The sequence below is a fragment of the Flavihumibacter fluminis genome (genome assembly GCF_021491375.1).
Lineage (GTDB): Bacteria > Bacteroidota > Bacteroidia > Chitinophagales > Chitinophagaceae > Flavihumibacter > Flavihumibacter fluminis.
Window position 1 is genome coordinate 1 of record NZ_JAKEVY010000003.1, and the last position, 57,671, is coordinate 57,671.

General features: G+C 45.3%; 54 protein-coding genes (1 of these 54 running past the window's edge). 29 read left to right on the forward strand and 25 right to left on the reverse strand.

Going from position 1 to position 57,671, the window contains the following annotated elements:
- Positions 1-158: 158 nt before the first annotated feature.
- Entirely contained in the window at positions 159-2,597 is a 2,439-nt protein-coding gene (locus L0U88_RS11135; protein WP_234866134.1) for a TonB-dependent receptor, read from the reverse strand.
- 148 nt (positions 2,598-2,745) lie between these two features.
- Here L0U88_RS11135 and L0U88_RS11140 point away from each other — a divergent pair, with 148 nt between their 5' ends.
- Positions 2,746-3,684: a hypothetical protein gene (locus L0U88_RS11140; RefSeq protein ID WP_234866135.1), complete on the forward strand. Its 939-nt coding sequence runs from the start codon at positions 2,746-2,748 to the stop codon at positions 3,682-3,684.
- Positions 3,685-3,688: 4 nt separating this feature from the next.
- On the opposite strand, the gene L0U88_RS11145 is transcribed toward L0U88_RS11140, so the two are convergent.
- Complete coding sequence (locus tag L0U88_RS11145; protein ID WP_234866136.1) at positions 3,689-5,626, reverse strand: TonB-dependent receptor plug domain-containing protein; 1,938 nt, start codon at positions 5,624-5,626, stop codon at positions 3,689-3,691.
- Between the two features lie 69 nt (positions 5,627-5,695).
- Between L0U88_RS11145 and L0U88_RS11150 the strand changes: the two genes are divergently transcribed.
- Both L0U88_RS11150 and L0U88_RS11155 read left to right on the forward strand, forming a co-directional pair.
- Positions 5,696-7,198 (forward strand): aminotransferase-like domain-containing protein, encoded by a 1,503-nt coding sequence (locus tag L0U88_RS11150; protein WP_234866137.1) that lies wholly within the window; start codon positions 5,696-5,698, stop codon positions 7,196-7,198.
- A complete protein-coding gene (locus tag L0U88_RS11155) occupies positions 7,191-7,565 on the forward strand; it encodes a hypothetical protein (RefSeq protein WP_234866138.1) in 375 nt (124 codons plus the stop codon). The genes L0U88_RS11150 and L0U88_RS11155 overlap by 8 nt, the downstream gene beginning before the upstream one ends.
- A gap of 215 nt (positions 7,566-7,780) precedes the next feature.
- Here L0U88_RS11155 and L0U88_RS11160 read toward each other — a convergent pair whose 3' ends face one another.
- Positions 7,781-10,639, reverse strand: a complete 2,859-nt coding sequence (locus L0U88_RS11160) for a ligand-binding sensor domain-containing protein (protein ID WP_234866139.1) — start codon at positions 10,637-10,639, stop codon at positions 7,781-7,783.
- 175 nt (positions 10,640-10,814) lie between these two features.
- Between L0U88_RS11160 and L0U88_RS11165 the strand changes: the two genes are divergently transcribed.
- From L0U88_RS11165 to L0U88_RS11195, 7 genes are all read left to right on the forward strand, one after another.
- Positions 10,815-13,910 (forward strand): SusC/RagA family TonB-linked outer membrane protein, encoded by a 3,096-nt coding sequence (locus L0U88_RS11165; protein WP_234866140.1) that lies wholly within the window; start codon positions 10,815-10,817, stop codon positions 13,908-13,910.
- A gap of 16 nt (positions 13,911-13,926) precedes the next feature.
- The gene (locus L0U88_RS11170; protein WP_234866141.1) at positions 13,927-15,423 is read left to right on the forward strand and encodes a RagB/SusD family nutrient uptake outer membrane protein; all 1,497 of its coding nucleotides are present in this window, start codon (positions 13,927-13,929) and stop codon (positions 15,421-15,423) included.
- 23 nt (positions 15,424-15,446) lie between these two features.
- On the forward strand, positions 15,447-17,519 hold the full coding sequence (locus L0U88_RS11175; RefSeq protein WP_234866142.1) for a hypothetical protein: 2,073 nt from the start codon (positions 15,447-15,449) through the stop codon (positions 17,517-17,519).
- A 5-nt stretch (positions 17,520-17,524) separates the two neighbouring features.
- The gene (locus L0U88_RS11180) at positions 17,525-18,433 is read left to right on the forward strand and encodes a PKD domain-containing protein (protein WP_234866143.1); all 909 of its coding nucleotides are present in this window, start codon (positions 17,525-17,527) and stop codon (positions 18,431-18,433) included.
- A 4-nt stretch (positions 18,434-18,437) separates the two neighbouring features.
- On the forward strand, positions 18,438-19,484 hold the full coding sequence (locus tag L0U88_RS11185; protein WP_234866144.1) for a family 16 glycosylhydrolase: 1,047 nt from the start codon (positions 18,438-18,440) through the stop codon (positions 19,482-19,484).
- A gap of 144 nt (positions 19,485-19,628) precedes the next feature.
- Positions 19,629-20,072 (forward strand): Hsp20/alpha crystallin family protein, encoded by a 444-nt coding sequence (locus L0U88_RS11190; RefSeq protein ID WP_234866145.1) that lies wholly within the window; start codon positions 19,629-19,631, stop codon positions 20,070-20,072.
- Positions 20,073-20,163: 91 nt separating this feature from the next.
- Positions 20,164-20,424, forward strand: coding sequence for a hypothetical protein (locus L0U88_RS11195; RefSeq protein ID WP_234866146.1), 261 nt, complete (start codon positions 20,164-20,166; stop codon positions 20,422-20,424).
- A gap of 85 nt (positions 20,425-20,509) precedes the next feature.
- Here L0U88_RS11195 and trxA read toward each other — a convergent pair whose 3' ends face one another.
- Together trxA and L0U88_RS11205 are read right to left on the reverse strand one after the other, a co-directional pair.
- Entirely contained in the window at positions 20,510-20,875 is a 366-nt protein-coding gene (gene trxA, locus L0U88_RS11200; RefSeq protein ID WP_234866147.1) for a thioredoxin, read from the reverse strand.
- Between the two features lie 55 nt (positions 20,876-20,930).
- Entirely contained in the window at positions 20,931-23,843 is a 2,913-nt protein-coding gene (locus L0U88_RS11205; RefSeq protein ID WP_234866148.1) for a DEAD/DEAH box helicase, read from the reverse strand.
- Positions 23,844-23,922: 79 nt separating this feature from the next.
- Between L0U88_RS11205 and L0U88_RS11210 the strand changes: the two genes are divergently transcribed.
- Complete coding sequence (locus tag L0U88_RS11210; protein WP_234866149.1) at positions 23,923-25,170, forward strand: pyridoxal phosphate-dependent aminotransferase; 1,248 nt, start codon at positions 23,923-23,925, stop codon at positions 25,168-25,170.
- 79 nt (positions 25,171-25,249) lie between these two features.
- Here L0U88_RS11210 and L0U88_RS11215 read toward each other — a convergent pair whose 3' ends face one another.
- Positions 25,250-25,495, reverse strand: a complete 246-nt coding sequence (locus tag L0U88_RS11215; RefSeq protein WP_234866150.1) for a hypothetical protein — start codon at positions 25,493-25,495, stop codon at positions 25,250-25,252.
- A 257-nt stretch (positions 25,496-25,752) separates the two neighbouring features.
- On the opposite strand from L0U88_RS11215, the gene L0U88_RS11220 reads away from it, so the two are divergent.
- Complete coding sequence (locus tag L0U88_RS11220) at positions 25,753-26,868, forward strand: glycosyltransferase (protein WP_234866151.1); 1,116 nt, start codon at positions 25,753-25,755, stop codon at positions 26,866-26,868.
- Between the two features lie 21 nt (positions 26,869-26,889).
- On the opposite strand, the gene L0U88_RS11225 is transcribed toward L0U88_RS11220, so the two are convergent.
- Both L0U88_RS11225 and L0U88_RS11230 read right to left on the reverse strand, forming a co-directional pair.
- On the reverse strand, positions 26,890-27,381 hold the full coding sequence (locus tag L0U88_RS11225; protein WP_234866152.1) for a SixA phosphatase family protein: 492 nt from the start codon (positions 27,379-27,381) through the stop codon (positions 26,890-26,892).
- A gap of 174 nt (positions 27,382-27,555) precedes the next feature.
- A complete protein-coding gene (locus L0U88_RS11230; RefSeq protein WP_234866153.1) occupies positions 27,556-29,403 on the reverse strand; it encodes an amidophosphoribosyltransferase in 1,848 nt (615 codons plus the stop codon).
- A 55-nt stretch (positions 29,404-29,458) separates the two neighbouring features.
- Here L0U88_RS11230 and L0U88_RS11235 point away from each other — a divergent pair, with 55 nt between their 5' ends.
- Positions 29,459-29,794 (forward strand): DUF3127 domain-containing protein, encoded by a 336-nt coding sequence (locus tag L0U88_RS11235; protein WP_234866154.1) that lies wholly within the window; start codon positions 29,459-29,461, stop codon positions 29,792-29,794.
- A gap of 23 nt (positions 29,795-29,817) precedes the next feature.
- Here the strand turns inward: L0U88_RS11235 and L0U88_RS11240 are convergent, their stop codons facing one another.
- Positions 29,818-30,150, reverse strand: coding sequence for a hypothetical protein (locus L0U88_RS11240; RefSeq protein ID WP_234866155.1), 333 nt, complete (start codon positions 30,148-30,150; stop codon positions 29,818-29,820).
- A gap of 118 nt (positions 30,151-30,268) precedes the next feature.
- Here L0U88_RS11240 and L0U88_RS11245 point away from each other — a divergent pair, with 118 nt between their 5' ends.
- Positions 30,269-30,478, forward strand: a complete 210-nt coding sequence (locus L0U88_RS11245) for a hypothetical protein (protein ID WP_234866156.1) — start codon at positions 30,269-30,271, stop codon at positions 30,476-30,478.
- Between the two features lie 6 nt (positions 30,479-30,484).
- Positions 30,485-31,192, forward strand: coding sequence for a hypothetical protein (locus tag L0U88_RS11250; protein WP_234866157.1), 708 nt, complete (start codon positions 30,485-30,487; stop codon positions 31,190-31,192).
- On the opposite strand, the gene L0U88_RS11255 is transcribed toward L0U88_RS11250, so the two are convergent.
- Together L0U88_RS11255 and L0U88_RS11260 are read right to left on the reverse strand one after the other, a co-directional pair.
- Positions 31,189-31,755, reverse strand: a complete 567-nt coding sequence (locus tag L0U88_RS11255; protein WP_234866158.1) for a hypothetical protein — start codon at positions 31,753-31,755, stop codon at positions 31,189-31,191. The genes L0U88_RS11250 and L0U88_RS11255 overlap by 4 nt on opposite strands.
- 11 nt (positions 31,756-31,766) lie before the next feature.
- Positions 31,767-32,258, reverse strand: a complete 492-nt coding sequence (locus L0U88_RS11260; protein WP_234866159.1) for a hypothetical protein — start codon at positions 32,256-32,258, stop codon at positions 31,767-31,769.
- Positions 32,259-32,509: 251 nt separating this feature from the next.
- Here L0U88_RS11260 and L0U88_RS11265 point away from each other — a divergent pair, with 251 nt between their 5' ends.
- Positions 32,510-32,851, forward strand: coding sequence for a hypothetical protein (locus tag L0U88_RS11265; RefSeq protein WP_234866160.1), 342 nt, complete (start codon positions 32,510-32,512; stop codon positions 32,849-32,851).
- Positions 32,852-33,103: 252 nt separating this feature from the next.
- On the opposite strand, the gene L0U88_RS11270 is transcribed toward L0U88_RS11265, so the two are convergent.
- The gene (locus L0U88_RS11270) at positions 33,104-33,256 is read right to left on the reverse strand and encodes a lmo0937 family membrane protein (RefSeq protein ID WP_234866161.1); all 153 of its coding nucleotides are present in this window, start codon (positions 33,254-33,256) and stop codon (positions 33,104-33,106) included.
- A 260-nt stretch (positions 33,257-33,516) separates the two neighbouring features.
- On the opposite strand from L0U88_RS11270, the gene L0U88_RS11275 reads away from it, so the two are divergent.
- From L0U88_RS11275 to L0U88_RS11290, 4 genes are read left to right on the forward strand one after another with little or no spacing between them, the layout of a single operon-like run.
- Positions 33,517-34,404: a YihY/virulence factor BrkB family protein gene (locus tag L0U88_RS11275; protein WP_234866162.1), complete on the forward strand. Its 888-nt coding sequence runs from the start codon at positions 33,517-33,519 to the stop codon at positions 34,402-34,404.
- Between the two features lie 6 nt (positions 34,405-34,410).
- Complete coding sequence (locus tag L0U88_RS11280; RefSeq protein WP_234866163.1) at positions 34,411-35,613, forward strand: NAD(P)/FAD-dependent oxidoreductase; 1,203 nt, start codon at positions 34,411-34,413, stop codon at positions 35,611-35,613.
- 10 nt (positions 35,614-35,623) lie between these two features.
- Entirely contained in the window at positions 35,624-37,126 is a 1,503-nt protein-coding gene (amyA, locus tag L0U88_RS11285; RefSeq protein WP_234866164.1) for an alpha-amylase, read from the forward strand.
- 25 nt (positions 37,127-37,151) lie between these two features.
- Complete coding sequence (locus tag L0U88_RS11290; RefSeq protein ID WP_234866165.1) at positions 37,152-37,817, forward strand: porin family protein; 666 nt, start codon at positions 37,152-37,154, stop codon at positions 37,815-37,817.
- Between the two features lie 52 nt (positions 37,818-37,869).
- Here L0U88_RS11290 and L0U88_RS11295 read toward each other — a convergent pair whose 3' ends face one another.
- The 4 genes from L0U88_RS11295 to rpoN are packed head-to-tail and all read right to left on the reverse strand — an operon-like array spanning position 37,870 to position 44,191.
- Positions 37,870-39,315 carry a hybrid sensor histidine kinase/response regulator gene (locus L0U88_RS11295; RefSeq protein ID WP_234866166.1) on the reverse strand — a complete coding sequence of 482 codons (1,446 nt, stop codon included), beginning with the start codon at positions 39,313-39,315 and terminating at the stop codon, positions 37,870-37,872.
- A 6-nt stretch (positions 39,316-39,321) separates the two neighbouring features.
- Positions 39,322-41,292 carry a PAS domain-containing sensor histidine kinase gene (locus tag L0U88_RS11300; protein WP_234866167.1) on the reverse strand — a complete coding sequence of 657 codons (1,971 nt, stop codon included), beginning with the start codon at positions 41,290-41,292 and terminating at the stop codon, positions 39,322-39,324.
- Positions 41,292-42,761 carry a sigma-54-dependent transcriptional regulator gene (locus tag L0U88_RS11305; protein WP_234866168.1) on the reverse strand — a complete coding sequence of 490 codons (1,470 nt, stop codon included), beginning with the start codon at positions 42,759-42,761 and terminating at the stop codon, positions 41,292-41,294. The genes L0U88_RS11300 and L0U88_RS11305 overlap by 1 nt, the downstream gene beginning before the upstream one ends.
- A 20-nt stretch (positions 42,762-42,781) precedes the next feature.
- Positions 42,782-44,191, reverse strand: coding sequence for an RNA polymerase factor sigma-54 (gene rpoN, locus L0U88_RS11310; RefSeq protein ID WP_234866169.1), 1,410 nt, complete (start codon positions 44,189-44,191; stop codon positions 42,782-42,784).
- 196 nt (positions 44,192-44,387) lie between these two features.
- Between rpoN and L0U88_RS11315 the strand changes: the two genes are divergently transcribed.
- From L0U88_RS11315 to L0U88_RS11325, 3 genes are all read left to right on the forward strand, one after another.
- Positions 44,388-45,782, forward strand: coding sequence for a sensor histidine kinase (locus L0U88_RS11315; RefSeq protein WP_234866170.1), 1,395 nt, complete (start codon positions 44,388-44,390; stop codon positions 45,780-45,782).
- Between the two features lie 79 nt (positions 45,783-45,861).
- Positions 45,862-46,026, forward strand: coding sequence for a DUF1328 domain-containing protein (locus L0U88_RS11320; RefSeq protein WP_234866171.1), 165 nt, complete (start codon positions 45,862-45,864; stop codon positions 46,024-46,026).
- A 58-nt stretch (positions 46,027-46,084) separates the two neighbouring features.
- A complete protein-coding gene (locus L0U88_RS11325) occupies positions 46,085-46,516 on the forward strand; it encodes a response regulator (RefSeq protein ID WP_234866172.1) in 432 nt (143 codons plus the stop codon).
- On the opposite strand, the gene L0U88_RS11330 is transcribed toward L0U88_RS11325, so the two are convergent.
- From L0U88_RS11330 to L0U88_RS11340, 3 genes are all read right to left on the reverse strand, one after another.
- Positions 46,513-46,905 (reverse strand): hypothetical protein, encoded by a 393-nt coding sequence (locus L0U88_RS11330; protein WP_234866173.1) that lies wholly within the window; start codon positions 46,903-46,905, stop codon positions 46,513-46,515. The genes L0U88_RS11325 and L0U88_RS11330 overlap by 4 nt on opposite strands.
- Positions 46,877-47,239, reverse strand: a complete 363-nt coding sequence (locus tag L0U88_RS11335; protein ID WP_234866174.1) for a phage holin family protein — start codon at positions 47,237-47,239, stop codon at positions 46,877-46,879. Before L0U88_RS11335 ends, L0U88_RS11330 begins: the two co-directional genes overlap by 29 nt.
- Before the next feature lie 61 nt (positions 47,240-47,300).
- Positions 47,301-47,537: a YtxH domain-containing protein gene (locus L0U88_RS11340; RefSeq protein WP_234866175.1), complete on the reverse strand. Its 237-nt coding sequence runs from the start codon at positions 47,535-47,537 to the stop codon at positions 47,301-47,303.
- Positions 47,538-47,733: 196 nt separating this feature from the next.
- Here L0U88_RS11340 and L0U88_RS11345 point away from each other — a divergent pair, with 196 nt between their 5' ends.
- Positions 47,734-48,081: a response regulator gene (locus L0U88_RS11345; protein WP_234866176.1), complete on the forward strand. Its 348-nt coding sequence runs from the start codon at positions 47,734-47,736 to the stop codon at positions 48,079-48,081.
- An 89-nt stretch (positions 48,082-48,170) separates the two neighbouring features.
- Here L0U88_RS11345 and L0U88_RS11350 read toward each other — a convergent pair whose 3' ends face one another.
- Positions 48,171-51,371 carry a WD40/YVTN/BNR-like repeat-containing protein gene (locus L0U88_RS11350; protein WP_234866177.1) on the reverse strand — a complete coding sequence of 1,067 codons (3,201 nt, stop codon included), beginning with the start codon at positions 51,369-51,371 and terminating at the stop codon, positions 48,171-48,173.
- 103 nt (positions 51,372-51,474) lie between these two features.
- Between L0U88_RS11350 and L0U88_RS11355 the strand changes: the two genes are divergently transcribed.
- Positions 51,475-52,062, forward strand: a complete 588-nt coding sequence (locus L0U88_RS11355; protein ID WP_234866178.1) for a YceI family protein — start codon at positions 51,475-51,477, stop codon at positions 52,060-52,062.
- Between the two features lie 246 nt (positions 52,063-52,308).
- Here the strand turns inward: L0U88_RS11355 and msrB are convergent, their stop codons facing one another.
- Positions 52,309-52,881: a peptide-methionine (R)-S-oxide reductase MsrB gene (gene msrB / locus L0U88_RS11360; protein ID WP_234866179.1), complete on the reverse strand. Its 573-nt coding sequence runs from the start codon at positions 52,879-52,881 to the stop codon at positions 52,309-52,311.
- 148 nt (positions 52,882-53,029) lie between these two features.
- Between msrB and L0U88_RS11365 the strand changes: the two genes are divergently transcribed.
- Both L0U88_RS11365 and L0U88_RS11370 read left to right on the forward strand, forming a co-directional pair.
- On the forward strand, positions 53,030-53,611 hold the full coding sequence (locus L0U88_RS11365) for an adenylate kinase (protein ID WP_234866180.1): 582 nt from the start codon (positions 53,030-53,032) through the stop codon (positions 53,609-53,611).
- Position 53,612: 1 nt separating this feature from the next.
- Positions 53,613-54,068 (forward strand): DinB family protein, encoded by a 456-nt coding sequence (locus L0U88_RS11370; RefSeq protein ID WP_234866181.1) that lies wholly within the window; start codon positions 53,613-53,615, stop codon positions 54,066-54,068.
- A 147-nt stretch (positions 54,069-54,215) separates the two neighbouring features.
- Here the strand turns inward: L0U88_RS11370 and L0U88_RS11375 are convergent, their stop codons facing one another.
- The 3 genes from L0U88_RS11375 to L0U88_RS11385 all read right to left on the reverse strand — a co-directional run bounded on the left by L0U88_RS11375 (position 54,216) and on the right by L0U88_RS11385 (position 56,267).
- Positions 54,216-54,539 carry a LytR/AlgR family response regulator transcription factor gene (locus L0U88_RS11375; RefSeq protein ID WP_234866182.1) on the reverse strand — a complete coding sequence of 108 codons (324 nt, stop codon included), beginning with the start codon at positions 54,537-54,539 and terminating at the stop codon, positions 54,216-54,218.
- A 151-nt stretch (positions 54,540-54,690) separates the two neighbouring features.
- Positions 54,691-55,551, reverse strand: coding sequence for a hypothetical protein (locus L0U88_RS11380; protein WP_234866183.1), 861 nt, complete (start codon positions 55,549-55,551; stop codon positions 54,691-54,693).
- Between the two features lie 44 nt (positions 55,552-55,595).
- The gene (locus L0U88_RS11385; protein ID WP_234866184.1) at positions 55,596-56,267 is read right to left on the reverse strand and encodes a hypothetical protein; all 672 of its coding nucleotides are present in this window, start codon (positions 56,265-56,267) and stop codon (positions 55,596-55,598) included.
- Between the two features lie 128 nt (positions 56,268-56,395).
- Here L0U88_RS11385 and L0U88_RS11390 point away from each other — a divergent pair, with 128 nt between their 5' ends.
- Together L0U88_RS11390 and L0U88_RS11395 are read left to right on the forward strand one after the other, a co-directional pair.
- Positions 56,396-57,331: a ketopantoate reductase family protein gene (locus tag L0U88_RS11390; protein ID WP_234866185.1), complete on the forward strand. Its 936-nt coding sequence runs from the start codon at positions 56,396-56,398 to the stop codon at positions 57,329-57,331.
- Positions 57,315-57,626 carry a cupin domain-containing protein gene (locus L0U88_RS11395; protein ID WP_234866186.1) on the forward strand — a complete coding sequence of 104 codons (312 nt, stop codon included), beginning with the start codon at positions 57,315-57,317 and terminating at the stop codon, positions 57,624-57,626. Before L0U88_RS11390 ends, L0U88_RS11395 begins: the two co-directional genes overlap by 17 nt.
- Here the strand turns inward: L0U88_RS11395 and L0U88_RS11400 are convergent.
- A protein-coding gene (locus L0U88_RS11400; protein WP_234866187.1) for a DinB family protein crosses the window boundary here: on the reverse strand, positions 57,616-57,671 show its final stretch. The gene runs 433 nt beyond the window's last position; the window shows 56 of its 489 coding nt (coding positions 434-489); the start codon falls outside the window, past its right edge; it ends in the stop codon at positions 57,616-57,618. The genes L0U88_RS11395 and L0U88_RS11400 overlap by 11 nt on opposite strands.

A 57,671-nucleotide genomic window follows, 5' to 3' on the forward strand; every position in this document is an offset into this window, starting at 1 on the left:
ACTTTGCCGCCAGCTTCCTTCAGATTCTACCTCGCGATAGACACCCTTGCTCTTGGCTAATGGTTGGCGATTACATACCCCCATAACGGACTTGCACCGTCGAGTCTGACGCCATGCATGGCGCACAAAAAAGAGCCGGCTAAACACCGGCTCTTTTTTTATCCACTTACCCGATCCGCTTCATCCACTTTATTCATGCGGCGGGGTGTTGCTTTAGTTTGCTTGCCGAATCGCCAGGTGAACGCCAGATTAATCACACGTGTATCCCGTTGTAAACGAAAATACTCAGTAGCCTGGTTGAAAATGGTAAACCCTTCCATATCCTGTGTATAGAAAATATCACGCGCCGTTAGTTTCAGACTACCCTTATTCTTTAGTACCTGTTTAGAAAAACCGATCCCTACTTGTCCGGTTGGCTCCACTAATTCCTGAATATCTGCCTGGCTGCGACTGATCCAGAACCCTGAAGCTTCCATTGCCCAGCCCTTGCCGAGTTTAATCAGATTGTTGATTGAAATACTTACTTGTGTGATGCTTGCTTCCAATGGCTTCCAGACAAACCCTTTCAACTTCTTATGCTGAAGATCAACTTGTGAACTGAAATTCCAGAACGGCAACAATTGCTCACTGAAAGAAACCGAGAGACCAAGAATTTTTCTTCTTCCAAGATTGCCTTCGGAATAATAAAACGTGCCAGTACTATCAGATAAAAAGATTTGTGAAAAATAATCACGGGTATCACTATACGAAATACTTGTACTCAACAGGTTTTTATAACGATGCGATAGCTCAACTGTATAGGTGAACTGCGGCTTCATTAACGGGTTTCCTTTCTGATACGTGTATTTGTTAATGATGAATACAAACGGATTGAGTCGCTGATATGGTGGCCGGTCAATCCGTTTATTCATCGTTAAGCTGAGTTCATTAAGGGAATCAAGTTCAACACTTGCCTGCAGACTCGGAAACAAACTTCCATATTGATTGGAAAAAGCAGAATCCTTTATAACGGTATTGCCTAATTGATGCGCATCATAAGAGGTGTGTTCATACCGGAGACCCACCTGGTACCACCAGCGATTGATCTTTCTCTCCAGGCTTGCATAAGCTGCGCGTATCTGTTCATCATAGAGGAATTGGTTGCTTTTGCCAAGATCCTCTTCCCAGCCACCACCTTTATTAATTGTGTAAGCAGCTTTGTTGTTCGTGGAAGTAGCAGCCCATTTTACTCCTGTTTCAAGTTTGTACTGTTTCGGAAGTTGTAACTGGTGATCCGCCTTGAAGGACAAGATCCTGATCTTGCTGGGTAATTCTCCCAGGAAGGATTCTGTATAAGGGTTATTATCACTCCGGATGTTCTGAAAACCCTGGCCGCCTTCGATCTGGTAACCCAGCCAGTCGAGATCTGCAGTAAGTTCCTGTTTGCCAGAAAACTGGTGGCGGAGGTTTACATTGACAGAAGCATTTTTCCAATCCGTACTGTTGGAGTTGCTGGTTCGTATCAGTGAATCTGGCTGGCTGTTGACTGATTTCCAACTCGCTTCACCTCTGCCCGTACCGGTTCGGTCGATTTTTGTTCCGGCCAATGCGATACCAAGCGATGTTTTTTTATTCAGGGTATAATCCAGCCCGGTTCTAAGCGTATGATTTTTTCCAGTCGACTGGATAAAAGTGGGTTGTTCCAGGGTAGATAAAAGGGTTTTATCATCATCCGCATAATAACTGCGGAATGCGTACATATCCAGCAGATTCTGGTTAATGGTCATGCTGTAATTAGCATACAAATTGACTTTTCCGCTGTAGTAATTGAGCGAAAGGGCATTATTCGATTTTGGATAAATCCCCTGGGCACCCGATAAACTCAGGTTGCCGTTGAAACCGCGCTGCCGGTTTTTCTTCAATCGGATATTGATGATTCCACCGTTTCCGGCCGCATCATATCTGGCAGGCGGATTGTCGATAAGTTCAATTGTTTCAATGTCATTACTACTCATTCCCTGGAGCAGAGCGTTCAATTCGGGGCCTGTAAGATAACTTGGTTTGTTATCAATCATCACCAGCACCTGGTCGCGGCCTTTCAAGCTGATATTGCCATCCTTATCGAGTGTAATGCCGGGTGAACGTTCGAGTACTTCCAATGCAGTAGTGCCAGCATTATTGATACTGGCATCCACACGGATTACGGTACGGTCAGAAAGGAACTGAACCGGAGGTTTTTTGGCCGTGACAGTAACAGTGCTTAACTGCCGGGAGGCATGGAGTATAATAGTAAGTATCCGTGGGGCAGTATTTGTGTTGGTGGCAGAAATGATAAGGTCCTGGCAGGCGGGTTCATAGTCAACGCGACTAACACAAAGCAGGTAATCTCCGGGTTTAAGATCCGGAAGGGCGAGATTTCCGGTAGAATCGCTGACCGTGCTGAACACTCTGGTGGAATCAGCCTTTTGCAGAATACGAACACTGACAAAATCGAGCGGTTCTTTCTTTTCATTGAAAACAGTTACCTGGATAGGGGGATGGTCATACACCTTTGTTCCGGCATGCGAAAACAATGAAAACAACAAAAAGAAAATGGTTAGCAATGATCCCGGTTTCATATACTATCAAAATTATTTGCTCCTGTCATTGCCAGCAGGAAAATTGGTTGAGCGGTATTTCAGGAGTCTGGCACCAGCAAGTAGTTCGGTAATACATATACCTGACAACAAAAAATTGCGTTATAAAGGGAACTAATTCCTCCGCACCATGATTAGATTAGCGCTATCCTGCAGCCTGCTCAGCCTGGTTTTCATGGCCTGCAGTTCCCGTAAAACGGTTACCACAACTACTTCAACAGAACCAAAGTATACTGTGCAATCCCTTGAATTACAGGATACTGCATCTTTATCAATGGTGGAGCAACCCCAGACTGAAAATGGCAGTTTTGTTTTAAAACCAGGATTGTATACCGCCGAGTTTAAATCCTATTGTTTGCAGCCCGGTACACCAGATCCAACACCCCGTGATGCCTACTTCCAGGCTCCACTGAATCATCCCCGGAAAGAAATTATCGAGACCATTTTAAAAAATTCACAAACCGCTAACGATCTTGATCAGAGGAATATTCAGCTTTTGTTATGGGGTGTGATGAGCAGAACCGAATTCAGCAAACTACCCTCGCCCGTGCAATACACCGGTCGAAGATTACTCAATTCCAAGCAGATCTTTGAACTGAATGGTGGCGTAATGGGGATTGTAAAAACGGTTGCAGCAGTTATGCCCTCAGGTGGAACACTCGGAGACATTCAGGACATTTTCAATACTGGTGTGAATTCTTATGAGGCTTATGAGCGCATTGCGGTACCCCGCACACTTTCACAGATGCGCAATCCAGAATTCAAGCTGAACCAATGGTATCGTCATACCGAAGGATATTATGTTCGTTATTATCCTGATGGGTATAAAAAAACCACCATACAGGTATATGTTCCTGAAACGACGCAGGATGGAGAAAACCTGATCAATTATATCTTATTTGATCCAACCAGCATTTCCATCGCTCCGGCCAATACCAACGCACAAAGGCTGGGAATTGGTGCTCCGGTGGTGATTGACATTATCCGGACCGTTATCAAAGTTATCGATCTGGATAAGCCAACCCGACCTGCAAAAAAAGAAGCTCCCAAACATCCGAAGGATGCTTAGTGGATCAGAGTCTGAAACTGAGCCCACCCATTACCCAACGACCAGGCATAACCGAACCTAACAAATCCTGGTAAGAAACATCCAGTACATTATCCACCTGGATGAACAACCGAAGTTGCTGTTTCCAAACTGCAGCCTGGAGCTTCGCGTTCAGCAGGAAATAATCCCGGTTTAATACCGATCCGATTGCAGGAGCCTCCTGAGCCAGCCGGTATTTATACAAGGCGCCCAAACTCATTGAAAATCTTCCCACCCGGTACTGCGCATTGAGGTTCATGAGCCAACGCGCATGCGAAGACAAATAAAGTGAAGGGGTGGATTCATTGCTCCGGGATTCAATCCAGGTAAGCCCGGCATTCACCCAGAGCTCCTGGCGTTCACTGATCCGTTGCTGAAATTGTCCATCCAATTCCACCCCTTTGGTATTCACACGGGCAATATTTTTAGCCAAAGCATAGGAACCGGTTGGGGATAGATTTTCCTTGCGCGGCATCTCCGCATAGGGCGTATTTGTCCAGTCAATCAGCTGTTCATGAAACCGCTGAAAATAAGTAGCTGCAAGTTTGAAGCGACTGTTCAGATAATAATCCGCACCGAATTCATAACTCCAGGAGCGTTCCGGATTCAAGTCCGGATTACCAATCCGGCCACCGGTAACAAGGGCCCGGTTGTAATTATTAAAGCGTTCGGTAAAGTCGGCATCACGAATCGTTTTACCCCCGCTGCCGCGTAATTGCCAGTTCCCGCTGTGATAAGATATATTTAATTGCGGAATCAGTTCCGCGTCAGAGCGTTCATTCCATTCCAGTCGCAGTGCCGGACTTACCGTCCATTTTTCCCCTAACTGCTGGTTCAATACAACAAAGGCCCCACTCTGTAATACCGTATGATTACCCCTGTCATTTGAAGCGATTTTTTTACTGATAAATTGCCAGCCAACTGTAAGTTCTGTCTTTTCCGTAAAGCGGATCTCATCCCGCACCTGTGCCTGTACCAGTTCGCTCACACTTCGGTTTGCCATCGAACTTTTATTAAAAGCGAATTGATCCACCAGGTGTTTATAACCGAGGTCGAGCACCAGGCGATCCCGCTTACCCACACGCTGCGCCTGAACCTGTGTCCACCAGCTTTTGATTTTTTCAGTTGCCGTATCCGATGCAAAAGTGGTATAGAAGTTTTGCGCACCAAAATCACGATGATCAAAAGCCGCTCTGGCACTGATTTTCCACTGGTCATTCAACCACTGGCTGGCAGAGATGGAAACAGTATTGTTATGAAAAAAACCTCTTGTTCCCCTTTGCGGTTGTCCATCTGCGTTATTTGATAACAATCCGGCGCTGAAAGCCGTCCGACCCTTTCGTACAAACGCACCCGCCTGCACCGATCCATAACGGTATTCACCAATGGCAGCCTGTGCCTGTACTGCAAGGGTATCTGCTCCGTCAGCCCTGCTTGCATAGGTTTTTGTGATGATATGAATTACCCCACCCACCGCTTCCGCTCCATAAATCGCGGAGCCAGCTCCTTTTAAAATCTCAATACGGTCGATTTCCGCTGGAGCAAGAGGGATATAACCGGAAAAATGCCCGGTATTGGGATCGTTCAACCGAACCCCATCCAGCAATACCAGCACCTGTTGAAAACTCCCGCCTCTCAGAACGATATCACCCTGGCTGCCTGCCGGTCCGCGCATCTGCATTTCCACGCCGGGCAAAAAGCGTAACAATTCATCAACTGATTGAACCGGCAATTCCAGGAAGCGATCGCCTTTTATTACAAATACATTCCTGCCGGTACGGGAAGTCTGAATCGGGTTTACAGAAGCCGTTACCGTTACGGGATCCAGATCCGATCGTTTATTCTGACTATAAGTTTCTGAAAATAAACCCGTTACCAATGAGATTAAACCTGTCGCTTTAATGAATACGTTCCTGGAAACCATAGCTTTATTTCAATTTGCGGCCAAAACTAGTACCTTGCCGGTCTACATACATGTACCAGTTTTAAGATAATGGCTAGTCCGGTTAGTATACCATTTGAATCCATCATTCAGTTGGACCGATCCTCAGGCACTCCGGTTTACCTGCAGATTGCACACCAGGTGATCAATGCCATTCAGCGCCGGTACCTGCCTGCCGGTACCCGTTTACCTGGTACCCGGATCCTCGCAAAAGCTTTACAGGTGCATCGCAATACGATCATTATGGCCTGCCAGGAACTGGATGCCCAGGGTTGGTTGGAAATTCATCCTAACAAAGGCAGTTTTATAATCGGAAAAGCTGACCCCAGGCCGGCAAAGTTCCAGGCCGGGCAAACGGTTCAATTGATTGAATACCCATCGGTTACCGGCTTTCAATTTAAAAAATCCAGCCTGCTGGATAACCCTATTGGATACAGCAAAGCCCGGCTCCACCTAAATGATGGTTTGCCGGATTACCGGCTAACACCGCTGGATCAGTTGAGCAGGTATTACAACACCAGCCTGAAACGCAAAATCAACCGGCGACACCTGGGATACCAGCAAGCCGAAAGCAATCTGTATTTCCGCAGGCAACTAGCGAATTTCCTGAATCTGACACGCGGACTTCATGTTTCACCAGACAATATCCTGCTTACCCGGGGAACGGAAATGAGCCTTTTCATAACAGCAAATTTGCTGCTTCAGCCCGGTGACACCGTAGTAGTTGGGACCCCCAGTTACTTCATCATGAACATGATCTTTCAACAGGCGGGCGCACACATCAAAACTGTACCGGTAGATGGAGAGGGAATTGATGTAGAAGCAGTCAGAAAACTTTGCGAAAAGCAAGCGGTTCGATTACTTTATATTACTCCACATCATCACTATCCAACGACGGTAACCTTAAGTGCTGGCAGGCGATTAGACCTCTTGAAGTTATCTGCCGAGTTTGGATTCATCATCCTGGAAGATGATTTTGATTACGATTTTCATTACGATAAAAGCCCCGTTTTACCCCTTGCAAGTGCTGATACCAGTGGTATGGTAGTCTATTGCGGAAGCTTTGGAAAATCGCTGGCTCCCGGTTTCCGGACAGGCTTTGTGGTTGCTCCGGAAAATCTGATTGTTGAACTGCAAAAGCACCTGCAGGTACTGGATCGCCAGGGTGATCCGCTATTGGAGCAGGTATTGGGGGAACTTATTGAAGAGGGGGAGATGCATCGTTTATTGAAGAAATCGCTTCAGGTATATGGAGCACGGAGAAAGAATATGGTTGAATTGCTGAACGAATACTTTAGCGACCAACTTCAGTTTGAACATCCGAATGGCGGACTCGCATTTTGGCTGGAATGGAAAAAAGAACTGAATCTGGCGAAGTTCAGCAAAGCCTGTGAAGCAAAAGACGTATTCATTCCCCGAACCCTGCTGTATCAGCAAAAAAACCTGACAGCTATGCGGATGGGCTTTGGACATTTGGATGAAAGCGAAATGGAACAGGTTATCAGCATTATGCGGGAGGTTTTGACAAACATCACAATTCAACAAAATGAATGACCCCAAAAAACTGTTTTTGATCGATGGGATGGGCGCAATTGGAACAGCCAGCTTATTATTACTGTTACCTGTATTATTTCCTGGCATATTTGGATTGCCGGATCCTTACACCAAACTGCTTGGAGGGATCGCTATATGCTTTGCCATTTACTCGTTGTACAATTATGTATGGTTCAATCCTGCTAAATGGAAGCCTTTACTTAAGGTCATCTCCATTGCGAATGCTGTATATTGTGTCATCAGTCTGGGAATTCTGCTTTTGCATTACCAACAGATAACAACAATTGGGTGGCTTTATTTTATGGGTGAAATAGCAATCATAATGCTGCTGGTTTCATGGGAGATGAAAGTCAGTTCCCCATCCTGAAATCTGGTTTGCCCTGGTACTGGCAGATAGTCTGATTCTGGTGTTATGGGTACACGACTTAATAAGACTAAAAAAAATCCACCCGGTTTCACTTTATATTGGTTCATTAATCATTCTGGAACAATGCATCGAAGTATGGGCTTTCGACCGGCCGTTATGGAGGAACATTGCAAAGGAAGTTTATAGCTGGATGCTTGCATAGTAAGCATCGCTAACTAGGTCAATTCCGCAAAAAACTCAACAAAGGATTTCTCAGTCGGCAACTGTAATTTTTTACGCAACCGATACCGGGAGATTTCAACACCCCGAAGTGATATATTCATTAACTGTGCGATCTCCTTTGAAGACATATTCAATTGAAGGTAGGCGCAAAGCTTAAGGTCTGTACTTGTCAACTGTGGATAGAGCCCTTTGATTTTTTTCAGAAAATCATTGTTGATCTCATCAAACCGCACCGCAAACCTATCCCAGTTTTCATTGTTTCGCTCAATATCATTCACCAGTTGTAATGCTTTCTTCAAACTTGCATCCTGTTCACTCGATTTATAGAGTTTCTGCAATTCCTCTTTCACCCGGGCCAACGCATCGGTTCGTTCCACCAGGTGCAGGGCTGCATCTGCCAGTTCCTTATTCTTGTACTTTACCTCATTCTCCAGTTTTTCCTTTTGCAACTGGATGATCGCTTTTTCATTTTGCTCAATCTCCAGCTGATGCAGGATTTCCAATTGCCGCTGCTGTTCTTCAAATTTTAACTGCTGTTGCCTTAATTTATTCCGCTGCCAGCGAATCAATGCCAACACCAGCAACACAATTAGTCCCGCATATAACAGGTAAGCATAAATGCTTTTGTACCAGGGCGGCAATACAGTAAACCGATACGCTACCGGCTCCGATTCACGACCCAGGTTGGTTCTTGCCTTTACTTTGAATACATAACTTCCACTCGTCAGATTGGTATAATCTTTCTCCGTTCTTACCGACCATTCGCTCCAGTCTGCATCAAACCCTTCCAGTTTATAACTGTATTCAATGGTATTGGATAAGCCGTAATAAGGCGCGCTGAATTCAAACCGGAATGCGCTGAAATGACTGTTCAGGTTTGGTGCTTCCCAGTTTCCAAATCCGCCATAGAGGATACTATCCCTGTTACCTAATGCACTCACCTGGCCTAATTGTACAGTTAAGGGGACCCGGTTCGCCTGGTACTTTTCCAGATTCAGATGTATTAATCCTTTCTCAGAAGCAATGAATACATTCCGCGGATCATAAGTATATACCTGTTCAAAACCGGATAATATCTGTCCTGTCAGTTCCGGAAAATACACAGGCTCCAAAAACCCTCCTCCATCCTCCTTCAACAATACACCCATTCGTTTCCCGCTAACAAACCAGATATTGCCCTGAATATCATCCTTCAGATACCTAATTTCCATTTCTCCCAAAACATTTCCTAAAAAAGCGGATTTCACGAACCTTCCGCTGGTTGCATCAAATTCATATACCCCTTTCTCGGTTGCAAATACAACCCTGTTCTGAACCCTGAAAACATGATTACCCAAATCTGATGGCAAACCGTCTTTCGCTGTATACAACCTGGCATCATAACGGGTACGGTCACCTGATAATTCGATTTTGTAAATACCCCGGTAGGGATGAGAAGCCCAGATTGTTCCGTCATTATCTATGGTCAGGAAACGAAGTGATTCATATAAACCGGAGAGGTTGCCTTCGTTTTTGAATTGTCCATCTTTATAGGTCAATCGCTTCAAACCGGTATAATTTCCAACCAGGATTTCGCTGGAAGGAAGCACGGGCGACAAGGGTTGAAAAATCCAGGCAGGTTCCGATGCTATCTTTTCTGCCTGCTGTGGTGTTAATCGGTATGTCCCGCTATTATGCGCCATCAGCACCTGCTGATTTACTTCATCCAATCGCCATACCTGCCCCGAACTTCCAGGAATCAACCGAAATTCTCCCCTGGAAAAACTCAGATCCTGCCTGGATGTGTCCAGGTTTACCACGTATGCGCCATCCGAACTACCGAGATACAATCGACTGTCCAGTATTCTCGCCCCGAATCCCGAAAGTTCATTCTCTACATTTGGATGAATGTATTTCACTGCCGCATTGTAAGCAATGAAACTGATTCCGTTGTTCAAACCAGTCCACAGATTGCCATCGCGATCAATCAAAGCACATAATATATTATTATTCTGCAGGCCTTCCTTTCGTCCTAACTGCTGGATGATCCGACCTTTATAATCCAGTACAAAAGCCCCGGATGAATTCGTGCCAACCATAAACTCCTGCTGGTTCAGTGCGGAAACTGCATTTACATCCGATGGAAAGAAGCTTTTGGGAAATGCGGTGGCAGTATGAATCGAATCACGCACCAGCCAATACCCCCCCTCCCGAACAGTCAGCATCAGAATGGAATCTGCTCCAGCCTGGAGCATGCCATTAATAGGCTTTAATTGGACCAATTGATTTCCCTTAACAGGCTGCCATTGATCCTCCCGCCATTCAAACAACCCGTGTACCACATCCTGCGCAAATAAGCGGGTGCCCATTTTTTTCAACCAAACCCATTCCGATTGCGCTTTGAATACCCTGGCTTTACCATTCTGCCATTCGATGATCCGGTCAAGGGCCCGGAAAAATACCGCCGACCCCCAAATTTCGATGTCCCAGATATCTGCAAAAGTTCGCTGATCAGCGGGTAATTCTGCCAGCAAGGAATGGTATGCCAGTTGTCCCCCTTTACCCGGACTAAAATACCCCAACTCTCCCTGACCACCCACATACACCTTGTTTTCATCTAGGGCCAGGGATCGTAATATGGTTTTATTAGGGAGCGCATAATCCTTCCAGAACCTGCCATCAAAAGTTAGCAGACCCTCATTGTTGGCAAAATAGATACGCCCGGCTGAATCCTGCCGGATATCCCAGGTTTGGGCACCTCCACGAAAATCTGTCTTGGTATAATTGATGATCCTGGGCAGGCCGATCGTATTCTGCGACCATGCTTTCGCCGTGAAAAACAATCCCAGTAACCACCAACATTTTTTCATCATATAAACATACAAAATTGAATTGATGTAGTGATGATGTAGTCGATTTACATTGATTATCAATCAACTGATCATGATTGATGTAGTCGTGTTGTAGAGGTTTGCTTGTCTGCGGCGATTTGTCTGTATAGATTTAACCTCCCGCATTTAACGGGCATTAATTAAAATTAGCTTGCATATGAAAAAAGTGCTGCGACGAGTATTGCTACTCTGGGTCGGGCTGCTGCTGGCAGTTATCGGCTTCTCTCAAACCAAACCCGTAACCGGACGGGTAACTGATGACAAAGGAAATCCGGTTCCCAATGCTTCTGTCCTGGTGAAAGGTAGTACCCAGGGAACAAGCACCGATGAAAACGGGAATTTCTCCCTGGAAGTACCTGCTTCCGCATCAGCCCTCACTGTTTCCTCTTTAAACTTTACTGAACAGGAAGTTCGGATTACCGGCTCGATACTTAGCATCACACTGATGCCCCAGTCTGGCCAGATGGACGAGGTAGTAGTGGTGGGTTATGGAACCCAGAAAGTGACCAAGATTTCCGGTGCCATTGCCACTGTAAAAGAAAAGGAAATAGAAAAGCTGCGGCCTGTTCGGGCTGAAGATGCGATTCAGGGTCGGGCATCCGGGGTTACTGTAATCTCTCCGGGTACTCCTGGCGCCAAACCTACAGTGCTGATCCGCGGTATTCCCTCCTATACCGGTACTGATCCGGTGGTAATTGTGGACGGATCCATCCAGACCCTGGACGATCTGAACTCTATTCCACCTGCCGACATTGAATCCATTAACGTACTGAAAGATGCCGCAACCACTTCCATCTATGGTGTGAAGGGTGGTAACGGGGTGATCCTGGTAACCACCAAATCAGGGCGCCAGAACCAGAAAACGGAGTTTGCCTACAATGGAAACTACGGTATCCAGGAGGTATTCAGTAAAATCGGGGTACTCAACGCTACCGAATACGGAGCCATCGTAAATGAAGGTTCAGTAGCCAGTGGCGGTGATCTCATCTTCCCCGACCTGAGTGTACTTGGAAAAGGAACGGACTGGCAGGACCAGATCTTCAAAAGAGCACCTATTCAGTCGCACACGCTGACTGCCCGCGGAGGTTCCGAAAAGCTGACCTATTTTCTCTCCGGTTCTTTCCTGAACCAGGATGGTATCGTAGGTGGCGGCGATAAATCTTTTTTCAGAAGGATCAACGCCACTTCCAATATTACCTACAACCTGAGCTCCAAACTGAAGTTCACAGCTAACACCAGTTTCGTGAACATTCGTGGTTCCGGAGTTCCTGAAAACTCCATTAACGGGGTGATCTCAAACGCGCTGAACTTTGATCCCACTACACCGATCTTCAATACGAATCCGAATGTGTATGGGCGATATGCCACCAGCCCGAATATTCTCTCCGAGATCTTCAACCCTCTGACACAGTTGGCAGACACGTATAATAAGTCCAACACAAACAAACTCTACGGTAAACTGGAATTGACATATTCTCCGATTAAAAACCTGAACCTGACTTCCCGTTACGGTTATACCTATACCAATGTGGTGGGTAAGAACTTCTTCCCGCTTGCATTTTATGGAGCAGGTCATATCAATTCTACGCTCAATGCGGATGGCACACCCAGACCCGGAGCACATAACAGCGTATCAGAGTACAAAAACACCTATTACAATTATACCTGGGAAAATTTCGCCAGTTATAATTTCCGCCTGAACGATGTACACAATTTTGACGCGGTGGTCGGTATGTCCGTAGCTAAAGTAACCGGAAACGGGCTGGACGCTTCCCGTCAGGATGTGCCCTTTAACTCCTGGGAGTTTGCAGACATTTCTTCCGCAACCGGACAGGCAGTTAACAATGGCCTTGGAGCAGGTAGCTTCCAGTATGAGCGCCGTAACCTTTCCTATTTCGGAAGACTCAACTACGATTACGATAACAAATACCTGGTAAGCTTTACAGCCCGCCGTGATGGATCGTATGCATTTGGTCCGGCGAATAAATTCGCAAATTTCTATGCAGGATCACTCGGATGGGTGGTTAGCAATGAAGAGTTCTTCAATAGCAACCTTATCAATCACCTGAAGATCCGCGGAAGTTATGGTGTTACCGGAAACGAAAATGTTAGCCCACAATTCCAGCGAATCTCCAACGTCGTTTACTCCTACGGGTTAGGTCAGAATGCCGGTTACACATTTGGTGAGAATGCCACATCTATTGGTGCAACTATCGCCTCTTTCCGCAATGATGCCCTGGGTTGGGAAAAACAGGTTCAGCAGAACTACGGATTTGATATCGCCATCCTGAATAACAAACTGAGCTTATCAGCCGATTATTATCAGAAAAACATCAGTGGCCTGCTCTTCAACCCAACACTTTCACTTTACCTGGGAACAGCTGCTCTGCCAACTGCGAATATTGGAACAACCCGCACCAATGGGATAGACCTGAACCTGAATTATAATGAGACCATTGGTAAGAATTTCAAGATCAACACCTATGTCAATTTCACCACTGCCAAAAATGAAGTGACCGAAACCAATAATGGCCTGATCGCTGGCGGTAACTATGGAATTCCGGGACAGCAGGTTACACGTTTCGAGAAAGGATTTACTCCTGGTTATTTCTTTGGATATAAAACAGATGGCCTGTTCCAGAACCAGGCTGAAGTGGATGCACATTCTGCACAGCCGGGTGCACAGCCAGGTGATATCCGTTTTATGGATATGAATAAGGATGGTCAGATCAATGCCGATGACCGTACACAGATTGGCGACCCTTTCCCTGATTTCACCATGGGTTGGGGACTGAATCTCGAATACAAGGGATTTGATTTCACCACATTCGTTTATGCTTCCGTAGGAAATGATATTTATCGCGCTTATGAGCGTAACCTGGCTATGACCAACAAATTCCGCGGTGTGCTGGGTCGCTGGACCGGAGAAGGTACTACTAATGATGCCCGTTATCCCCGTTATTCATTTGTGGATGGCAATAACAATACCCGCGCATCCGACCGCTATGTGGAAGATGGTTCTTTTATCAAGATCAAGGATCTGCAACTGGGTTATACTATCAACAGCAACTGGATGAAGCGTATCAAAGTGAACCGCATCAGGGTATATGCGCAAATTAAAAACGCGCTGACGTTCACAAAGTATTCCGGATATGATCCTGAAATTTCAGGAGGAATTTTTGATACAGGTATAGATCGCGGTGTGTACCCACAGGCGCGTACCTGGTCTGCCGGTATTGATGTAAAATTCTAACCACAAACAGAGCACAATGAAAAATCGTTTATACATAGCAGTTGGTCTGGCCCTGATGGCTGCCACAACTTCCTGCACCAAGTTTATTGACTATAGTCCGAAAGAGGATTATCAGATCACCGCCGATGATTATTTTAAAACGGCAGATGATTATCAGAAAATGCTGGTAGGTGTTTACTCTCCTATGCAGTGGCTTTGGGCAGTTCCCATTATTGGTGATGTAGCCTCTGACAACTCCGTTTCAGGAGGTGAAAACGCCACCGATGTATTGGGATTACAGCAAATGGATGATTACACTACCATTCCTGTTAACAGTTACCTCACAGAAATCTGGAGAACCTGTTATGAGGGTATCAACCGGGCCAATTACCTGGAAGAAAATAAAAGCAAACTGGAGTTCGCAGCAAAGGAGCAGGTGTATGCGCAGGCTTATTTCCTGCGTGCCTATTATTATTTTGAATTGGTGCGTTTCTTTGGAGATGTGCCCCTGTTTACCGAACGTCGTTTAGGCGTTGGTGATAGCAAGTCACTTGGTCGCACACCTAAAGCAGAAGTATATGCGCAAATCGAAACGGATCTGCGTGCTGCAATTGCTTCTCTTCCTACAACAGTAAATGAACCCGGACGTGCTACTAAATATGCGGCACAGGCCTTGTTGGGTAAAGTACTCTTATACCAGGGAAGTTCAAACCCTGCAAAGTTTGATGAAGCGGCTACCGTACTGGAGGAAGTGATCAATGGTCCCTTCAGCCTGGTTCCCAATTTCGGAAACATCTTCCTGGCCAGCGGCGAAAACGGTCCGGAGTCAGTGTTTGAAATCCAGTACAGCAATAACAATCCCTTTTACGATTGGAGTAATCCGGGTCGCGGACAGGGTAATTTCGCTGTACAGCACCATGGCGTACGTAACCTGACCGGAGGCAGTCCCTATGCCCAGGGATGGAGTGTAAACCTGCCAACACAGGAACTGGCAAATGCATTTGATGCAGATGATACCCGTAAGAATGTAACCATTCTGGATATCGAAGCCTATAGTGCTGCCAACCCTCAGTTCAATATCACCTACCTGGTAGCGCCTTATAAAAACACCGGTTTGTACAACCATAAATATCATCCGCGCAAGGGTGAAACATCCGGACAGATAGAGTTGAACTATCTGAACAACAACCGGGTGATTCGTTTTGCAGATGTATTACTAATGGCGGCTGAGGCCAATAACCGGAAAGCATCTCCCAACACTGCCAAAGCTCAGGATTACCTGAACCGTGTAAGGCAACGCGCATTTGGCGACAATGATCACAACATCACAGCAACCGGAGCTGCACTGACTGAGGCCATCTGGAATGAGCGCAGGCTGGAACTGGCCATGGAAGGCGATCGTTTCTTTGACCTCGTACGCACGGGCAGAGCAGCGCAGGAAATCACCGGATTTGTAACCGGCAAACACGAGGTTTTCCCTATACCACAGGAAGAAGTGGATGTATCTGAATTACCTCAGAACCCCGGTTATTAATTGATCATCCAAAAAATTGAAACATGAAACGAATACTCATACTTGGACTTTCCTTAGGGCTGCTCTGGAGTGGCTGTAAGAAAGAAAGTTTCGACGATATTGCTTTCGCAGAGGGAGCAGCCGCGCCGGACAAACTAAGCGCGATGTTTGATATCACACAGGACAATACCGGTAAGGTGAGCATTTATCCAAACGGAGAAGGCATGGCTTATTACCTGGTACATTTCGGAGATGGTACACAGCAGCCACAGCGGGTTAGTCCCGGTAGAAAAGTGGAACACGTGTACGCAGAAGGAAATTACAACGTCCGTATACTGGGCATTGGTGTGAATGGTTTGACCACAGAGGTAACCCAGCCACTGACAGTTAGCTTCAAAGCTCCTGAAAACCTGGATTTTACGGCCACCATTGACCCTTCCAATCCATTTAAGGTGAACGTTAGCGCAAGTGCTGACTATGAAACCGTATTCCGTGTTTATTTCGGGGAAGAGGAAGATGAAGAACCGGTATCATTACTCGAAGGAGGAACTGCCAGTTATACATATGCTCAAACCGGCACGTATACAATCCGGGTAGTAGCGCTGAGTGGCGGACAGGCAAGCACTGAACTAAGCAAAGAGATCACCATTGTGAATCCTTTGCTGCTGCCGCTGGATTTTGAGAACAGCACACTCAATTACGAATGGATCAATTTCGGCGGAGGTGTGGTAACACTGATTGATAACCCCCATGTAAACCCGGGTAATCCTTCCACCAAAGTTGGACAAATGATCAAATATGCTCCGGAGCCCTGGGGTGGCTCCGTAATTACGCTGAGTCAGCCGATTGATTTCAGTGCCAACAAGATCTTCCGGATGAAAGTCTATTCTCCAAGAGCTGGTGCAACTGTACTGCTTAAAGTGGAAAACATTTCAGATGGCGGAATTTTCTATGAATTACAACAACCTGTAACTAAGGCTAATGAATGGGAAGACCTGGTATTTGATTTCAGCGCTATTAATACATCGAATAGTTACCAGAAGGTTGTATTGATATTTGATCTTGGAACCCCGGGTGATGGATCAGCGAATTTCACCTTCCTGTTTGATGATATCCGCCTGGTGAACAGCCTGCCGCCAACAGCTGCACCCATCTCACTGCCGGTAACATTCGACCTGGATAATGTGGACTACACCGTAACTGACTTTGGCGGGAACAGCAGCGAAGACGCAATTGATCCAACCAATGCATCAAATAATGTGAAGAAAACAACTAAAGGAAATGGTGCTGAAGTATGGGCCGGTACCACCATTGGAACGCCAACAGGTTTTCCTCAGAAAATTCCCTTTACCGCAACTGCCACCAAAATGAGTGTGCGGGTGTATTCACCTGCAGCCGGCATTCCGGTGCTGCTGAAAGTAGAGGACCATACAGACGGAGGCATTTTTGTTGAAAAATTAGCCACCACCACTGTTGCAAATGCATGGGAAACCCTGGAGTTTGATTTTAACACCGGTACACCTGCATTGAACCTGAGCCGTAATTATGATAAGGTATCCATCTTCTTTGATTTTGGTACCAATGGCAATGGAAAAGTGTTCTATTGGGACGATGTACAGATGGTTGGAGCCGGTGGTGGCAATGATGTATTGGCCCTGCCGTTGAGCTTTGAGTCTTCAACATTGACCTACGATTTTGTGAATTTTGATGGCGGCCAGGTAACCATTATTGATAACCCTGTTAGTGGAGGCACAAATACCAGCAGCAAAGTTGCCCGGATGGTAAAAAATCCTGGCCAGCCCTGGGGTGGTTCATTTATTTCCCTTGCTGCCCCGATTGATTTCTCTGTAAAGAAAACCTTTACCATGAAAGTATATTCTCCGCGGGTAGGCGCTAAAGTTTTACTCAAGGTGGAAAACCAGAATGATGGAGGTATTGCATTTGAAAAAGAACTGAGCACTACAAAAGCCGGCGAATGGGAAACACTCAGCTTCGACTATTCAGCCATCAATACGGCCAACAGCTATCAGAAAGTGGTGCTGATTTTTGACCTGGGTACTCCCGGTGACGGTTCAGCGAATTTTACCTGGTATTTTGATGACATCACATTAAACTAACAATTATGACTATTCGAAAATACATCACAGGTATAGTACTGGTTGGAGTTCTTGGAACCGGTATTGTAGCCTGTCAGAAAGAAGAATATTCCTTTGGAGAAATCAAGACTCCATCCGAACTGGCACTTGATATCGTGGTGGAAGGTGCTGATGCTTCCAATCCTGAAGGAAACGGATCCGGCTATGTACAAATAGAAGCCAATGCCACCAATGCGATCACCTATAAGATTGATTTTGGAGACGGTATTACACGTATGGTTCCTGGTGGAACTGTTCGCTATCGCTATGGCACTCCTGGTACTCAGGAATATGTTGTTACTGTAAATGCCATTGGTACTGCCGGTGTGGTTTCAACCATTAGCAAAAAAGTTGCAGTGAATGTAATTTTTGAAATCCCTGCTGCGATCCTTTCATCACTTACAGGAAATGGCAGCAAAGTTTGGGTAACAGATAACCAGGCCGCGGGACATATTGGTGTTGGTCCGGCGGATGCATTTGAACCCATCTGGTACCAGGCGTCTCCCGATGAGAAAGCCTTTACCGGTTGTTTCTATGATGACGAGATCACATTTAGCCGGGATGCAAATAACCGGGTAAGCATGTCTGTAGACAATAAGGGAGCAAGTCTGATTCAGGGAGCTTCCGTTGGATCTTATGGATTCAGTGGTCCGGAAGATTGTTATCCTCTTGATGTAAGCGGAGTAAAAGCGCTGACATTCAGTGATGCTACCTCAGGAGCCCCTGCTTCCGTATCTACCCGGATTCAGTTTTCCGTACCCGGCAATGGCGCCATCAATTTTGCAACAGGGGCCAATGTCTATGAAATCCTTTCTATTACGGAGAATACCATACACCTGCGCAATATCGGTGTGGATGGTAATGCCTGGTATCAAAAATTAAAAGTAAAACCTTAACAAGATGCGAATCATTATGAACATACTATTAATAGCAAGCTATTTATTGGCAGCAACCAGTTGCTCCAAAGAGAAAGAATCTGAACCTTCTAATGGAGCACCTACCCAGTTGGTTATTTCAGCGGACGTTGCAGCTGATGGCAGCGGACTGGTAACATTTAAAGCTACCGCCCGCAATGCGAGCTCCTATTTGTTTGAATTTGGAAACGGCGTATCTCAAACTGATGAGGATGGTGAATTGGAATACACCTATTCAACTGCAGGTAACAACCTTTATGTTGTTACCGTGAAAGCAAGTAACACAGCAGGAGATCTGACCAAGAGTACACAAATTCGTGTGAATGTAACTTCCAACGAACCGGGCTTAATCTGGAGTGACGAATTCAATTCGAATGGCGCACCTGATCCAACCAAATGGGGATATGATATCGGTACGGGTCAGAACGGATGGGGTAACCAGGAACTTCAGTATTATACCAATCGCGCAGAAAATGTGGTAGTGACTAATGGTGTATTGAGAATTACTGCCCGCAAAGAAGATTTCAATGGCAGTGCCTATACATCCGCCCGCTTGCTTTCAAAAGGTAAGTTCACCATGAAATATGGCCGTGTGGAAGTAAGTGCGAAAATGCCGGTGGGTGTTGGTACCTGGCCTGCGATCTGGATGCTGGGCGCGAATATCGACCAGGTTGGCTGGCCAGCCTGCGGCGAGATTGATATCATGGAGCACCTCGGCCGTGATCTGAATAATATCTATGCTACTTTCCATTACCCAGGTCGCTTTGGTGGAAATGCAGATGGTGGAACCCGCAGAATTCAAAACGCCACTACCGAGTTTCATAAATACAGCATGGAGTGGAGAGCAGATAAAATCCAGTTGTTTGTAGATGACCAACTGGTTCATTCCCTAAACAATTCAGCAGCTGTTCCCTTTAATCAGGATTTCTTCTTCATCATGAACGTAGCGATGGGAGGTAATTTTCCTGGTCCAGTTGAAGCTGGCTTCACCAGCTCTTCCATGGAAGTGGATTATATCCGTGTATATAAATAAGTTAGTTAAAAATAGTCAGACAGGTGTTAATCGACCTGTCTGACCCCTATCAGGGGACCTCCTGACGCTCCTCATTTTTTTCGGGTTTGTTTCTTCGGAAATTAGAAGTGTTAAATCACCACTAAAAAACATAAGGAGGTTGTTATGGCAAACAAACCCATGGTGCAAAAAGAAAGCACCCCTTCAATTTTTGAAGATTTCTTCAAACCCTGGAATGAATGGTTCGACAGTGGACATATCTGGAACCGAACCATGAAAGTACCCGCCGTCAACATTACCGACAATAAAGAAAACTACCTGATCTCTCTGGCAATACCTGGCATGGAGAAAAAAGACTTCAACATTGATATTGAAGGCAATATGCTTACAGTAAGTTGCGAGAAAGAAGAAACAAAAGAAGAGAAAGACAAAGCCTACTCCAGGAAAGAATATAATTACAATAGTTTCAGCAGAAGTTTTAATCTGCCTGAAGAAGTGATACAGGAACAGATTAATGCAGTTTACGACAACGGCATATTGAATATTACGCTACCTAAACAGCTTCTCCAGAAAAAAACAGGTAACGGTAAACACATAGAAGTCAAATAGTTAGGCTTTTTTAACATTTTTCTACCCGCCGGGGCATAGTTATTGAATCTGTATGAGTGAGAATAGCATTCATCACTAAAATGGACTAACTATGGCAAAGAAAATAAAACAAAAAGCATTGAATTTTGAAGTAGTAGTGAATGGTCAGCCACTGGAAGTAGTAGCAAAACCTTATACAGCCGCCAACGAATTACCCCGTTTTCGGGTAAGCATAAACGGTAGCCCGGTTCAGATATTCGGACTGGAACCCCAACTTAACAAAGTGGTGGTATTGGAAAAAGGAGCTGCAGAACATTCAGCACATGTTGAGCATGTGATCGGCGAGACACTGCTTCAGGCAATTGCTGCCTAACTACCCAAAAATCCGACGTTGTCGTCCTGATAGGTTGTGTGAAAAAAAGCCGCTTCATTTTCGAAGCGGCTTTTATTATTCAGAATTAACCCTGCTTAACGATTAGGTGATCATTTATGATTTGTTTCAAGGCCGCTTTGGGAAGCGCGCCAGGCTGCATCATCGGCTGAGATCCAACCGGAATAAACAGCAGTGTAGGAATACTCTGGATGCCAAATACAGCACTCAGCTCCTGTTCCGAATCGGTATCAACTTTATAGATCAGCAGTTTCCCTTCGTATTCTTTAGCCAGATCTTCCAGGATCGGGGCTACCATTTTACAGGGACCACACCAGTCTGCATAAAAATCTACAATTGCAGGCAGCGTACCACTATATGACCATTCAGTAGCGCCATCGTAATTGAAAACCTGCTCTTTAAACTGTTCCGTTGTTAATTTAATGGTTCCCATTTCAAAAATTTAAGGCAAAGTACCCAATCTTTCCGGAATCGGTGCGTGCCTTTTGTCACGAGAACAAATACTGAAGATCGTCTTCCGTCAGTTGTTTGATGAAGCTCTCATCATCGGGAACCAGGGTTTGTGACAGCGCACGCTTTCGCTCCTGCAGTTCAATGATTTTTTCTTCGATGGTGTCTTTACAGATCATCTGGTAAGCAAAAACATTTTTGGTTTGACCGATCCGGTAGGCCCTGTCAACCGCCTGCTGCTGAACGGCTGTATTCCACCAGGGATCTACCAGGAACACATAATCTGCGGCTGTCAAGGTCAAACCGGTATTGCCGGCTTTCAGACTGATCAGGAAAATATTCACTTCATTATCCGGAGCCTGAAATTGTTCTACCAGTTCGGCTCTTTTCGCCGGTGGCGTTTCACCATCAAAATGAAAATAAGCTAGTCCCGCTTGCTGGCAGGCTTTCCCAATCAGATGCAACATTCCCTTAAACTGTGAAAACACCAATACTTTATTGGAACGAAGCGTATGCTGTAACTCTTGCATCAGCACTTCGATTTTCACAGAGTCTGCCTGCACCAATCCGCTATCCTTTAACAATGCGGGTGCGGCACAAATCTGTCGCAGTTTCTGCATGCCCGCCAGAATGGAGAGTTTACTCTTTCCAATTCCTTCCTGCTGGATATTCAGGAAAATACTGTCGCGGATCTGGCTCTTTGTTTCTTCGTAAATCGTTTTCTGATCTGGCGACATCTCACACCACATCACCGATTCTGTTTTCGGCGGCAGATCGGTAGCCACTTGTTGTTTGGTTCTTCGTAACACAAACGGTGCTGTCAGTTGTTTTAATGCCTGCACTTTTTCTTCGTTACGCTCCCTGTCAATCGGATGCGCGTATTCCTTTCGGAAAAATTCAGGTTGACCAAATAAACCGGGAACCAGGAATTGAAGTTGCGCATACAAATCGAATGTGTTATTCATCACCGGGGTACCGCTCAAAGCTACCCGCGCTGTAGCTTTTAACTGATACACTGCTCGCGTAATTTGAGCCGACGGATTTTTGATCGTATGACTTTCATCCAGTACTACCGCATCCCAGTTCACTACCTGCAGGGTTTCAATATCAGAACGAAGGGTTCCATAACTCGTAATCAGCACCCTGGCACCAGAGGATCTAAATTCCTCCATATCCCGGGAAGACCCGTGATATACATAAGAGCGAAGAGTGGGTGCGAATTTTTCGAGTTCCATTCTCCAGTTGTGCATCAGGGTAGCCGGACAAACAATCAGGGACAACCGAAGATCAGTTCCTGCGGCTTCCTGCCGGTGTGCCAGGAAGCAAATGGTTTGAAGTGTTTTACCTAAACCCATATCATCTGCCAGGCAGGCGCCTGCATCAATCTCTGATAAGAGGCTGATCCATTCGAAGCCCTTTTGTTGGTAAGGCCTCAATACCGCTTTTACTATAGAAGGAACCGGAATCAGCGCCGTTTCAGCAGATTGCCAATGCAGCCATTTTTCCCACCATTCCCGGGCGATGGCTCTTCTTAAAGCATAAGATCCTTCAGTTGCTGCATCTCCTGTTGACTCACTCTCATGGCTATCCGAATTTTCTTCTTTCTTTAAGCCCAGCAATATCCATTGAGGAACGATTAACTCCGCACCTTTGATCTTTCCGTGTTTGATGATCGCGCTGTAACGCGATAACCATTCTTCGGTAAGTACTCCAATGGAGTGATCCTTTAGTAAAACTGATTTCACTCCTGCCAGTAATAACTTTTGCAATTCGGCTAATGGAATCGTTTCACCACCAAAGCGGAGTGAAAATTGAATGTGCAGGGAGCTGCCAATGGTTTTAATGATATCACATTGTGTTTCCGGAGGGAAGGGTGAATACCGGAAGGTGCGCAACAGCTCCATGCCCAGCAATTCCACATTCTCTTCCAGGAGCCTGTGATATACTTTGAGGAACCAGTGCTTTTTCTTCGCTTCTGCAAAAGGAAGATTGAATACACCGTTCAGTTGTTTGGCAAAATTCGGATGAAGGGATTGCAGTTTATCATGAAATGCCTGTTCTGCTGCCCGATTTCGCTTTACTACATATACCTGTCCATTTCGGTTAAACTCTTCCGTTAGTTTGAATTCACCTTCTACCCAAAATCCATCATAATTCCACCGGGGAGTCAGCATCAGGAAGCTGCCACTGATCTCACTCAGATAAATTGCATGGGTAGGTTCCACTTCCACGATATCCTTATTTAACACGGCTCCCATTTCAATGGTATAGTCCGGCTCCAGTCTTTTCAAAACATGTTCAGAAAATCCTGCGGGATCATCTGCATAAACCGCCGGATCATTTGCAGCCAACCACTGAAGGGTCTGGTAATCTGTCATACTCAACAGCCAGTAGCTGTTTTCCCTGAAAAGAAAAAAATATTCCCGCTGAAATTCACTCAGGAATTCAAATTCGGTTTCTACTTTCACCAGGGGGATCAGTTCGAGTCCGGCTTCCGTTTTATCCACCTTAAACCTCAGTTCAGGCGCCTGCCGCATCACTTTACAACTGATCGTAAGATGATTGCCGGTTTTGGGATTGATCGTCTGGTGATACCAGCTGAAATCAACTTCCTGCTCCAGTAATTGAAAAAATAGCTGGTGAACCTGCCGCACAAAAGAGCGATCAATATAAGCAGTAAGCGAAGTGCCTGCTTTTTGTTTGGCGTGCGTTCGGGTCAGTTGTTGAACCAGTTGGGTGAGTGCTTCATCCCCTAAAACAGCCAGGCATTCCTGTGCCTCCCTGGGCCAGGCAGGAAAGGCTTTACGAGCCACATCAGCATCCAGTGCTTCCCGCGCGAAATCCACGCCCCTGGCCTGTTTGGTGATATAAAAAGCTTCCACCGGCGACCAGCGCTGACGGAGGCGATTCGGTTTTAGAAAGAGGGCGGTTTGACGTTCCGGTTTACTCATAGAGCCGGCAAATATAAGGTCAACAAATGAACCGGGCAGAGCATCCCTTTCCGTACCTTTGCCCCCCAAATTGCCGTATATGAAACTGAGTCATTTGTCTGAAACACTGATTGGATCCGAGATTGTGAAACTGGGTGGAGAAATCCGGGAGAAGATCCGGCTGGGAGAAAAGATATACAATTTTACTGTCGGAGATTTTGATCCAGCTGTTTTTCCCATTCCCAAGGAATTGGAGGATTACATCGTGGAGGCCTATCGTGCCCATTTCACGAACTATCCGTTGGCGGAAGGCAATCTCGACCTGAGAGAATCCATCGCGGCGTTTATTAAGGAGAGAGAGGGATTGGATTATTCCAAATCAGAATATCTTGTTGCAGCAGGTGGTCGACCACTGATCTATGCTATTTTCCGGGCCATCGTGGATGAGGGAGAAAAAGTAGTGTATGCAGTGCCCTCCTGGAATAATAATCACTATACCCATTTTGTAGGTGGTGAACATGTGGTAGTGGAAGCCGGACCAGATACCAATTTCATGCCCAGCGCAGCTTCCCTGGAACCACTGTTGAAAGGTGCCAGTCTGCTGGCGCTTTGTTCACCTCAAAACCCGACGGGTACCGTATTTACGAAGGAAGAACTGGAAAAAATCTGCGACCTGGTACTGGCAGAGAATGCCAGCCGTGGACCAGAAGAGAAAAAACTATATGTTTTATATGACCAGATGTACTGGCACCTGACTTATGGTGATATCCAGCATTACAATCCGGTTAGCCTGCGGCCGGCTATGCGCGATTACACCATTTTCGTAGATGCCATCTCCAAAGTATTTGCTGCAACTGGTGTTCGGGTAGGATGGAGTTTTGGTCCGGCTGCCATTATAGATAAAATGAAAGCTATCCTTGGGCATGTTGGTGCCTGGGCGCCGATGGCAGAACAAAAAGCCGTGGCAAAATACCTGCAGGAAAAAGAAGCCATTGACCGTTTCCTCGCACATTTCAAATCGGAAGTGGAATATCGGCTGCGTGCCATTCACGATGGATTTCAGGCCCTTAAGGCAGAAGGTTTCGCGGTGGATTCTGTTGCGCCCCAGGCGGCGATTTACCTTACCATCAAAGTGGACCTGGTTGGAAAGCAGACCCCAGAAGGCAAGTTGCTGGCTACTCAATCTGATGTTACCAGCTATTTATTGAACAAGGCGAAGTTGGCAGTAGTTCCTTTTTATGCCTTCGGCGCATCAGCACAATCGCCCTGGTATCGCCTGAGCGTAGGAACCTGTAAAAAAGAAGATATCCCGGTTATGTTAGCCGGCTTAAAAGCTGCACTGCTATAATAAAAAGAGACAGGTGTTTAAAGCACCTGTCTCTTTTTATTTTCAATCTCCAGGACAGAAAATTCTGTCTTAGTTCTGATCAGTTTTTGTTATTGAGAAATACGAAAGGGGGTTCACCGCTGTGGATGAACTTCATGATGCGCCTGCAATCTGTTGATATTCGAAACTTGTTGCAGTCAATGATCTCATACACATGCGAATAGGTTTCCTGCGTCTCAACATCCATCAATAGTTTGTTGAGTTGAACCAATTCACGTTCCATCGCGTCCTCATTGTCGCGAGCATGCTTAACCAGCACTAACAAGTCTCTGTTTGGCGCTTTCATTTAATCAGATTTTTAGTAGCCTACATAACCCTTATTCATATTACAGCCACACCCTTTGCCTCCCGCACGGTTGCTGGTGCTACAGGAAACCGCAATACTACTAATCATAATTGCCAGAACGACGTATATCAGCGTCTTCTTCATAATTTTAGCTTTACAATTTAACTATTTTTCCAACAAAAAAGTATCCCGGTTTGAGCAATTTTTCGAATTTAATCCCAAAATTTTCACCCGGGGCCCGAATCCTGCTTTCTCCTATGGAATGGGGACTCGGTCATGCGAGCCGCTGTATACCTATTCTAAACTATTTACTTAACAATTGCCAGGCTGATTTGGTTGTAGCTGCCAGTGGTCCCCAGGCAGCTCTGATCCGTGCTGTTTTTCCTACCCTTTCAATCGTAGATATCCCTGCTTATTCAATCAACTACCACAAAAACCGAGCCGGGACTATCACCCGACTGGCCTTTTCTCTACCCCATCTGGCTCAGCAGATAAGGGCTGAAAACCGCTGGCTGCTTGAGTTTGCGAGAAATCACCCACTGGACGCAATTATCAGTGATAACCGGTATGGACTCTGGCATCCTAAGATCCCTTCCTTCCTGATTACCCATCAACTGGGCATCAAAACTCCCTTTGGTAAATCGGTGGATGCCCTGGTTCGAAAGCAGCTTTACCGGTATATCGAAAAGTTCAATGCCTGCTGGGTACCTGATTTTAAAGAAATGGGGCAGTCGCTGGCCGGGGACTTATCACATCCCAAACACTTTCCAGGTATCCCGGTTGAATACATTGGACCGCTTACCCGGATTACATCAGCAGATAAAAATGCGATCATTCCGGACCTGGCAAACCTGTCATTGCCTGCTTTCCAATCCACCATCACAAAAACCTTTTTTCAATTCAGTTCGGGTAAGAGTCAAGAAGGCCGGGGAACTGCCATCCAATTGTTGGTTGTATTATCCGGTCCCGAACCTCAACGCTCAATTTTCGAGGAATTGATTCTTAAGCAATGGGCCCAGGCACCCGGGCAGTCGCTGCTGTTGGTGAGGGGCTTGCCAGCAGAAAAGACAGTTACAAAATTAAACACTGAGCAGTTAATACCTATTCCAAATGCGATGGCAGTCAATCATTTATCACCAGCCGCCCTATCGCAGGCCATTGCCAATGCAGACTGTATCCTCACCCGAAGTGGCTACAGCAGCATAATGGATTTGCTTCCCCATCATTCCAACTGCTGCATGGTACCTACTCCCGGTCAAACCGAACAGGAATACCTTGCTCACTACCTGGCAGTCAAAGGCCTGATTCAAACTCAGCAACAGCATCGGTTTTCCCTTTCTTCCATCCTCCTTCCTCCATCACCAGGCGGATAATCCACCTGGGCAGAGGAGATATTAACCCAACTTAGGAGCATCAAAAAACAGGAAAGTCTTGCGGGTTAGCGGGAAATCCGACCAGCGATTGGAATCCATCTGTACGGCAAAGATTCCACAGGTTGGCATATTATCAATCCTGGTGGAAGTGAGCGAGTTAACAAATTCTGTAATTCCCGGATTATGGCCGAAGATGGCTACAGAAGAAATCGAATCGGGCAACCCGGAAATTACCTCCCGGTATACAGATGGCGGAGCATGATACAATTCATCGCGTAACTGCAATTGCTCCACATTGCGATCATATGTTTTAATGAAATGACTGGCTGTTTGAAGGGCACGTTTTGCCGTACTCGTCACAAATGCATCGATCTGGATTTGCTTGTCGAGCAACCGCCGGGCCATTTCCGGCGCATTTTTCTGACCCCTCTCATTTAAGGGGCGATCAAAATCTGGCTGGGTCAAATCACCCCAGCTACTCTTGGCATGGCGGACCAAATAAATGGTTTTCATCCCATAAAATTAACCGTTTTACATGGGTACAGATGGAAAATAAACAGGCCTGTTTATTGGTCCCTCATAGGTTGTGTATTAAAAACGGTCGGTCAGCGTACAATTATCAAATATGTTGCCAAAACAAGCCATGGGCGCGATTTTCACCCAAGTTTGGCGAAAGCTTGACCAAAATCAATAGCCCCGCTCGTTCTTGCCTTCCATATAATTCAGGAATGCTTTGTTCACTACACGATTGCCCCCTTTAGTAGGATAGTTACCGGTAAAATACCAGTCACCAGTATTAGTGGGACAAGCCAGGTGCAGGTCTTCGATTGTCTGGAAAATCAATTCAACCGGGAAGTTGATTTCAGGTGGCGTGATCAGCTCAGCGATTTTGGCTGAGATCTCTTCTGCAGTAAACGGATGATAAATTTCTTTCACCAGGTTCTTGCTGTCTAACTGACCCAGGCGCGCAAGTTCCTTGCATTCTTCATGCAGGGCCTGCAATCTATCTTCCATGCCCCGGTCCTTCATCAATGCAATAGCAGCCCGGAATGCGATGAAATCACCCAGCTTGCTCATATCAATACCATAACAATCAGGGTAACGAATCTGCGGTGCGGAAGAAACAATGATGATCTTCTTTGGATGCAATCTTCCCAGCATACGTACTATACTCTGTTTCAGTGTGGTACCCCGAACAATAGAATCATCAATCACAACAAGAGAATCCACATGAGGCCGCACAGTACCATAGGTAATATCATACACGTGCTGAACCATTTCATTCCGGTTGGCATCCTCGGTTATGAAGGTGCGCATCTTCACATCCTTGATGGCAATTTTTTCCATCCGGATTTTACGGTTGATCATTTCCGTTAGCTTCTCTTCGTCGAAATCCTTACCCCAGGAAAGAATCCGCTGTACTTTGATCTGGTTCATATAATCCTCCATCCCTTTCACCATCCCATAAAAGGCAACTTCAGCAGTATTGGGGATAAAAGAGAAGATGGTATTTTTCAGATCGTAATCAATGGATTTCAACACAGCATCCCGCAGGTTGTAACCCAGCTGGCTACGCTCCCGATAGATCTTTTCATCATTACCGCGGGAGAAATAGATCCGCTCAAAACTACAGGCCTTGCGCTCTTTGGCTTCCAGCACCTGCTCAATTTTGTAATTGCCATCTACATCTACAATAAGTGCCTGCCCGGGCATCAGTTCCTTCACCTCATTCTCACCCACATTAAAAGTGGTACGAATGGCAGCACGTTCTGAAGCTGCTACAATTACATCATCAGAAATATAATAATAAGAAGGGCGGATACCATGTGCATCCCGCATTACAAAGCTTTCACCGCTACCTACCAGTCCGCCAAAATGATAGCCTCCATCAAACCACTTGGCTGATTGTTTCAGCACTTCCGCAATATCAGGTCGACCCGGATTTTTCTGGTCTTCCTGCACCAGGAAATGATGTACTACTTCCATCATGGCCGCGAGATCACTCTGGCGCTGGAATACACCTGGATCAATATTCACCAGTCCGAATAGTTCTTCCGTATTTACCAGGTTGAAATTGCCTGCGAGTGCGAGGTTTCGGCTCTGGATGGTATCGCGCTTTATAAAAGGGTGACAGAATTCCACATTGTTCTTTCCCTGCGTACCATAGCGCAAATGCCCCAGCAACAGCTCACCCAGAAATTTAACGTGCCCTTTCAATAAGCCAGGGTGTTTCCGGATATCTGACTGGTATTTTTCAAGATCTGCAACTTCTTCCCCTACCTGCGAAAACAAATCTGCTATTGCGCGCTGTTCAATGCTCCTGTTCCGGTGCAGAAAAGGGTATCCCGGCTCCACGTGCAACTTAACCGATGCGATACCTGCACCATCTTGACCGCGGTTGTGCTGTTTCTCCATCAGAAGGTAGAGCTTGTTGAGCCCATACATAACCGTTCCATATTGTTGCTGGTAATAAGAGAAGGGCTTGCGTAAACGAATGAAAGCCAGGCCACATTCGTGTTTAATAGCGTCGCTCATGGGAAGAATTGAGGCGCAAAGTTAGGAAATTGCCTTTCTTTGTGCAAAAACAGTAATGGAAGTAAATGGTAAAATTATACAACTGCTGGGTGTGCAGACTGGTCAGGGGAAAAATGGAACCTGGAAAAAGCAGGAATTCATCCTGGAAACAGGGGATCAGTACCCGAAAAAGATCTGCATAGCTGTATGGGGCGATAAAATTGATATGAGCCAGTATCGCATTGGTGATCCGGTACAGGTTTCCTTCGATGTGGAAAGCCGCGAATACAATGGACGTTGGTATACGGATGTGAAAGCCTGGAAAGTGGTTGCACAGGGACAAGCAGGATCAGAACCACCACCTTATAATGGCCCGATTGATCCGGTACATGAAGATGATCTGCCTTTCTAAAGGCAATCATCCATGTATTGAGATCAGACTTTTACTGTGGTGGTAATTTTATCGGGCAACTCTTTCTCCTTGGAGGCAAGCAGCGCGATCTGTTCTCCGCAATGATTGATTGCTTCCCGTACAGAATCTGCATAATCGTTTGAACGCGAATGCGTGAATAAATTTTCACCATACATGGTTACTCTTATTTCGCAGACCTTGTTATCAACCGGACTGATTTTTGAATCTTCCCGGATGGTGCATTCAATACGTGAAATTCCTTTGTAAGCCTGAGTGAAACGGATGATTGAGAGTTTAACCAACCGCAGTACTGTTTCCTCAAGCCCTTTCTTTGGTGTATGTATCTCGATGGTCATATTTTAAAGTTACTACCATCCTTTTGTTTTGTCCAGTTTTTAGCAGACTAATTAGGCGATTTTCTTTAGTATAAATTCAGTATCTTATGAGCAGGATTGTCAATCATAAAACAACAACATGAGAGCATTCGGTATCATCCTGATCGTAGTTGGAATAGCTATGTTCCTTTTCCGCGGATTCAGTTTTACGCAGGAAAAAAAAGTGGTTGACCTGGGGCCGCTGGAGATCAATAAAAAAGAAAAGAACAATATTACCTGGCCCGTTTATGCCGGTGCTCTCGTAACCGCAGTAGGCGCCTTCCTTGTAGTTAGTGGAAAGAAAAAATAATCAGTTATGAAAAAATTGTTTTCCATCGCTGTTTTATCAGTGCTCGTGTTTAGTTCCTTCTCACTGAAAAACAAAAACGCCTTACTCGGCTCCTGGATACTGCAAAAAGATCAGTTGCAGCATGTACTGTTGTTTACTAACAAACATTATTCCTATACGATTTATGATTTGAAAGGAAAGAAATTCTATCATACGGAAGGAGGCACTTATTCACATAACAATTCAAAGCTGGAAACCATTCTTGAGTTCAACAGTACGGATCCGGGTGTGATGGGAAAACAGACTAGCATTACTGCTACTGCTACCAAAAAAGAACTGAAGATAGACTGGCCTGCTGCTGGAAGCAAGTGGACACGCATCGACAATGGCGGAGGTTCTTTAAATGCTACCTGGAGAATAACTGGTCGCGAGCAGGGAGGCAAAATGAATACCATTCAGAAGTCTGCACGAAAGACAATCAAGATCATGACAGGTGATCGCTTTCAGTGGGCGGCCATCAATACCGCCACCGGTGAATTTTTTGGTACCGGGGGCGGTACTTACACGTTTAAGGATGGCCGTTATACTGAGAACATTGAATTTTTCTCACGTGATTCCAGCCGGGTTGGGATCTCGCTCAACTTTGAAGGAAAAGTTGAAGGTAACGACTGGCACCATCGTGGAAAAAGCTCCAAAGGAGATCCGATTTACGAAATATGGTCTAAGGAAGATTAATCTTTTTTCGACGCGCCGGATGAGGAGAATATATCTTCAATTGCGTGAGCGATAGAGGAAATAGGACCTTCCATTTTATTGGTGCGGTCATCGAGTGTTTCATCTTTCATTATTTCTCCCAACCCCAGTTCAGGTGGCAAATGACCCAGAATCGCCTGGCGCTGGTTGCCAAAATAGGTTTGAACTGCACTTGCCTCCCGATGGTTTTTATTTTCCCGGTGAACAAAAAACATTGCTTCCCGGACAACTGCTGATAACATCGTGTTTGCCTGTATCTCACTTGAGCCTGCATAACCGGCGAGTTGTGTAACCAACACCTGGTGTTTTTGATTCAGGAGCTGACTTAAATTCAGATCCGTTGGACTTGTCTTCGCCAGGTATTCGGCTCCATCAATGCTTCTTGAATATTTATAGAGAACAACCAGTCCGGCTGCCATCGCGCCCTGCGCCAGTTTTCCCGCCATACCATTTGAAGTATTGGTAGTTTCCTGTGTTACTGCATCAATTTCAGGCATTTTAGCACCCATATATTCTTCAAGGTGTATGATTAGTGGTGATTTCATATCGTTCGTTTTTATGATGAAAAAACATGTGTTCCCATTGCTCTTTTGCGGGATGGTTCTCCAACAAACCAATCGGCTGTCTGCTCCATCCAGTTGTAAAAGGATTGCAGAAAATGATTTCGTTGTGTGGAAGTAACTGTAACCTGGTTGAGTTTGAGACAAACAATCAGTCCGTGATAGCGAAGCGCCTTGGCCATGCAATAAGAAATTGCAGGACAAGCAGTCCATTCATCCGGACTGGTTTGGATTACAGCTGTTCCTCCCGCTTCAATATAATAGTCTTTGCCTTTTTCATAGAGGCGGATCCGGGCTGGAAACTGCTTTTCAAAAGCGCCTGCCTCCTGTAAATTGGTATGGAATAAGAGCCAGCAATTCCCCTGCTCATCCGCGTGAATGAGTCGCGCTATTCCATTAGGCAAACGAAACTCCTGATCACTCAGGTTCATGAATAATCCGTACTGAAAACTATTCATTCTTTCGGCGAGAGGTGTATTGCTGTTCATATTTGGAGGTTTTACAGAACAAGGAAAAAATAATACCAGCAGAAAAGTCAAAGGAAAAGGGCACAGGAAGGCTTGCAGATGTGGAACAATTGCCTCAATACCATCTTTATTGCTTTATCCTTTTAGGAAATCTCCCCGATTTTGGTCGCGTACCCTATATAGCAGCTGGATAAAGCCAGTATGGAATAATAATTGAACCATATAATAGTCGAACTTTAAAGAACCATTTTATAAACCAAAAAATCGTTGATATGCAACCAAGTTCAAGCCAGGCACAAATGAAAAGCCTAAGTCATTGTATGGAAAAAATGACTGCGGAAGGATATACTGCCAATTTTGGGGTACAGGACCAGCATCTCCAGCACATGGACAGCGGCCATTCTTATTTGCCCGACCAGGTGCACATTGTTGATTTCTATCGATTTGAAGGAATCACAGATCCGGATGATAATTCCATTCTGTATGTGATTGAAACCAATGATGGCAGGAAAGGTATGCTGGTAGATGCCTACGGCGTTTACTCAAACCCTGATGTGGATGAGTTTATTAAGGAAGTAGAGGACATAAAGAAGAAGAAGGGCATGGAAAAGTAGGCAGAGGAGAAGGGAGACAAAGGAGACAAAGGAGAAGGGAGACAAAGGAGACAGGAGACAACTGAAAACAAAAGTAATTGGGTATGGATGCAAAAAGCCATACCCAATTTTTTTGCTCACTAAAACAACTGCTGACCTCAGTATCGGAAAAACCAAACAGGCTTCAGCAATATTACCTCGAAGGATTAATAAAGCTGAAACCTGTTATCTTCTTCCAATTCATAATTCCTAATTCATAATTCATACTTCCATTCAGACTTCTCCCCTACGAATAAAACTCAGCAGAATAGAAACCACGGCCAGTACCAGTAAAATATGAATCAGGCCGGTGGCACTGTAAACAAAAAACCCTAATAACCATCCAATAATCAGGACAACGGCTACCAAATACAATATGCTTCTCATAACATGCTTTTTTATAGTGATGAATATTGTTGTATTTATTCAACCTATAGAAAAAACGTGCCGCCTCTCTTTAAACCCAAAATACCTGCTGCTTAGAACGAATTATGGGGAAAGCTTTCCTCATTAAGTACATACGGGGTAGATTTTTTTCCAGCTTAACTCCCGGCATAATTTCTTTCCCATTACAAAGCGGAATGAAAAAAATTTCAAAAAAAATTTCTGTAAAGAGGCTCTTACAAGGTTTTAGTCAATTGGGCCACGTGCTTGGCAGCGCGGGAAAAACATTTGTGCAGGATGATGCCATCAAACTCAGCGCTTCCTTGTCTTATTATACTGTATTCGCACTTGGCCCTGTGCTGCTGCTTATCATCTCCATTGCCGGAATCTTTTATGGTGAGGACGCTTTGCAGGGAAAGCTATTTAGCCAAATCAATGGACTGGTTGGTAATTCAGCTGCCTATCAATTGCAAAGTATATTGGCAAATATTCAGAAAGCAGATAAATCCGTTACAGGTGCCATTGTCGGATTCGTAGTATTGGTGATTGGCGCAACGGGCGTGTTTACAGAAATTCAAAGCAGTATTAATTATATCTGGTCTATACGGGCCAAACCTGAAAAAGGCTGGCTTAAACTGATCAAAAACCGGCTGTTATCTTTTTCGTTGGTAGTTGGCATCAGCTTTATTCTGCTGGTAGCACTGATCATTAACGCAACGCTGGACTTGCTCAATGAACGCCTGACTTTACTCTTTCCCGATATCGCAGTGATCCTTTTTTACATCCTGAATATTTTAACCATCTTTATAGTCATAACAGGATTATTCGCCATCATTTTCCGGGTGTTGCCAGATGGGCATATCGCCTGGAGAGATGCCATCAAAGGCGCTTCCTTCACTGCCCTGTTATTTCTCATCGGTAAGTTTCTGATTGGTTTTTATATCGGTAGATCTGATTATGGCCTCACCTATGGCACAGCAGCATCCATCATGATCATCCTGGCCTGGGTTTATTATTCATCCGCCATCCTCTATTTCGGAGCAGCTTTTACGAAAGAATTTGCCATGAAGTATGGCTCCGGTATCCAACCCAATGACACTGCGGTTTTTATTATCAAAAAAGAAGTAAAAGAAATCGATACAATTCAATAAAAGTTTATGGATTTGCGTTCCCCCAACCCTTACTGGCTACTTAAAAATGGACTGATCAGCAATTACCCATCTATTGTGCAAAATGAAAAAGCAGATATCGTTGTGATGGGTGCCGGTATTACAGGTGCACTCTGTGCCTGGCACCTGGCGAAAGCTGGCTTCTCTGTTATTGTTTGCGATAAACGGCATGTTGGAATGGGATCCACTGCTGCCAGCACAGCCCTCCTGCAATACGAAATTGATACGCCCCTCAGAGAGTTAATCACCAAAGTTAGCGAAGCCGATGCCGTCCGCAGCTATGAACTTTGCGCCTATTCTATTGTGGCTCTTGAAAAAATTGCCAACCAATTCGAAGGGTCAGCCGGATTCACCTATCGCCCCAGCCTCCAATATGCTTCTTTCAAAAAAGATGTGTCCGACCTGGAAGAAGAATTCAAACTGCGCAAACAACATGGTTTCAAACTGAGCTGGTGGGATTCGCAAAAAGTAAAAGACACCCTCGGCTTTGAAGCCCCTGCAGCCCTCTATTCTCAACTGGGTGCGGAAGTAGATGCCTATCGGCTGACCCACCACCTGCTGCAATCCATCCTGCGGAAAGGTGCAAAAGTGTTTGACAATACCGCGATCACTCATATCAATCATCAAAAGCGTGCTGTTGAGTTGCAAACGGAACAAGGTTATACCATTAAAGCAAAACAGCTGGTTATTGCCTGCGGGTATGAATCGCAGAATTATATCCCGCAAAAAGTGGAAACACTGCACTCCACCTATGCGATGGTGAGTGAACCAATGCCCGAACAGGATTTCTGGTACCGCAACTGCCTCATCTGGGAAACAGCAGATCCTTATTTATACCTGCGCACTACTTCAGATAAGAGAGTTTTAATCGGCGGACTGGATGATGACTTTTATTCTCCTGAAAAAAGAGACGCAAGCATTCCGGCCAAATCGAAGCAGCTGCTTACCAGCTTTCAAAAGAAATTTCCGGATATCCCATTCCGGATTGATTTCCAGTGGGCAGGAACTTTTGCCTCTACCAAAGATGGGCTGCCCTATATAGGTACGATCCGCCAGCGACCCAACACCTGGTTTGCACTTGGATTTGGAGGGAATGGCATCACGTTCAGCCTGCTTGCGGCAGAACAAATCACGGCTGCTCTGAATGGCCAATCCGAAAAAGACATGCAGATATTTTCCTTTAATCGATAACACAAACTATATGACACCCATCACCCTTGCACAGTATTTCCACTGGTATTATCCGGCGGATGGCTCCTTATGGAATCAATTAAAAGAGAAAGCGCCTGAATTGGCGAAACAGGGCATCAATGCTGTATGGCTGCCTCCTTCCTATAAAGGCGCTGCCGGTGGATTTTCTGTTGGTTACGACACCTACGATTTATTTGATCTCGGTGAATTTGATCAGAAAGGTTCTGTACGCACCAAGTATGGAACCAAAGAAGAATACCTGGCCGCGATCGAAGCCTGTCATCAGCATGGCATTAAAGTAGTGGCGGATGTGGTCTTTAATCACAAAGCCGGTGCCGATGAGTTGGAGAAGGTAACCGTTCGGCGAATGGATCCTGCTAACCGGAATGAATTTACCAGCGAGCCATTTGAGATAGAAGCCTGGACAAAATTCACCTTCCCCGGAAGAGGCGACCAATACTCCAGTTTCATTTGGGATCATCGTTGCTTCAGTGGCATCGACTGGGCAGAAGATATCCAGGAAAGCGGCATCTTTTCCATTCAGAATGAATACGGAGAAGGTTGGGAAGAATTGCCGCACCAGGAACTGGGAAATTATGATTACCTGATGAGTGCAGACATTGATTTTCGTAACACCCAGGTAAGAGAAGAATTAAAATACTGGGGACGCTGGTTCCTTGAAACCACACATGTAGGTGGATTTCGCCTGGATGCCATCAAACACATGTCGCCCAATATCATCAATGAATGGGTAGACCATGTTCAGAGCATAACCCAGGATCATTTATTCATCGTAGGGGAATACTGGAATGTGCATGACGCCAATGAATTGAAGGAATACGTAGACGCCACCTCCGGAAGGGTACAACTCTTTGATGCCCCCCTGCACCACAACTTTTTTGTGGCTTCACGAATGGGGAAAGATTTTGATCTGCGGCATATTTTCGACAATTCGTTGGTGAATATAATACCCGAATTAGCAGTAACCCTGGTAGACAATCATGATACCCAATCACTTCAGGAACTCGAATCACCGGTAGAGGCCTGGTTTAAACCATTGGCTTATGCAATGATTTTGCTGCGCATGCAGGGCACCCCCTGTGTCTTTTTTCCGGCACTCTATGGAGCACATTATAAAGACAAGGGAGAGGATGGCAATGAACACGAGATTTGGCTGGCTGCAGTAGAAGAGTTGCCCGCCTTTCTCTATCTCCGCAAAACCAGTCTGGTTGGGGATCAGCACGATTATTTTGATCATCCGAACTGCATCGGCTGGGTTCGTTCAGGCACAGTTGAACTGGCTGATTCCGGTTTCGCAGTAGTGCTGTCCAATGGTACAGATGGGTGGAAATATATGGAGCTCGGCGCACATAAAGCAGGCAGAAAAATGGTTGATTTAACTAAACACCGGCCCGAAGAAATCACCCTCAATGAAAAAGGCGGTGCAGAATTTCCCTGCAATGCGGGATCTGTATCAGTATGGGTAACCACTGAGCTGGCACAGAATTTTTAACGCTCCTGATATAAAATCGTATATCATGAGAACAGAATGGAGAAAAATTACCCTATTAATGGTAACAGCAGGAACCCTGTTTACAGCACAACAAGTGCAGGCACAGGAGCAGGAAATCAGAGAAAACGGAATGAGTCCGCGTATTGGCATCAAAGCCGGTTTAAACCTGAGTAATTTTTATAGCGATGACGTCAATGACAACAACCTCAAAGCAGGATTAAATGCAGGCGTCTATGCGAAGCTCCCTGTAACAAGAGGCTTTTCAATCCAGCCGGAATTACTGTATTCCAACAAAGGCAGTAAGCGTAGCTATGACAACGCTATTTTTGGAGAAGGAGAGTATCGTACCAACCTGCACTATATCGAGATGCCAGTTCTTGGTGTAATCAATCTTGCTAAAAATTTCAACATTCATGCGGGTCCATATGTTAGTTATCTGGCAGGTGCCAATATCACTGACCTGGAATCCGATGGATCAGTGGAAGAATTGGCTGAATTGAACCCCGAAAATCTGAATCGGTTTGATTATGGTGTAGCAGCTGGATTCGGAATTGATCTTGGACCCACTACAATCGGTGCCCGTTACACCCTTGGTATGAGAGAGGTTGGAAAATCCGGTTCCCTTGCAGGAGAAGCTTTTCGCGATAACAAAAACAGCAATATCAGTTTATTTATTGGCATTGGCTTTTAGGTTGGAGTCCGGTTCCCGAAAAAAAGAGGCTGCCAGTTTTGGCAGCCCTTTTTTATTCTATTGGTAAATGAACCAGGAAAGTTGTGCCCTTACCGGGTTTTGAATGTACTTCAATATATCCTTTATGCGACTGGATTATATTCATGGTGGAAGCCAGGCCCAGGCCCATACCGTTTCTCTTACTCGTATAATAGGGTTCAAATAGGCGACCCAGGTTTTCGGCCGGAATGCCACTTCCATTGTCCGTTACTTCACATAGCACCAGTTCATCACGCGATGAAAGGCTTAAAAGAAGTCGCGCGTTTTCAACCTGCTCCATTGCTTCAATGGCATTTACCACCAGGTTCATGAAGGCAATTTTCAACTTACTTCGATCCGCCAAAACATAAAAAGGCTGTTGCGGAAAATTCACTACCAGTTCAACATTTTTCAATTGCATACTGTCAGCAGCCTGGTCAATTACCTCCTGCAACAATTCCTGGATGCTGGTGGAACTGAGTTCAATTTCAGATGGTCTTGAACTGTTCAGTAGTTCCGTAATGATTGTACTGATTCGGGCGCTATTACGACGAATCACATCCAGGTACAACTGGCCTTCTTCATCTTTAACTTCCTGGATTAACTGATCAGCTGATAAACTGATGTTATTTAGCGGATTTCTTACCTCGTGTGCCAGGGTTCGTACGAGTCGCCCGGCAGCAGCTAACTTTTCAGTTTGCAAGGTCAGCCATTCCGCTTTTTTCAAATTCGAGATATCATGTAAAATTCCCTGCACATAGTTGCCCCCCTCCATATCTGTTTCGACGGATGCAGAAAGTATACAAAAGCGATGTTCTCCCGCAGGTGTTTTTATTTCGATTTCCTTGTCCTGGATATCATTTCCAGACTGCAGCATGATTTTAAAATGCATGGGCAGGGCATCGTTCACCAGGAAATCACTAAGTGCCAATTGGTTGGCTGTTTCCCTGCTGATACCCAGCATTGTAATAGCCGCCGGGTTGAGCTCCAGGAACTTTAATTCCATATCGGTAACAAAAACCGCATCCAGTGATTGTTCAAAAATGTTACGGAATTTCTGTTCATTTTTCTTGATCGCGTTGATATAAGAAGATCGTTCCAGTGCATACCGGATTGTGCGTTCCAGTTTTTCCGTATTCAGTTCTGATTTAACAAGGTAATCAAATGCCCCAAGCCGCATGGCTTCCCGATCGATTTCCCGGTTGCCCTTACCCGTTAGCAGGATAATTGGTTGTTCACAATTGGTCTCAACCGCTTCCTTCAGGAGGTCAACCCCGGTTTTAGCACCCAGTCGATAGTCAACAAAATATATGTCAAAAGCCCCGCTGCACATCCATTCCAATGCTTTGTTGAACTGATTCGCCCATACAATTTCGAATTGTGCATTTTCAATCTCCCGGATATAATCACTGGTAATAAAAAAATCATCCTCATCATCATCCACGATGAGTATACGTGTCAGTTTGTTCGTAAAGGGCATTGATAGTTATTGTTTTTCGGGTAATATGATTGAGAATACAGCGCCTTCTCCTTCCTTTCCGGAAGCACTGATAAATCCATTGTGTCGCTCTGCAATTCGCTTACAAATGGCAAGTCCTATGCCAGATCCGGGGTATTCTGATTTTCCATGAAGTCGCTGAAATACCTGGAATATACGTTGTTCGTATTCCTGGTCAAATCCAATGCCATGGTCGCGGATATCAAGTTGTATATAATTGGAAGAGGGAGATAAAAAATGTTTTTCTTTTTCTTTTTTCGAAAGGGATTTGGAACTCACTTCAATTAATGGGGCTTCGCCCGGTTTATGAAACTTGATAGAATTGGAGAGCAGGTTGATGAACAATTGCCGAAGTAAGGAAGGGATGCCATCCACGGTAGGTAGCAAGCCCATTTCAATGGATGCCCCGGTTTCCTCGATGGATAATTCCAGGTCGCCCAATACATCATTGAATAATTCTGACAGGTCTACTGATTCAAATGGCTGGCGGTTTCGGGTAACCCTGGATAACTCCAGCAGGCTATCAATCAGATTCCGCATGTGTTCAGTAGCAATCTGCATGCGTTGGATATACATCTGCCCTTCGTCTCCAAGCTGCGTACTGAATTTCTGGGAAAGCCTGGATCCAAATGTAGTGATCTTACGCAAGGGTTCCTGCAAATCATGAGAAGCTGCATAGGCAAACTCTTCCAGTTCTTTATTGGAACGGTTCAGCTCACGCAGGTTTCTTTGCAGATCAATCTCAACTTTTTTGATATGGGTAATGTCGCGCGTATTACCAATCATCCGGATAGGGTGGTTTTTATTATCCACCACTACGGTTCCTTTGGTGTTTACAATTTTCAGGTTGCCCTTACCCGTTAGTATGCTGTATTCAATTTCAAATTCCTTCTTTTCTTCCAGGGCTTCTGTAACCACTTTTTGCACACGCTCCCGGTCGTCTTCCACAATCTGGTTGAAATACCAGTTCATGGTCAGTGGTGTTACAAGGGAAGCCCGGTCGTATTCAAAAATCTGGAACAAACCATCTGACCAGGAGATCATACGCGAATCCGCATTCCAGATAAAGATGCCGTAGTTTAACATGCGTTCGGTTTCTTTCTGAAACTCTTTGTTCGCATTGTATTCCATGGTCTGCTGGTACTGATCGCTGATGTCACGATTGATGCCATTCAGCTTTAGGACCCTCCCACTTTCATCCACTACCGGCTTGGTAATGGTATTCAGAAACAGGCGCTTACCATCCATCCGTTCAATAGAGAAATCATGACGGAATTCCTGGCCGGTTGCAATAGTTTTCTGAACCTTTGACTTCAATTGTTCCAGGTCTTTGGGACAAACATGTTCATAAAATAACTTGTTTGGAATCTGAGGGTATTGCTGCCTGCTCAATCCCATTAACTGATACATACCATCTGACCACTCGGTTTTTCCTGTGATCAGATCATGACTCCACATGCCTACTCCCAGCATCTGCTCTGTTTCCTGCATCAGTTTCCTGGCCGCAATGCGCTCCTCTTCCAATTTAAGCTGGTCGGTAATATCCTGCGATACCAGGAGCAAACTGGCAGGAGAACCATCTTCATTGCGCCGCAAAACGGTGCCAACAGTACTGAAGATGCGAAAGCTTTGCTCCTTATGTGCCAGGCGGCACTGGAAACAATGTTCGGATCCGTTCTTACTGAGTTTATCCAGCTCCAACAAAACAGTTGCCAGATCTTCCTGATAAACCAACTGCGATAAATCCTCTTTCCAGGAAGCCACATCCTCCCAGGAATAACCCAGGAGGTCAATAATCTTCCGGTTGATATAACGAATCTTTCCCTTGCCCGGATCATATACATAAATCAGGGCCGGAAATAAATTGGTGATTTGTTTCACCAGTTCTTCGTTGCTTTCTCCCGATGCCAGTAATTGCCGGAGCTGTTGAATCGGGATCAGATCATTTTCTACGGTCATTACAAATTATTAAATTGCTGGTACTGCTTCATCTTGTTGTACAGGGTTTTACGATCAATATTCAGCAGTTTGGCAGCTTTGGTCTTATTGAAATTGGATTGCTTCAATGCTTCTACTATCATTTCATATTCCGCGTCAATACTCACGGCTTTGAGACTGTTCTCATGAAATGATGGAACTGAAGGAGTGAATGTGTTTTCAGGGGGTAAAGGAGCAAGAGGGGCAGCAACTGCAGCTGCAGGTGCCGGAGCAGGGGTTGTTTCAGCTGATAGCTTCTGATGATAAATGATTTCAAAAGGCAGGGATTGCAAACCGACGATGGGGCCATCGGTTAACAAGGCCGCACGTTTTACTACGTTCTTCAGTTCACGCAGGTTTCCATACCAGTGGTAACTGTTGAATACCTGCTGAACTTCAGGTGAAAAATCAACGATGTTTTTTCCCAGCTCGCGATTGGTGGCAGCCAGGAAATGTCTCGAATATAAGAGTATGTCTTCTGCTCTTTCCCGCAGGGGCGGCAGGTTGATGGAGAACTCATTGAATCGATGGTAGAGATCTTCCCGGAATTTACCAACGCGGGCCGCATCCCATAATTTTTCATTACTAGCTACAATAATCCGCAGATCCAGTTCAATGTCTCTATTGCCACCCACCCTGCGGATTTTTCTTTCCTGCACCACCCGCAACAAAGCCACCTGAATATCATATGGCAGGTTCGCGATTTCATCCAGGAAAATGGTTCCGCCATTCGCGAGCTCCATACTTCCGATCTTCTGGTTCAGCGCACCGGTGAAGGATCCTTTCTCATGACCAAACAATTCACTGCCCGCCAGTTCCCGGGAGAGCGCACCACAATCAATAGCAATAAAAGGCTGATTGCGCCGGCTGCTCTGTGCATGGATCTTTTGCGCGATGGCTTCCTTGCCACTGCCACTTTCACCATAAATAATTACACTGTAATTGGTTGGCGCCACCAGCTCAATCTGCTTCAGGATATTCAGCATTTCCGGTGTTTTACCAAAAATGTATTTATCATCTGTTTCAGCCGGCCTCGACTTGCGCACTGCCGGAGCCGCAGGAGCTGCTACCGCCGCAGGAGCCTGGCTGTTTTCCTGTTCCAGTGCTTTTTTGATCGTCACCAGAATTTCATCCGGAAATACGGGCTTGGTTACATAATCAAAGGCGCCCAGTTTCAACATCTCCACCGCCATTTTCACCTCACTGTAACCCGTGATAATAATAAAAGGCATGTCGGGATAGATCTCCCTGGTTTTGATCAATACCTGCTTTCCGTCCATGTCCTCCAGCCGGAAATCACAGAGAATTAAATCGGGCTTGTCTGCGCTGATATGTTCCAATGCCTTTCTGCCGTTGTAATGCTCTACCACCTGGAATCCGCGTTTCGTCAAGAAGCGGTTCAGGAGGAGGCACATGTCCCGATCATCATCAATTACCAAAATTTTCTGCATGGTCTGTTGTTGTTTTTAGTTTAAGCCCAAATGGCGCGAACCTGTGCTACCGGAATATGGAGGAGATCACGATACTTTGCTACTGTTCTCCTGGCCACTTTGAATCCCTTATTCATTAAGATGCCAACCAATTGCTGATCTGTATAGGGATTGCGTTTGTCTTCCCGCTCGATCACTTCCTCCAGCGCATGCCGGATCACCCGGTTGCTGATCACTTCACCTTCCTTGTTCTCAATTCCTTCTGTAAACAACTCCTTCAGGTGAATGGTACCAAACGGCGTTTGAGCATATTTGTTAGATGTAAGTCTGGATACAGTAGAAATATCCAGTCCCACTTTATCAGCAATATGCTTCAGCACCATCGGCTGCAATTTATTGATATCTCCCTCTTCGAAATAAGCTTCCTGCATTTGCAAAATGGCCTTGGTTATTTTCATGATGCTTTCATTGCGTTGCTTGATCGCATACAACAACCAATTCGCAGATTGCATTTTTGAACGCAGGTACTGCAGGGCAGCTTTGTCTTTGGTCTGGTCCAAATTCTCCTGCATGGAATCACTCAGCCGGAACTGCTCACTGTGAATACCACATACAGTAATGGTGAAGTCACCTGCATTGCGACTGATCTCCACATCCGGAACAATATTGTTCTTCGGACTCAGGGAATGCGCATCACCGGCAACCGGGCGCATGGGCAATTTGCTCAGAAAGAGCACCAGCTCCCGGAACTCGGATTCTTCCAGATCCAGTTTATCCATCAGTTTTTCAAAGCGACGGTTTTTGAACTCTTCATAATAATTGGCCAGCAGTTCGATGGCTTTTCGCTCCATCAGGCTTTTCTGTTTTTTTGCCTGCAACTGCAACAGCCAGCTTTCACCAATGGAACGGGCTCCAATACCCAGCGGCTCCAGTTGATGTATATACTTCAACACTGATTCAATCTCTTCCGGGGTAGTGAGGAACTGTGAAAAAGAGAAATCATCCGCGATGGTCTCCATATCTTTTTCAAGCAGGCCTGTCTCTTCCAGGCAATCGATCAGGTAATTACCAATAGCTGTTTCGCGGTCAGATAAATAGAGCAAATCCAGCTGGCGCTTGGCGGCTTCCCGAAAATCTACCTGTGCAGCCAAAGGACGCTCCGGCATATCCGACTCATTGAAATAGTTGGCGTATTCCACTTTATAATCAGGCACATCATTATCCGCATATTCTTCCCAATCCTTATAATCGGCTGCTGCTTCGCGATTGTATTCTTCTGAACCAGCATCCTCCTTGTGTTCAGCCAATTCTTCCAGGTAAGGATTTTGCTCCAGTTCCTGGCGGATGTGTAAGAGTAATTCCTGGCTGTTGTACTGAAACAGGTTCAATAACTGAATCTGTTGCGGTAAGATCTTCTGTGTCTGCTGTTGTGATTGGTTCTGGCTGATCATAAACAAGTGTTTAACAGTTATAATGAATCAATCCAAAAGCCAGAATTCACAGGGCTCAACAGATTTTGAATTTATTTTCTAACAACCTGATTTAGAGAATCTTAAACTTTTAAATTTGTTATCAGAAAAGCGGGGTGTGGTTAACCAAATTTAGATCATTGTAGCCAACTTTCCCCAATTCGGGGAATTTATAATCATGAAGCGCAATATTTTCCTTTACCTGATGATTGGTTTCACCACAACACTCATTGTTATGGTGATTTTCAGCCTCCTCAGCTTTCAGCGGATGAATGCCATGATCCGGTATTCCAATCAGGTGGAGCATACTTATAAAGTAATCGGGAGTTTGAAAAGCTTGAGTGACCTGATATCAGGCGCGGAAACTTCGATGAGGGGATTTATCATCACCCGCGACAGCAGTTATATTGTTCCGATGGATTCGGTTCGCAGAGAATACAATAGGAATTTACAGGAGCTGGGGCAATTTGTAGCAGATAACCCCCGGCAACAAAACAGGCTGGCAATGATCCGGAGTACCCTTCAACTGCGGCTTCAGTTATTGGAATCGGTAGAATTTTCTGTGCAAGCGGATTCCTCTCAACATGCCATCTTACAACGCGTAGCCAAAGGCCGCGACCTGATGACCAGCTTTCACGAAAACCTGGATCTGATGGAAGCCGAAGAAACCGGTCTGCTGTCACAGCGTTTTGAGCAGAAAGAACGCTTCCAGAAACTGACTTCCCGCACTTTCCTGACTGCAGTTGCCATCGTGGGTATCATCTTCCTGGGCTTTTTTATCCTCCTCGTAAAAGCAATATTGGATCGTTTCCGCTTCCAGCAGGAATTACAGGAACAATTGCTTTCCCTCAAACAAAGCAATGATGAATTGTCGCAGTTGGCATTTGCAGCCTCCCATGATTTGCAGGAACCGGTCAGGAAGATCAGAACCTTCACCGACAGGCTGCGCATCCGCCAAAAGGAAAAGCTGGATGACGAGGGTAAAATGATCCTGGATCGGATGGATGTATCCGGTAAACGTTTACAGGGCATGCTGGAAGATATCTCCACGTATATGAACCTGCTCGAGTGGAAAGAGGAGGCGGTTACCGTGGATATGCGAAAATTATGGGAAGAAGTGCTATCGGAGGACCAGGAAAGAATCAATGAAACCGGCGCCAGCATCACAATAGGAGATATGCCCGATCTGGAAGTTTATCCTTCCCAGGTGAAAAAGATGTTCCATGCCTTACTGGACAATGCACTGACCTATCATAAAGAAGGGGTAGCACCAGTTATCAAAATCACCCATATAGAAGTGAATGTGAATGAGATCGGTGTGAAGGGGCTTCCTGCTTTTCAGAAAGTCTACCATGCGCTCATCATTGAAGACAATGGAATCGGGTTTGAAAATGATTTCAAAGAGAAGGTATTCCAGCTCTTCCGCCGCCTGCACACCCAGGAAGAACGCTCTGGGAAAGGGATTGGCCTGGCTATCTGTCAGCGGGTAATGGCCAACCACAATGGCGTGATAGATGCCCATGCGGTGGTGAACCGTGGTGCTGCTTTCACTATGTATTTCCCAAAAAGCTGATTCACTCCGCCTTCAGCGGATGGCATGATTATTTAAAAGCAGGGGTTGAGCCCTATTTAATCACCTAAAACATATTATCATGTTACGCTGGACAATCATTTTTCTCGTAGTAGCAATCATTGCTGCTGTGTTTGGATTCGGCGGTATTGCAGCTAGTGCCGCAGGTATTGCCAAAATCCTGTTTTATATCTTTATCGTCCTATTCCTGATATCCTTGATTTCAGGGATGTTACGCAAAGGGTAATGCTAATTCTTTGAAAAGGGCAGCTCAACACTGCCCTTTGTTTGTACCTTTATTTAATATGAGTAAAGTTTATATCCTGGTAGCAGAAGATGATGCAGATGACCGCTTCCTGCTTGAAACCGCTTTCGCAGAAAATGGGTTCAAGGGGAAACTGGAGTTTGTGGAGAACGGTGTGGAGCTGCTCGATTATTTGCGCAACCTCAAAACAGAGGACGCCAATACCGAACATCCCCTACCCGGATTCATACTGCTTGACCTGAATATGCCAAAGAAAGATGGGCGCGAAGTGCTCAAAGAAATCAAAGAGGATCCCCGTTTTAAGAAGATCCCTGTGATTGTGTTTACAACTACCAAGAACGAAAATGAAATCAATCGTTGTTACGAACTCGGTGCGAATACCTATGTAGTTAAACCTGTAGGTTTTGAAAACCTGGTAAAAACAATTGAAGATATCCGCTCTTATTGGTTCAGTACGGCGCAGATCCCTTAAGAAGCTACCGCCGTCGCGTTTTCTTTTTTCCCTTTAAAGATGGATTTAATTCCCGCCAGCAGGCCTGCACCCTTATTATCTAAAAGGTTGCTTACCAGGTTCCTGACCAGGATCGGTGCGCCTAATCTCGTCAGAAACCCTGCCTGTCGGAAAAGGGTTTTGCGCATGACCATATCTATGCCGAGATCCATCCCCAGTTTCAATAAAGGATTATCTGATTTTTTGGAACTGAATAAACTCAGTGAGCCCAGCAATTTGGTAGCCGGTTCCAGTTCTTCTTCAATTCCTTCCCAACTGCGTCGGAGTTGATTTTTCTGCACCAGTAAAAGGCTTTTCAACCGGGCCTTTTCTGCCAGCAGATCATCGTGGTTTCTGATCGGATTTATCATAAATAGCTTGAATTATCTGGTTACGAATCAGCGGCACGAGGAGGGATTTGCGAAACACCATCAGCACTACCAGCAGGAGTAAAAAGATCCCGCCTACAATAAAAAAGCCTGCTTTCATATTGTCAATAGACTCTCCGATCCACCAGGCCAGACCAATGCCACCAAAGAAAAGTACAATCAGTCCGAATATTGCAGCCGCCATAGCAACCACACTTACTGAACTGGCTTTGGCTACTTTTTCAGTTGCATTTACTACGGTCAGCCGGTAATAGGTATCCAGCAATTCACTTCCCTGCTCCAGCAAATCCGCCGCTTTTGATTTTAATGCATCCATGCTCTTTGATTCTGGAGTTAAAAAAATGTCGCACTGCCCAACCCGACAGTGCGACCCTGATTTAGCTCATGGAATGAGCTACTTCCTCTGCCTTGACAGACATTTTTTTGGCAGCTGAACTCGCTTCTGATTTTTTATCGTTCATCCAGGAACCAAGTTCATCTGCCCAATTTTTTGCGTTGTCGGCAATTTTAGTACGAAGGTCCTTCCCTTTTTCAGGTGCAATCAACAGTCCGATAGCTACTCCAGCGGCAGCGGCTCCCAATACTCCCAATACAATTTTTGATGTGTTTGTCATGGTATAAATTTTACTGGTTAGAAATTTTAATCTGAATAAAACGGTCAAAACTTCATGCCAGCTTAAACTTTGCCTATTTTAGCCCCAGCCTGCATTTGAGGCCAATTACAATGGGGAAAATGATCCCCATCAGGATAAGGATTCACCCCTTATCCACCGTAAAAATTTGTGGCAATTTATTTGTGGAAGTTTAAACATGGGTTTAGCCAAGAAAATACTAATCGTAGACGACGAAGAAGACTTGTGTTTGCTGATGAAGATCTATTACACCCGGAAACAGTATGAGGTATCCATCGCAAACACCCTGCAGGAAGGCTTAGCCAAACTGGAAACCCTGCATCCGGATGTTCTTTTTCTGGATAATAACCTGCCCGACGGACTTGGATGGGATCATGCAGGAGAGATTTTGGAAAAGTATCCCGAACTCGAGCTGCACCTGATCAGTGCCTTTCATCCCAATATCCCGCAGAATGTAGATAAGGCCCGGCTCCGGATCATGGAAAAACCATTTACCCAACAACAATTGAATGAACTAGGATACTAGAGGACTGCCCGTTGGTTTGCTCTTCTTTATATAAAAAGTCCCGCCGGCTTTATGCACAGCGGGACTTTGATTTTATCCAACCTCTCAGCTTATTGAATCGGCTGATAGTCTTTAAACAGTTTTAACGGATTGGTTTCCAACAGTTTACGGTAGGCAGCCCACTTGCTGGTAAAGAAGCTGTTGATCTTCTCTACTGCTTCACCCAATTTGAGTTCCGCATCTTTTACCAACTGCTCTTCCTGTGCACCTGGCTTCACCGGCTTGGCACTTATATACCGGTTGGCCTGCTGCAATACACTCATCGGGGTGGGTGGCTGCTGCGGGCGACCATAACCCTGGCGCTCAATTGTTTTGCCATTGATGAACTCCCGAATGGATTTGATCTCCTCCTGGATTTGCTTGCCCGCTTTGCGCAGGGTGTCAGCTTCCTTGCCGGTCATATCCTTTAATTGTGCCTCCATCTTTTTGGTCAGGTCCTCTGCCTCGGTCAGGCGGTCCATGCCATCAATCAGCTTGTCACTGCTCTTACGAAGGCGATCACTCAGGGCGCGCTGGGCCAGGATCACTTCTTTGCGATCTCCCAGGCGGGGGTCACCTACCACAGTAACCATTGTACTGTCTTTCACTCCGGCCAGGTCCATCACCACTTTATAGGTGCCCGGGAATACATCCAGTCCACCTGGCTCGGGAGCATTGGGCCGGGGTTTGGGAGAACCGGGGCGACGGAAACCTTTCTGCTCAAAGCCCCAGTAGTTGCGGTTGTAACCTGAGTCGGCCTTCCACTTGAGGGTTCTGATCAGTTCATTTTTATCATCGTAAATCTTCACCCAGAGACTGTCTGCTTTTTTGCGTGAAGTAGTATCCAGGCGGGATTTGTCTACATGGTAGGCAAGCGCTGCACCTCTTCTGCGATTCTCCGCATCCCAGATACCCCAGGTGCTCCACTCGTAACCTGGAGCATTGCGGATCTCTGCCTGCACGGCTGTTGGAGCCGGGAAAACAGTGAGGGCAGATTTGGGTGCCATCCCCTTATTAGCTGCGAGTTTGCGCAGGGGGCGGATATCATCCAGCACCCAGAGAGAGCGACCAAAAGTAGCAATCACCAGGTCGGCCTCACGCTCCTGGATCACCATATCATAGGTAGAAACGGAAGGGTATCCATTCTTCCACTGCTGGAAGCTGGCCCCATTGTTCAGACTTACCCAAAGTCCCTGCTCGGTGCCCACAAAAATCAGGTTGGGTTCCGTGGGGTCCTGGATCACAGAAAGAGCATATCCTACCACTTTCTTCTCATCCACCAGGCGGCTCCAGGTTTTACCAAAATCAGTGGTGCGGAAAATATAAGGTTTGAAATCGCCGCGGCGATAATCATTAACCACCACCATAGCCTCCGCCGCATTATGGCGGGAGGTTTGGATTTGCTGCACCCAGGCGCCAACCGGCATGCCGGGAATCTTACCACGGAAGTTGGTCCAGGTTTTACCACCATCCTGTGTGAGCTGCACATTGCCATCATCCGTACCTACCCAGATCACCCCCTGCTGTTTGGCAGAAGGGGCAATGGTCAGAATGGTACAATGGTTTTCGGCACCTGTGATATCGAGGCTGAGACCTCCGTTTTTATTCTGGTCAATTTTGCTGGAATCGTTGGTGGTCAGATCACCGGAAATCATCTCCCAGGTAACGCCCTTATCAGTACTCTTGTGCAGATACTGGCTGCCAAAATAGATGGTCTTTTTATCAAAGGGGTCCTGCGCAATACCGGCATTCCAGTTAAAACGTAAGATAGTTTGCAGGTTAGGGTTCGCGGGTTTGATGAACCATGACTCGCCGGTCTTCACATTATAGCGGCCCACATTGCCCTGCTGGCTCATGGCATAAACCCAGTTGGCATCTTCGGCATCGGGCATCACATCAAAGCCATCGCCGCCCCAGAGATTTTCCCAGAAATAATTTTTAATACCGCCACTCATCCAGGTGTAAGCTGGTCCGCGCCAGGAACCATTGTCCTGCATACCACCCATTACATTGTAGGGCTGTTCATTGTCGACATTAATATGGTAGAATTGTCCCACTGGCAGCTTTTCATCAAAGACCCAGTTCTTACCCATATCGCGGGTGATACCAATACCCCCATCATTGCCATCAATGATGAACTTGTTGTCTTTGGGGTGAATCCAGAAAGCATGGTGATCGGGGTGGATACCATTATAAGGGATGACTACTTCAAAATCCTTCCCGCCATCTTCACTTTTGGCGATCATCTGGTAGATCAGCCAAACGCGGTTTTCATTCAGTGGATCTACTGCGATTTCCTGGAAATAGAAAGGGCGGTTGGTCACCCAGCTTGGATTGCTGTTTACGAGTTTCCAGTTGTAACCGCCATCTTCACTTTTATACAATCCGTTTTTGGTAGCTTCCACCAGGGCATATACGACATTGGGATTGTTGCGTGCAATTGCTAAGCCAATCCGGCCATAATCACCTTCCGGCAGGCCATTTTCCTTGCCCAGCTTTTTCCAGTTTTTACCTCCATCGAGGGTCATGTATAAGCCACTGCCGCTACCACCACTCATGAAACTCCAGGGGGTGCGGTAATGCTGCCACATGGCGGCGAAGAGTTTATTGGGATTGGAGGGATCCATGATCATGTCTGCGATCCCGGAGCTGTCGTTGGTGTAGAGAATCTTGTTCCAGGACTGGCCCCCATCGGTAGTTTTGAACACACCGCGATCGGGGTGAAAATCATAGGGGTTGCCAATCACCCCGGCATATACGGTGTTGGGGTTATTGGGATCAATCAGCACCCGGTGGATATTCCTGGTTTTTTCCAGGCCCATGCGATTCCAGGTTTTACCCCCATCGATGGTTTTGTAAATGCCCTCGCCAATATTGATTGAGTTGCGGGGATTGCCTTCGCCGGTACCCACCCAAACAATATTGGGATTTGATTGCTGGATAGCTACCGACCCGATATTGATATTCGGTTGTTCATCAAAAACAGGCTTCCATTCATGGCCGCCATTGATGGTTTTCCAGACCCCGCCGGATGCTGAGCCCAAGTAAATAATGTTGGGATCATCTACTACCGCGTCGATGGCGGTGATACGACCACTCATACCAGCCGGACCGATATTCCGGGGTTTCCAGTTTTTGAACTGGTCGAGTGAAACAGTTTCAGCAGCTGCGGGGGCCGGCGCTTTTTGAGCAGTTTTTTTCTGCGCCGTTGCTACCAAAGCAGAACCAACCAGCAGGGTTCCTGCCAGTCCAATTTTTCTCCAGTGTGTCATGTGCGATTCAATTTGAACAAGGAAATTAAAGGATAATGTTGGAACCTTATCTGGAAATTGATGAAAGGTGTACCTTAGTGTTTAACCAATAAAACCAATTAATATGCGAAAATTAAACCTGCTTATGATGGGTGCAGCCCTGGCGCTGGGCATGAGTGCAACTGCGCAAACCAAATGGAAGCTGGACAAAGGACATTCCAGTGTTCGCTTTTCCGTGAATCACATGGTGGTGTCTGAGGCGGAAGGAACCTTTAAGATGTGGGATGGAACAGTTGAGAACAGCAAGGATGATTTCTCTGATGCTAAAATCAATTTTACGGTGGATGTGAATTCTATTAATACCGACAATGAGCGCCGGGATGGCCACCTGAAGAGTGATGATTTCTTCAATGTGGAGAAGTTTCCTACCATGAAATTTGAAAGCACATCGATGAAGCCGCTGGGTAATAACAAGTACGAACTGAAAGGCAACCTCACCATTCGTGACGTGACCAAACCAGTAACCTTTCAGGTAACCCATGGTGGAGTAATTGCGGGTGGCCGTGGCCGTAAGGCAGGGTTCAAGGCAACCACAACGATCAATCGTTTTGATTACAATCTGAAGTGGGATCGGGCAACTGAAACCGGCGGACTGGTAGTAGGAAAGGAAGTAGAAGTGACTGTGAAAGTGGAGTTGGATGAAGTGAAATAACTGGAATAACCAACCATAAACAAGAAAGCCCCCGTCCAGAGGGGCTTTTTGTTTTTTTAGTAGTGTTTAGTGATCCAGATCCAGAATTTGTCCAAATGTAACAACCGAGACAATTTCATTACTGCTGCTTCATGATGTAAAGATGCAACGGGATCCGGAGTAAAAAGAATGAGTTCGGCTATCGTTCATATTTACTCGCCAGGCTGACTTTTTTACCCGACGAATGGAAAAAACACTTAGTCCTTATTACTGCTTACCGGACTTCTCATTGTAGGATTTTTCGGCTTCTTTGGCTTTGGCGAAGTCGAGGATTACCCCATTAATGCAGTAGCGCAGGCCAGTTGGCGGGGGGCCATCTTCAAAAACATGTCCCAGGTGCGCCTTACAGCGACCGCATTGCACTTCTGTGCGACGCATACCATGGGAATTATCAGGGGTATAAATAATACTGGTTTTGGAGATCGGCTGATAGAAACTTGGCCATCCGCAACCGCTGTCGAACTTGGTATCACTTTGGAAGAGAGGGTTTCCACAGGCGGCGCAATGATAGGTACCTACATCTTTAGAGTGTTCAAAGGGACTGGTAAAAGGTCTTTCGGTTCCTTTTTGCCGCGCGATGTAATAGACATCGGCAGGAAGGATTTTCTTCCATTCCTCCTCACTGAGATTCACTTTATCAGTGGAATTGCGGGAGTAAACGGGATTTTTGGAGCTATCCATGGTAGATATTTTTTGTGAAGTGGTTTCTTTTTTGGCTTGCGAAAAGCTGCAATACTGGAAGCTGATCAGGCAGCCAAGCAACAGGAATTTAAGATACATAGTTCGCATATTAATATAACAAAGCTACGGGTGGCTGGTTCGTTTGGTTTGTCAGCAGGTTGACAAAATTCAAGCTTAATCCGGTTTTAATGGACAATTTTTAGAGAGCAACCCTTAAATTTGACATTCATCTGAGTTTTTTAACAACATGTTCAATTTAATTCTATTTGGTCCTCCCGGCAGTGGGAAGGGTACGCAGTCAGAAAGACTGATCGCCCGTTATGGTTTAAAACATTTGTCCACCGGTGATTTATTGAGATCCGAGATCGCGAACCAGACCACATTGGGTTTGGAGGCGAAGGGATTCATGGATCGCGGGGAGTTGGTACCGGATGCAGTGGTAATAGGCATGATCCGGTCGGCATTGGACAACAACCCGGAGGCCAAAGGATTCCTGTTTGATGGATTTCCGCGTACCCAGGCGCAGTCAGTTGCCCTGGATGAGTTGCTGGAGCAGCGTGGGGAAGCCATCAATGTGGTGTTAGCCCTGGAAGTGACAGAAGAAGAGCTGGTGAAGCGCTTGCTGAACCGCGGGTTGACCAGTGGCCGGACAGATGACGTGAATGAAAGCATTATCCGTGCGCGGATTACAGAATATCATAAGAAGACATCGGCAGTAGCTGATCATTACCGCCAGTTCGGCAAGGTAGTGGAAGTGAAAGGCGAGGGAACTGTGGACGATATCTTTGATACCCTCTGCGCCGAAATTGAAAAGCGCAAAGCGGCTTAGGATGGAAGCCAAGCTCAGCTTCCTCCTGGAAGACTTCCCCCGTCTACTCACAGAACTAGACCCATCTACCCCACCTGCCTGGGGCCAGATGAATGTCCAGCAGATGGTGGAGCACATGACAGATGCGGTGTTGGTAGCTGCGGGCAAGATACCTGTGAAGTTGTTAAGCCCAGAGAATCGGTTGCCACAGATGGTAGCCTTTCTGTTCAGTGAGGATCCATTACCACAGAATGTCAAGAATCCTCTTATGGCAGAAACTCCTGCACCGGTGCGGTATCCGAACATGGAGACTGCGATTATTGAATTAAAGCGGGCGCTGGAAGTGTTTCAGCAGGCCTTTGCTGAGAATCCGGAACAGGAGATTGTGAATCCTTTCTTTGGTCCGCTGAATTATGAGGGCCAGATACAGATGCTGTACAAGCATGCGAAACATCATTTGAAGCAGTTTGGGGTGTAGGAAAAGACCGTTCGGCATAGTTTCACCGTCCATTCGGGCACTTTCATCTATCCAGTCAGTCATCAGGAACCGAATTTTGGTCGTTGTTTTACTGTTGTTTAAACGTTCGGGAAGCATCAGTGAACCGTTCGTGAAGCGTTCAGGAAGCTAATTGCAGGACTTTATAAACTGTTCATTAAAGGCAGGGGATAGCGATCTGCTAACAGGAATTCGTTGATCCTGCACCAGCAGAAAGTTTTTCCCAACGCCGGTCACCAGGTTAAGATTAACCGTATAAAAGCGGTGCACCCGATAAAATTGATTCTCCGGTAGCAGCTCAAGGAGGTGTTGCATCGTAATTTTCATCCAGCAGGAATAGGAGCCTGTAATAATTGCACAGTAATCGTCCTTTACCTGAATGAAAAGGATATCATCAATTGGGATTTTGTAGAAGGTGGTTCCATTTTGGAAAGACAGGAACTTGCTCTTCATAAAAAGAGGTTTGGGAATTTCTGGGATGTTTTGCCACAGAAAGTTGCAAAAAGTTTTTGAAAAAAAACAGTAATTGAAAATATTCCCAAAACCGTCGAAATTATTCCCGAAAGCGTGGTGCTAGTAAGAATAAACGGGTATACCAACTAATTCAAGAAAGTTTTACTTCCTTCGAAATTGAATCAATCAACCAGTTTTCAAAAATTGTAAAATGGATATAAAACAGGTTCATCACTGTAGAAATATAATTGTTCCAGCTTACAATTTTTCCTTTTGAATTGGTAATGACATATAGATTGGTTCTATTTTCAAAATAAACAACTGGTTGCCCTTCTTTTAGTTCTCCTTTGTAAATTGCACCGGTGCTATCGTAATAGAATTGCATACATATATCGTAAAAAACATTGAAGCTTTTCCGACCACCAATAAATGCGAGATTGGTAATATCCAGGTATTGATAATATTCTTCTCCTTTGAAATTAATTACGAACTCTGGAAATACATATTCAATGTTAGGGAAAGCCGCCCTCTCCCTTGATATGCTCCAGTCTAATTCAAAAGACAAATTATCATCAATTACTCTCTTGCGGTTTCCATTATTACATTTTTTGTAATCAGGCAATAATGAAATAAGTTTTGCATCTATAATACGTGAATACTTCTTATGAATCAGAAAATAGGCAGTAGGGTACTTTTCATTAACCTCCTCTTTCGTTTTACATTCTATTCGATCAAATAAATCATACTCTTTAAAAGATATCGGATTAAGAATTTCCAGTTTTTTTAAACCTAGTGTATCAGGATCGCCAAGATTTGCCTTATGGCCGATAGGTAATTTAAACTCATAAAAATTGTTTATTTCAACCTTCTTTATTAGATCAACTACAGATTTTTCAGAATTAAAGTAGATCTCGTTAAGCGCAAGTGGTACTTGAGGATTCTCCTCCCAAAAAGAAGAAATTCTATTTACATATAATTCAATATGCTTTTCAATTATTTGATTAATTTTCATATTCATAGTATAACAGATAGATCGATTACCGCTCTAAGATAAGGCTATAAGAAAATAATCTCTTCCAGTTCAGAAGCAGGTCTAAATTCGCTCTTAAAGGTTTTTTTGTAATATAACATTACTGCATAACCCCACTTCCCAAAAAAAGCAGCTTCAAGATTATAGTACTTCAATTCAGTATCTGTTTTAATAATTGATAACAAATACATTGGATTTACAAACAGGCAGGTTTTTAGCACTCCCCATTTCATATCAGACTGATCTTTCATTAAATAATCACCGGCTAAAACAATAAAATGCAGTCTGAAATTGTCCAATTTTCTTTTTGTTTTGATATACTCAAAGATTTCATCAATTACAGTATCAGTTATTTCTATTGAATTGTAGTCCTTGTCTTTATATACATAACTCAGTAAATCTTTTTTTAATTTCTCTTTATTTTTCAACAGATCGTCAATGAGCAATTTGTTATCATGATACCACTGTGTTGCTTCTTCAATTATTGGAAATTCGTTGGTTAAAACCCATTTATCAAATACATTCTTATCCATAATATGGATAGAGTTTCCGAAAGGGTTTATTGGCATAAGCAGATAGGTAGAATCATTTAATTGAAACAAACTAGCCTTTGTTGCCTCCACCATTAATTGGAATTTTCCTTTCCCTTTTTTCCTCAACTCATTTGCAGCAGCCCAGTCAAGTATCTTATATTCCATAATTATATTTCAGAAGATTGGTTGGCTCACTACTCGTATTGTTATGATAGTACGAAAATTAGACAATATACACAAGCGGAAAGGGTAATACTAGTTTAGGATTTACTTTTACTAAGAGGACGGTTAAAATGCAACAGCCCATTTACATAATAGGAGCAGGTGCCATTGGTAAGGCATTGGCGGTATTTCTAAAGGAAACGGGTAAGGAGGTGCAGTTACTTAGAGGAAGTATACAAGATGGTAACACCAGCAGAGAACGGATCAAGGTGGAAATGGCGGATGGAACCCGGCATGACGCAACAATCACCATAGCAACACTGGATAATTTCCCGGTACTTAACGGGATCATCGTGCTGGCCACCAAATCCTTTGGGAATGTCCGACTTGCCAAGATACTGAAAGCAAAAACGGGCGATTCACCCATCGTATTGCTGCAAAATGGATTGGGTGTGGAGCAACCATTTATGGATGAGCAATTTCCTGCAGTCTATCGCTGCGTACTGTTTGTAACCAGCCAGCTCATGAATCAACAGACCGTCCGGTTCAAACCAGTATCCGGCTGCCCGGTTGGAATAGAACGGGGAAGGATGCAACAGTTGACTGAACTAGTAGAACAGCTCAGTACACCCTTTTTCCAATTCAAGGCAGAGGAAAATATCCAGCCGATCATCTGGAAAAAAGCGATTGTAAATTGTGTATTCAATACTGTTTGTCCGCTTCTGGAAGTGGACAATGGGATTTTTCACAGAAGTGAGGAGGCGCGTCAAATCGCACGAAGGATTATAGTTGAATGTACGACCATCGCAATAACTAAGGAAATAACCCTGGAGGCAGTCGAAGTAGAAAATAGTTTGTTGCAGATCAGCCGGTTATCGGACGGACAGGAAATATCCACCTTACAGGATATCCGAAATAAGCGGGAAACAGAAATTGAAACATTGAATCCGGCAGTCGTACGAATAGCGGAAAGTCTGGGTATGGGGGAACAGGTAACTGAAACCCGTTTGTTAGGAGACCTAGTGAAATTAAAAGCTGAATTAAATAACCATGGATTTCCAAAATAAAATTGGGCAGGAACAAGCGTTGCGGCAATTAGAGGCGGCAGGCACAACATTCATTACCTTGTTTGAAGCGGGGAAGCTATCGGTTGAAGTATACCGGCCACATTTGGTAGATAAACAACAGCCGCATGACCGGGATGAGTTTTACCTTATAATAGCAGGAACCGGGAAATTCAGGTTACTGGAGAAAGAAACTGATTTTAAGCCGGGTGATTTTTTGTACGTGCCGGCGCATGCACCGCATCAGTTTATTGAGTTTACCGATGATTTTGTAACCTGGGTATTTTTTATTGGGTGAGCGAAAGGAATTTAAGCGTGATCCCTATCTGTCCCAGATGATATA

Coding starts and splice junctions, on each gene's coding strand:
- L0U88_RS11135 (WP_234866134.1), bottom strand. CDS start 2,597: ATGAAACCGGGATCATTGCTAACCATTTTCTTTTTGTTGTTTTCATTG.
- L0U88_RS11140 (WP_234866135.1), top strand. CDS start 2,746: ATGATTAGATTAGCGCTATCCTGCAGCCTGCTCAGCCTGGTTTTCATG.
- L0U88_RS11145 (WP_234866136.1), bottom strand. CDS start 5,626: ATGGTTTCCAGGAACGTATTCATTAAAGCGACAGGTTTAATCTCATTG.
- L0U88_RS11150 (WP_234866137.1), top strand. CDS start 5,696: ATGGCTAGTCCGGTTAGTATACCATTTGAATCCATCATTCAGTTGGAC.
- L0U88_RS11155 (WP_234866138.1), top strand. CDS start 7,191: ATGAATGACCCCAAAAAACTGTTTTTGATCGATGGGATGGGCGCAATT.
- L0U88_RS11160 (WP_234866139.1), bottom strand. CDS start 10,639: ATGATGAAAAAATGTTGGTGGTTACTGGGATTGTTTTTCACGGCGAAA.
- L0U88_RS11165 (WP_234866140.1), top strand. CDS start 10,815: ATGAAAAAAGTGCTGCGACGAGTATTGCTACTCTGGGTCGGGCTGCTG.
- L0U88_RS11170 (WP_234866141.1), top strand. CDS start 13,927: ATGAAAAATCGTTTATACATAGCAGTTGGTCTGGCCCTGATGGCTGCC.
- L0U88_RS11175 (WP_234866142.1), top strand. CDS start 15,447: ATGAAACGAATACTCATACTTGGACTTTCCTTAGGGCTGCTCTGGAGT.
- L0U88_RS11180 (WP_234866143.1), top strand. CDS start 17,525: ATGACTATTCGAAAATACATCACAGGTATAGTACTGGTTGGAGTTCTT.
- L0U88_RS11185 (WP_234866144.1), top strand. CDS start 18,438: ATGCGAATCATTATGAACATACTATTAATAGCAAGCTATTTATTGGCA.
- L0U88_RS11190 (WP_234866145.1), top strand. CDS start 19,629: ATGGCAAACAAACCCATGGTGCAAAAAGAAAGCACCCCTTCAATTTTT.
- L0U88_RS11195 (WP_234866146.1), top strand. CDS start 20,164: ATGGCAAAGAAAATAAAACAAAAAGCATTGAATTTTGAAGTAGTAGTG.
- trxA (WP_234866147.1), bottom strand. CDS start 20,875: ATGGGAACCATTAAATTAACAACGGAACAGTTTAAAGAGCAGGTTTTC.
- L0U88_RS11205 (WP_234866148.1), bottom strand. CDS start 23,843: ATGAGTAAACCGGAACGTCAAACCGCCCTCTTTCTAAAACCGAATCGC.
- L0U88_RS11210 (WP_234866149.1), top strand. CDS start 23,923: ATGAAACTGAGTCATTTGTCTGAAACACTGATTGGATCCGAGATTGTG.
- L0U88_RS11215 (WP_234866150.1), bottom strand. CDS start 25,495: ATGAAAGCGCCAAACAGAGACTTGTTAGTGCTGGTTAAGCATGCTCGC.
- L0U88_RS11220 (WP_234866151.1), top strand. CDS start 25,753: ATGGAATGGGGACTCGGTCATGCGAGCCGCTGTATACCTATTCTAAAC.
- L0U88_RS11225 (WP_234866152.1), bottom strand. CDS start 27,381: ATGAAAACCATTTATTTGGTCCGCCATGCCAAGAGTAGCTGGGGTGAT.
- L0U88_RS11230 (WP_234866153.1), bottom strand. CDS start 29,403: ATGAGCGACGCTATTAAACACGAATGTGGCCTGGCTTTCATTCGTTTA.
- L0U88_RS11235 (WP_234866154.1), top strand. CDS start 29,459: ATGGAAGTAAATGGTAAAATTATACAACTGCTGGGTGTGCAGACTGGT.
- L0U88_RS11240 (WP_234866155.1), bottom strand. CDS start 30,150: ATGACCATCGAGATACATACACCAAAGAAAGGGCTTGAGGAAACAGTA.
- L0U88_RS11245 (WP_234866156.1), top strand. CDS start 30,269: ATGAGAGCATTCGGTATCATCCTGATCGTAGTTGGAATAGCTATGTTC.
- L0U88_RS11250 (WP_234866157.1), top strand. CDS start 30,485: ATGAAAAAATTGTTTTCCATCGCTGTTTTATCAGTGCTCGTGTTTAGT.
- L0U88_RS11255 (WP_234866158.1), bottom strand. CDS start 31,755: ATGAAATCACCACTAATCATACACCTTGAAGAATATATGGGTGCTAAA.
- L0U88_RS11260 (WP_234866159.1), bottom strand. CDS start 32,258: ATGAACAGCAATACACCTCTCGCCGAAAGAATGAATAGTTTTCAGTAC.
- L0U88_RS11265 (WP_234866160.1), top strand. CDS start 32,510: ATGCAACCAAGTTCAAGCCAGGCACAAATGAAAAGCCTAAGTCATTGT.
- L0U88_RS11270 (WP_234866161.1), bottom strand. CDS start 33,256: ATGAGAAGCATATTGTATTTGGTAGCCGTTGTCCTGATTATTGGATGG.
- L0U88_RS11280 (WP_234866163.1), top strand. CDS start 34,411: ATGGATTTGCGTTCCCCCAACCCTTACTGGCTACTTAAAAATGGACTG.
- amyA (WP_234866164.1), top strand. CDS start 35,624: ATGACACCCATCACCCTTGCACAGTATTTCCACTGGTATTATCCGGCG.
- L0U88_RS11290 (WP_234866165.1), top strand. CDS start 37,152: ATGAGAACAGAATGGAGAAAAATTACCCTATTAATGGTAACAGCAGGA.
- L0U88_RS11295 (WP_234866166.1), bottom strand. CDS start 39,315: ATGCCCTTTACGAACAAACTGACACGTATACTCATCGTGGATGATGAT.
- L0U88_RS11300 (WP_234866167.1), bottom strand. CDS start 41,292: ATGACCGTAGAAAATGATCTGATCCCGATTCAACAGCTCCGGCAATTA.
- L0U88_RS11305 (WP_234866168.1), bottom strand. CDS start 42,761: ATGCAGAAAATTTTGGTAATTGATGATGATCGGGACATGTGCCTCCTC.
- rpoN (WP_234866169.1), bottom strand. CDS start 44,191: ATGATCAGCCAGAACCAATCACAACAGCAGACACAGAAGATCTTACCG.
- L0U88_RS11315 (WP_234866170.1), top strand. CDS start 44,388: ATGAAGCGCAATATTTTCCTTTACCTGATGATTGGTTTCACCACAACA.
- L0U88_RS11320 (WP_234866171.1), top strand. CDS start 45,862: ATGTTACGCTGGACAATCATTTTTCTCGTAGTAGCAATCATTGCTGCT.
- L0U88_RS11325 (WP_234866172.1), top strand. CDS start 46,085: ATGAGTAAAGTTTATATCCTGGTAGCAGAAGATGATGCAGATGACCGC.
- L0U88_RS11330 (WP_234866173.1), bottom strand. CDS start 46,905: ATGATAAATCCGATCAGAAACCACGATGATCTGCTGGCAGAAAAGGCC.
- L0U88_RS11335 (WP_234866174.1), bottom strand. CDS start 47,239: ATGGATGCATTAAAATCAAAAGCGGCGGATTTGCTGGAGCAGGGAAGT.
- L0U88_RS11340 (WP_234866175.1), bottom strand. CDS start 47,537: ATGACAAACACATCAAAAATTGTATTGGGAGTATTGGGAGCCGCTGCC.
- L0U88_RS11345 (WP_234866176.1), top strand. CDS start 47,734: ATGGGTTTAGCCAAGAAAATACTAATCGTAGACGACGAAGAAGACTTG.
- L0U88_RS11350 (WP_234866177.1), bottom strand. CDS start 51,371: ATGACACACTGGAGAAAAATTGGACTGGCAGGAACCCTGCTGGTTGGT.
- L0U88_RS11355 (WP_234866178.1), top strand. CDS start 51,475: ATGCGAAAATTAAACCTGCTTATGATGGGTGCAGCCCTGGCGCTGGGC.
- msrB (WP_234866179.1), bottom strand. CDS start 52,881: ATGTATCTTAAATTCCTGTTGCTTGGCTGCCTGATCAGCTTCCAGTAT.
- L0U88_RS11365 (WP_234866180.1), top strand. CDS start 53,030: ATGTTCAATTTAATTCTATTTGGTCCTCCCGGCAGTGGGAAGGGTACG.
- L0U88_RS11370 (WP_234866181.1), top strand. CDS start 53,613: ATGGAAGCCAAGCTCAGCTTCCTCCTGGAAGACTTCCCCCGTCTACTC.
- L0U88_RS11375 (WP_234866182.1), bottom strand. CDS start 54,539: ATGAAGAGCAAGTTCCTGTCTTTCCAAAATGGAACCACCTTCTACAAA.
- L0U88_RS11380 (WP_234866183.1), bottom strand. CDS start 55,551: ATGAAAATTAATCAAATAATTGAAAAGCATATTGAATTATATGTAAAT.
- L0U88_RS11385 (WP_234866184.1), bottom strand. CDS start 56,267: ATGGAATATAAGATACTTGACTGGGCTGCTGCAAATGAGTTGAGGAAA.
- L0U88_RS11390 (WP_234866185.1), top strand. CDS start 56,396: ATGCAACAGCCCATTTACATAATAGGAGCAGGTGCCATTGGTAAGGCA.
- L0U88_RS11395 (WP_234866186.1), top strand. CDS start 57,315: ATGGATTTCCAAAATAAAATTGGGCAGGAACAAGCGTTGCGGCAATTA.